47 protein-coding genes and 1 tRNA gene are annotated in these 44921 nt (G+C 68.4%); 37 read left to right on the forward strand and 11 right to left on the reverse strand.

Features of this window, described 5'->3' with window-relative positions; genetic code table 11:
- The 3 genes from WC555_RS10370 to WC555_RS10380 all read right to left on the reverse strand — a co-directional run.
- Positions 1-1044, reverse strand: a 1044-nt coding sequence (locus WC555_RS10370; protein ID WP_373253359.1) for a M56 family metallopeptidase, incomplete at its 3' end; no start/stop codon positions are given.
- Positions 1041-1415, reverse strand: a complete 375-nt coding sequence (locus tag WC555_RS10375; protein WP_373253360.1) for a BlaI/MecI/CopY family transcriptional regulator — start codon at positions 1413-1415, stop codon at positions 1041-1043. The genes WC555_RS10375 and WC555_RS10370, both read right to left, overlap by 4 nt.
- A 142-nt stretch (positions 1416-1557) precedes the next feature.
- Positions 1558-1634 (reverse strand) — tRNA-Asp (locus WC555_RS10380).
- Between the two features lie 267 nt (positions 1635-1901).
- Here WC555_RS10380 and WC555_RS10385 point away from each other — a divergent pair.
- From WC555_RS10385 to lpxB, 35 genes are all read left to right on the forward strand, one after another.
- Positions 1902-2279 carry an NADH-quinone oxidoreductase subunit A gene (locus WC555_RS10385; RefSeq protein WP_298100386.1) on the forward strand — a complete coding sequence of 126 codons (378 nt, stop codon included), beginning with the start codon at positions 1902-1904 and terminating at the stop codon, positions 2277-2279.
- A complete protein-coding gene (locus tag WC555_RS10390; RefSeq protein ID WP_373253361.1) occupies positions 2249-2923 on the forward strand; it encodes an NADH-quinone oxidoreductase subunit B family protein in 675 nt (224 codons plus the stop codon). Before WC555_RS10385 ends, WC555_RS10390 begins: the two co-directional genes overlap by 31 nt.
- Before the next feature lie 23 nt (positions 2924-2946).
- Positions 2947-3561, forward strand: a complete 615-nt coding sequence (locus tag WC555_RS10395; RefSeq protein ID WP_373253413.1) for an NADH-quinone oxidoreductase subunit C — start codon at positions 2947-2949, stop codon at positions 3559-3561.
- Positions 3561-4820: an NADH-quinone oxidoreductase subunit D gene (locus tag WC555_RS10400; protein ID WP_373253363.1), complete on the forward strand. Its 1260-nt coding sequence runs from the start codon at positions 3561-3563 to the stop codon at positions 4818-4820. The genes WC555_RS10395 and WC555_RS10400 overlap by 1 nt, the downstream gene beginning before the upstream one ends.
- A complete protein-coding gene (locus tag WC555_RS10405; RefSeq protein ID WP_373253365.1) occupies positions 4817-5005 on the forward strand; it encodes a hypothetical protein in 189 nt (62 codons plus the stop codon). Before WC555_RS10400 ends, WC555_RS10405 begins: the two co-directional genes overlap by 4 nt.
- The gene (gene nuoE, locus WC555_RS10410) at positions 5005-5667 is read left to right on the forward strand and encodes an NADH-quinone oxidoreductase subunit NuoE (protein ID WP_373253366.1); all 663 of its coding nucleotides are present in this window, start codon (positions 5005-5007) and stop codon (positions 5665-5667) included. Before WC555_RS10405 ends, nuoE begins: the two co-directional genes overlap by 1 nt.
- Positions 5664-5930, forward strand: a complete 267-nt coding sequence (locus tag WC555_RS10415; protein ID WP_373253367.1) for a hypothetical protein — start codon at positions 5664-5666, stop codon at positions 5928-5930. Before nuoE ends, WC555_RS10415 begins: the two co-directional genes overlap by 4 nt.
- 3 nt (positions 5931-5933) lie before the next feature.
- Entirely contained in the window at positions 5934-7247 is a 1314-nt protein-coding gene (gene nuoF / locus WC555_RS10420; RefSeq protein WP_373253368.1) for an NADH-quinone oxidoreductase subunit NuoF, read from the forward strand.
- Between the two features lie 4 nt (positions 7248-7251).
- Positions 7252-7995, forward strand: coding sequence for a GDSL-type esterase/lipase family protein (locus WC555_RS10425; RefSeq protein WP_373253369.1), 744 nt, complete (start codon positions 7252-7254; stop codon positions 7993-7995).
- Complete coding sequence (locus tag WC555_RS10430) at positions 7992-8492, forward strand: hypothetical protein (protein ID WP_373253371.1); 501 nt, start codon at positions 7992-7994, stop codon at positions 8490-8492. The genes WC555_RS10425 and WC555_RS10430 overlap by 4 nt, the downstream gene beginning before the upstream one ends.
- Positions 8492-10537, forward strand: a complete 2046-nt coding sequence (gene nuoG, locus WC555_RS10435; RefSeq protein WP_373253372.1) for an NADH-quinone oxidoreductase subunit NuoG — start codon at positions 8492-8494, stop codon at positions 10535-10537. The genes WC555_RS10430 and nuoG overlap by 1 nt, the downstream gene beginning before the upstream one ends.
- Before the next feature lie 6 nt (positions 10538-10543).
- On the forward strand, positions 10544-11608 hold the full coding sequence (gene nuoH, locus WC555_RS10440; RefSeq protein ID WP_373253373.1) for an NADH-quinone oxidoreductase subunit NuoH: 1065 nt from the start codon (positions 10544-10546) through the stop codon (positions 11606-11608).
- Complete coding sequence (locus WC555_RS10445; RefSeq protein ID WP_373253374.1) at positions 11605-11826, forward strand: hypothetical protein; 222 nt, start codon at positions 11605-11607, stop codon at positions 11824-11826. Before nuoH ends, WC555_RS10445 begins: the two co-directional genes overlap by 4 nt.
- The gene (gene nuoI / locus WC555_RS10450; RefSeq protein ID WP_300468008.1) at positions 11823-12314 is read left to right on the forward strand and encodes an NADH-quinone oxidoreductase subunit NuoI; all 492 of its coding nucleotides are present in this window, start codon (positions 11823-11825) and stop codon (positions 12312-12314) included. The genes WC555_RS10445 and nuoI overlap by 4 nt, the downstream gene beginning before the upstream one ends.
- Positions 12315-12388: 74 nt before the next feature.
- A complete protein-coding gene (locus WC555_RS10455) occupies positions 12389-13015 on the forward strand; it encodes an NADH-quinone oxidoreductase subunit J (RefSeq protein ID WP_373253375.1) in 627 nt (208 codons plus the stop codon).
- Positions 13015-13323, forward strand: a complete 309-nt coding sequence (gene nuoK / locus WC555_RS10460) for an NADH-quinone oxidoreductase subunit NuoK (protein ID WP_292025854.1) — start codon at positions 13015-13017, stop codon at positions 13321-13323. The genes WC555_RS10455 and nuoK overlap by 1 nt, the downstream gene beginning before the upstream one ends.
- Positions 13324-13325: 2 nt before the next feature.
- On the forward strand, positions 13326-15410 hold the full coding sequence (nuoL, locus tag WC555_RS10465; protein WP_373253376.1) for an NADH-quinone oxidoreductase subunit L: 2085 nt from the start codon (positions 13326-13328) through the stop codon (positions 15408-15410).
- An 11-nt stretch (positions 15411-15421) separates the two neighbouring features.
- Positions 15422-16900, forward strand: coding sequence for an NADH-quinone oxidoreductase subunit M (locus WC555_RS10470; protein WP_373253414.1), 1479 nt, complete (start codon positions 15422-15424; stop codon positions 16898-16900).
- Positions 16901-16907: 7 nt separating this feature from the next.
- Entirely contained in the window at positions 16908-18353 is a 1446-nt protein-coding gene (nuoN, locus tag WC555_RS10475) for an NADH-quinone oxidoreductase subunit NuoN (protein WP_373253377.1), read from the forward strand.
- Positions 18354-18359: 6 nt separating this feature from the next.
- On the forward strand, positions 18360-19109 hold the full coding sequence (locus tag WC555_RS10480) for a biotin--[acetyl-CoA-carboxylase] ligase (RefSeq protein ID WP_373253378.1): 750 nt from the start codon (positions 18360-18362) through the stop codon (positions 19107-19109).
- Entirely contained in the window at positions 19106-19888 is a 783-nt protein-coding gene (locus tag WC555_RS10485; protein ID WP_373253379.1) for a type III pantothenate kinase, read from the forward strand. The genes WC555_RS10480 and WC555_RS10485 overlap by 4 nt, the downstream gene beginning before the upstream one ends.
- Positions 19885-21561 (forward strand): ribonuclease J, encoded by a 1677-nt coding sequence (locus WC555_RS10490; RefSeq protein WP_373253381.1) that lies wholly within the window; start codon positions 19885-19887, stop codon positions 21559-21561. The genes WC555_RS10485 and WC555_RS10490 overlap by 4 nt, the downstream gene beginning before the upstream one ends.
- A 74-nt stretch (positions 21562-21635) precedes the next feature.
- Positions 21636-22376, forward strand: a complete 741-nt coding sequence (pyrH, locus tag WC555_RS10495; RefSeq protein ID WP_300467992.1) for a UMP kinase — start codon at positions 21636-21638, stop codon at positions 22374-22376.
- A 35-nt stretch (positions 22377-22411) separates the two neighbouring features.
- A complete protein-coding gene (gene frr, locus WC555_RS10500) occupies positions 22412-22969 on the forward strand; it encodes a ribosome recycling factor (protein ID WP_373253382.1) in 558 nt (185 codons plus the stop codon).
- Between the two features lie 29 nt (positions 22970-22998).
- The gene (uppS, locus tag WC555_RS10505; protein WP_373253384.1) at positions 22999-23763 is read left to right on the forward strand and encodes a polyprenyl diphosphate synthase; all 765 of its coding nucleotides are present in this window, start codon (positions 22999-23001) and stop codon (positions 23761-23763) included.
- Complete coding sequence (locus tag WC555_RS10510) at positions 23763-24578, forward strand: phosphatidate cytidylyltransferase (RefSeq protein ID WP_373253386.1); 816 nt, start codon at positions 23763-23765, stop codon at positions 24576-24578. The genes uppS and WC555_RS10510 overlap by 1 nt, the downstream gene beginning before the upstream one ends.
- Complete coding sequence (dxr, locus tag WC555_RS10515) at positions 24578-25771, forward strand: 1-deoxy-D-xylulose-5-phosphate reductoisomerase (protein WP_373253387.1); 1194 nt, start codon at positions 24578-24580, stop codon at positions 25769-25771. The genes WC555_RS10510 and dxr overlap by 1 nt, the downstream gene beginning before the upstream one ends.
- A 22-nt stretch (positions 25772-25793) precedes the next feature.
- A complete protein-coding gene (locus tag WC555_RS10520; RefSeq protein ID WP_373253388.1) occupies positions 25794-27008 on the forward strand; it encodes an RIP metalloprotease in 1215 nt (404 codons plus the stop codon).
- Positions 27009-27040: 32 nt separating this feature from the next.
- Positions 27041-29476, forward strand: coding sequence for an outer membrane protein assembly factor BamA (gene bamA, locus WC555_RS10525; RefSeq protein ID WP_373253389.1), 2436 nt, complete (start codon positions 27041-27043; stop codon positions 29474-29476).
- A gap of 33 nt (positions 29477-29509) precedes the next feature.
- Positions 29510-30091: an OmpH family outer membrane protein gene (locus tag WC555_RS10530; protein ID WP_373253390.1), complete on the forward strand. Its 582-nt coding sequence runs from the start codon at positions 29510-29512 to the stop codon at positions 30089-30091.
- A gap of 8 nt (positions 30092-30099) precedes the next feature.
- Positions 30100-31104: a UDP-3-O-(3-hydroxymyristoyl)glucosamine N-acyltransferase gene (gene lpxD, locus WC555_RS10535; RefSeq protein WP_373253392.1), complete on the forward strand. Its 1005-nt coding sequence runs from the start codon at positions 30100-30102 to the stop codon at positions 31102-31104.
- Between the two features lie 26 nt (positions 31105-31130).
- Positions 31131-31598, forward strand: coding sequence for a 3-hydroxyacyl-ACP dehydratase FabZ (fabZ, locus tag WC555_RS10540; protein WP_373253393.1), 468 nt, complete (start codon positions 31131-31133; stop codon positions 31596-31598).
- On the forward strand, positions 31595-32383 hold the full coding sequence (gene lpxA, locus WC555_RS10545; RefSeq protein WP_373253394.1) for an acyl-ACP--UDP-N-acetylglucosamine O-acyltransferase: 789 nt from the start codon (positions 31595-31597) through the stop codon (positions 32381-32383). Before fabZ ends, lpxA begins: the two co-directional genes overlap by 4 nt.
- Entirely contained in the window at positions 32380-33231 is an 852-nt protein-coding gene (locus tag WC555_RS10550; RefSeq protein WP_373253396.1) for an LpxI family protein, read from the forward strand. The genes lpxA and WC555_RS10550 overlap by 4 nt, the downstream gene beginning before the upstream one ends.
- Positions 33228-34400, forward strand: a complete 1173-nt coding sequence (gene lpxB, locus WC555_RS10555; RefSeq protein ID WP_373253397.1) for a lipid-A-disaccharide synthase — start codon at positions 33228-33230, stop codon at positions 34398-34400. The genes WC555_RS10550 and lpxB overlap by 4 nt, the downstream gene beginning before the upstream one ends.
- A 30-nt stretch (positions 34401-34430) precedes the next feature.
- Here lpxB and gltA read toward each other — a convergent pair whose 3' ends face one another.
- Together gltA and gltX are read right to left on the reverse strand one after the other, a co-directional pair.
- Complete coding sequence (gltA, locus tag WC555_RS10560) at positions 34431-35732, reverse strand: citrate synthase (RefSeq protein ID WP_373253399.1); 1302 nt, start codon at positions 35730-35732, stop codon at positions 34431-34433.
- 66 nt (positions 35733-35798) lie between these two features.
- On the reverse strand, positions 35799-37214 hold the full coding sequence (gltX, locus tag WC555_RS10565) for a glutamate--tRNA ligase (protein WP_373253415.1): 1416 nt from the start codon (positions 37212-37214) through the stop codon (positions 35799-35801).
- A gap of 19 nt (positions 37215-37233) precedes the next feature.
- On the opposite strand from gltX, the gene WC555_RS10570 reads away from it, so the two are divergent.
- Positions 37234-39378 (forward strand): ComEC/Rec2 family competence protein, encoded by a 2145-nt coding sequence (locus tag WC555_RS10570; protein ID WP_373253401.1) that lies wholly within the window; start codon positions 37234-37236, stop codon positions 39376-39378.
- Positions 39379-39444: 66 nt separating this feature from the next.
- Here the strand turns inward: WC555_RS10570 and lexA are convergent, their stop codons facing one another.
- The 5 genes from lexA to WC555_RS10595 all read right to left on the reverse strand — a co-directional run bounded on the left by lexA (position 39445) and on the right by WC555_RS10595 (position 43075).
- A complete protein-coding gene (gene lexA, locus WC555_RS10575; RefSeq protein ID WP_373253403.1) occupies positions 39445-40137 on the reverse strand; it encodes a transcriptional repressor LexA in 693 nt (230 codons plus the stop codon).
- A gap of 71 nt (positions 40138-40208) precedes the next feature.
- Positions 40209-40661: a hypothetical protein gene (locus WC555_RS10580; RefSeq protein WP_373253405.1), complete on the reverse strand. Its 453-nt coding sequence runs from the start codon at positions 40659-40661 to the stop codon at positions 40209-40211.
- Positions 40658-41452, reverse strand: coding sequence for an indole-3-glycerol phosphate synthase TrpC (gene trpC, locus WC555_RS10585; protein ID WP_373253407.1), 795 nt, complete (start codon positions 41450-41452; stop codon positions 40658-40660). Before trpC ends, WC555_RS10580 begins: the two co-directional genes overlap by 4 nt.
- The gene (gene trpD, locus WC555_RS10590) at positions 41449-42483 is read right to left on the reverse strand and encodes an anthranilate phosphoribosyltransferase (RefSeq protein ID WP_373253408.1); all 1035 of its coding nucleotides are present in this window, start codon (positions 42481-42483) and stop codon (positions 41449-41451) included. The genes trpC and trpD overlap by 4 nt, the downstream gene beginning before the upstream one ends.
- Before the next feature lies 1 nt (position 42484).
- Positions 42485-43075: an aminodeoxychorismate/anthranilate synthase component II gene (locus tag WC555_RS10595; RefSeq protein ID WP_373253409.1), complete on the reverse strand. Its 591-nt coding sequence runs from the start codon at positions 43073-43075 to the stop codon at positions 42485-42487.
- A 104-nt stretch (positions 43076-43179) separates the two neighbouring features.
- On the opposite strand from WC555_RS10595, the gene WC555_RS10600 reads away from it, so the two are divergent.
- Positions 43180-43362, forward strand: a complete 183-nt coding sequence (locus tag WC555_RS10600; RefSeq protein WP_373253411.1) for a peptidoglycan-binding protein — start codon at positions 43180-43182, stop codon at positions 43360-43362.
- On the opposite strand, the gene trpE is transcribed toward WC555_RS10600, so the two are convergent.
- Entirely contained in the window at positions 43359-44873 is a 1515-nt protein-coding gene (trpE, locus tag WC555_RS10605) for an anthranilate synthase component I (protein ID WP_373253416.1), read from the reverse strand. The two genes, WC555_RS10600 and trpE, sit on opposite strands and share 4 nt — an antisense overlap.
- Positions 44874-44921 lie beyond the last annotated feature (48 nt).

A 44921-nucleotide genomic window follows, 5' to 3' on the forward strand; every position in this document is an offset into this window, starting at 1 on the left:
GGGCGGCAGAGGGGGCAGGGCGGCCTCGAGCGGGGCGACCGGAGGCAGGGGCGGCAACGGAGGCAGCGGCGGCGGCGGGGCGACCGGGGCCTGCGGCGCCGCGGGCGCGTCCCTGACGGACAGTTCCACGGCCGCCAGCGGCGTGGCGACGGCCAGAAGGACGCCGACGGTGACCGTGATGGCGAGGGGACGGGGCGAGACGGGACGGCGTTGGGTCATGACCTTGTTGATCCTTTTCGCGAGGGAACGGGCCGGTCCGGTCATGCCGGTGGCGGCCAGGGGGGTGAAGTCGGCGGCCAGACCCAGCAGGGTGCGGGCGTAGGTTTCCCGGTCGACATGGCGCAGGGCCTCGGCGTCGGCGGCCTCCTCGGACAGCCGGCCGAGCTCGGCCTGCAACAGCCAGACCAGGAGGTTGAACCAGAACAGGGCCGTGGCGACGCGGGACAGGGCGAGGAACAGCCAGTCCCGGCGGCGGATGTGGGCCAGTTCGTGGGCCATCACGGCCTCGGCGTCGCGCGGCTGGTTCAACTGGGCGGCGCCGATCAGGACCACGCCCGGCGGCACGCCCCAGCTGAGGGGCGAGGCGATGCGGCGGGTCGCCAGCAGCCGCGGACGGGATCGCCCCGCCAACCGGGCGAGCGGCGCGGTCCATGCCGGATCGGAGACGGCCTCGCCGGCGCGGGTCCAGCGGGCCAGCGTCAGAATCCCGAGGCCGAAGCGGGCGAGGAGACCGGCGGCGCCGAGTCCCCAGACCAGGGCGAACCAGGTCGACAGGGCGGGCGCCGCAAGGGCCGGCGCGGAGGCGGCGACGCTTCCGGCGGGCAGGATGAGAGTCTCCGGCGGCGGGGGCGCCGCGGCCAGCCAGATCGTCAGGTCGGGTCCGGCGAGGGCGATCAGGGGCAGGGCGACGAGCAGGACGACGGCCGCCCGCAGCAGGGCCGCCCGCTCCGCCGGCGACCGTCCGGTCAGCAGCCAGACGATCGTCAGGGCCAGGCCGGCGACGAGACTGGACTTGGCCAGCAGGGCCAGGAAGACGGCGGTCACGATCCCCGCTCCCGGGCATTTCTGATCGCTCGCTCGAGGGCCGCCAGTTCGTCGGGCTTCAGCCTTTTCGTCAAACCCAGCAGGGCGGTGGCGGCGCTGGCGGCCGAGCCGGCGAAGAAGGTGTCGACGAGGCGGTTCAGGGCCCCGGCGGCGACGGCCTCGGGATGGGGGACGGGGGCGTAGACATAGGTCGCCCCCTCGCTGTGGTGTCCGACCAGCCCCTTGGCCTCAAGCCGGGTCAGCAGGGTCCGCACGGCCGAGTCGCTGGGCGCGCCGGCCATGGCCTGACGCACCGCCGCCGCCGTGCCCTGTTCCAGCCGGCACAGGATCTCGAACACTTCGCGCTCGCGCCGGGGAAGGGTTTCGATCATGCCGTGGGTTCCTGCTACATTTGTAGTGTTACGTTTGTAGCGGAATAAGGCAAGAGTGCGGCGCGGGGATGAAACCGCGGTAACGTCGCCGATGTGAGGAGCGGGGGGAGGGGGTCCGCGCCACCTCTCCGGTCAGGAGAAGTGGCGCGAGTGACGGGACTCGAACCCGCGACCTCCGGCGTGACAGGCCGGCACTCTAACCAACTGAGCTACACCCGCGTATCCCGGCCGCGGCGCTGAAAGGTGCGTCGCGGCGAGGGGCGTCGTTTAGGCGGGGGCGGCTCGCACTGTCAAGCGACGATAAGAGCGTTCGGGACAGTTTTTCATCCGTTCCCGCGCCGTTCGGGCGGCCCCGGGCCGGGTCGGATTTTCTGCGAACCATTCTCAAGAAAAACCTTTCGTCACATGGGTTTGAACGGGCGCGGTTCAGCGGCTAGAAAGCGCCGAATCCGCCCCTCCCATCAAGGGCGGCCGAGGTCCCCCCGGATGAATGCATTCCTTCTCGAATATCTGCCGATCGTGATCTTTCTCGGGATCGCGGCGGTTCTCGGCCTCGGCTTCATGCTGGCGGCGTGGGTCCTGGCCCCGAAGAACCCCGACTCCGAGAAGCTGTCGGCCTATGAGTGCGGCTTCAACGCGTTCGACGACGCGCGGATGAAGTTCGATGTCCGCTTCTATCTGGTGTCGATCCTCTTCATCATCTTCGATCTGGAGGTGGCCTTCCTGTTCCCGTGGGCGGTGTCGATGTTCGACCTGTCGCAGGCGGGCATGGTGTTCGCCTTCTGGTCGATGATGGTGTTCCTCGGCGTGCTGACCGTCGGCTTTATCTACGAATGGAAGAAGGGCGCGCTCGAATGGGAGTGACGACCACGAACACCGTCCCGCTGATCGGCGTCGGCAACCAGGGCAGTTCGCCCGTGGGGCCCGCGTCCTCGCGCCTGGCCGGGCCGATGAGCACGACCATGTTCAACACCGGCGCCCGGTCGTCGGTCGAGGGCTATGATCCGGCCATCCACGACAAATTCTTCGAGGCCGTGAACGCCGAGCTGGGCGAGCGCGGCTTCATCACCACCTCGCTGGACGACGTCATCAACTGGGCCCGGACGGGCTCGCTGATGTGGATGACCTTCGGACTGGCCTGCTGCGCCGTGGAGATGATGCAGGCGTCGATGCCGCGCTTCGACATGGAGCGGTTCGGCATGGCCCCGCGCGCCAGCCCGCGTCAGTCCGACCTGATGATCGTGGCCGGCACCCTGACCAACAAGATGGCGCCGGCGCTGCGCAAGGTCTACGATCAGATGCCGGACCCGCGTTACGTGCTTTCCATGGGTTCGTGCGCCAACGGCGGCGGGTATTATCATTACAGTTACAGCGTCGTGCGCGGTTGCGACCGGGTTGTACCTGTCGACGTCTATGTGCCCGGCTGTCCGCCGACGGCGGAGGCGTTGCTGTACGGGCTGTTGCAGTTGCAGAAGAAGATCCGCCGCACCGGGACGATCGACCGATGAACGCGCTCGCCCGTATCGAAGAGATCGAGACCGCCCTGACGCCGCTGGGCGCCGAGATGGTCGGCGAACTGGGCGTCGAGGCGCAGATCGCGTTCGGCGAGCTGACGCTGATCGCCACGCGCGCCAACATCCTGTCGGTGCTGACGGCGCTGAAGGACCGGTTCGGCTTCCATCAGCTGCTGGACCTGTGCGGGGTCGACTTCCCCGACCGGGCCGAGCGGTTCGAGGTGGTCTATCACCTGCTGTCGATGACGCGGAACGCGCGGGTGCGGGTCAAGCTGTCGACCGACGAGGTCCAGCCGGTCCCGAGCGCCGTGGGCGTCTTCCCCTGCGCCGACTGGTTCGAGCGCGAGGCGTTCGACATGTACGGCATGCTGTTCGAGGGCCATCCGGACCTGCGCCGGCTGCTGACCGACTACGGCTTCCAGGGACATCCGCTGCGCAAGGACTTCCCCATGACCGGCTATGTCGAGGTCCGGTACGACGAGGAGCAGAAGCGGGTGGTCTATGAGCCCGTCAAACTGACCCAGGAGTTCCGCAATTTCGACTTCCTGTCGCCGTGGGAGGGCGCGGAATATCCGCTGCCGGTCCTGCCGGGCGACGAGAAGGCGCAAGGGCTGGCGGGGAGCAAGGCCTGATGGCTGACGGACACAACACCCCCCTGCCGATCGGCGCCACCGACGTCTTCGACGACGGCCTGACCGACCATGCCCGCGCGCTGGACGACCGCAAATTCACGATCAATTTCGGCCCGCAGCATCCGGCCGCGCACGGCGTGCTGCGCCTGGTGCTGGAGCTGGACGGCGAGCTGGTCACCCGCGTCGATCCGCACATCGGCCTGCTGCACCGCGGCACCGAGAAGCTGATGGAGGCGCGGACCTATCTGCAGAACGTGCCCTATCTGGATCGCCTCGACTATGTCGCGCCGATGAACCAGGAGCACGCCTTCTGCCTGGCCATCGAGAAGCTGCTGGGCGTGGACGTGCCGTACCGGGCCCAGCTGATCCGGGTGCTGTATTCCGAGATCGGGCGCATCCTCTCGCACCTGCTGAACGTGACCACCCAGGCCATGGACGTGGGCGCCCTGACGCCGCCGCTGTGGGGCTTCGAGGAACGCGAGAAGCTGATGGTGTTCTACGAGCGCGCTTCCGGCGCCCGTCTGCACGCCAACTACTTCCGTCCCGGCGGCGTCCACCAGGACCTGCCGATGGAGCTGGTCGACGATATCGGCCGCTGGTGCCGCGAATTCCCGGCGGCGCTGAAGGACATCGAGTCCCTGGTCACCGAGAACCGCATCTTCAAGCAGCGCAACGTCGACATCGGCGTGGTGTCGAAACAGCAGGCGCTGGACTGGGGCTTCACCGGGGTGATGCTGCGCGGCTCGGACATTCCGTGGGACCTGCGCAAGTCGCAGCCCTACGAATGCTACGCCGATCTCGAGTTCGACATCGCCGTGGGCAAGAACGGCGACTGCTGGGACCGCTACCTGTGCCGCATCGAGGAGATGAAGCAGTCGGTGCACATCATGGAGCAGTGCATCCACAAGCTGCGCAACTGCCCCGGCGAGCCGGTGATGACCGAGAACAACAAGGTCGTCCCGCCCAAGCGCGGCGAGATGAAGCGCTCGATGGAAGCGCTGATCCACCACTTCAAACTCTACACCGAGGGCTTCAGGACGCCCGAGGGCGAGGTCTACGCCTCCGTCGAGGCCCCCAAGGGCGAGTTCGGCATCTATCTGGTCTCTGACGGCACCAACAAACCGTACCGGGTCAAGATCTCGGCCCCGGGCTTCCGCTCGCTGCAGGCCATGGACTGGATGAACCGCGGCCACATGCTGGCGGACGTTTCCGCCATCCTCGGCTCGCTGGACATCGTGTTCGGGGAAGTGGACCGGTGAACGACAGGCCCCTGAGCGATCTCGTCCGCCAGGGCTGGGCGGTGGTCGGCTACACCGTGACCGACAGCGGCGGGGATGTGTGGAAGCACAACTTCCTCCTGAGCCGCCAGGGCGCGCACAAGGTGCTGACCGTGCGTAAGAAAATGATGGGCGAAGGCGTCGTCGCCTCTGAAATGGAAGTCTGATGAGCGTTCGTCGTCTCGCCAAGGAACAGCCCGCCGCGTTCGCCTTCTCGAAGGCGACGAAGGCCAAGGCCGACTGGTGGATCGCCAAATATCCCGAGAACCGTCGTCAGTCGGCGGTGATCCCGATCCTGTGGCTGGTGCAGAAGCAGGAGGGCTGGGTCTCCGAGCCCGCCATCCGCGCCATCGCCGAGCTGCTGGGCATGCCCTGGATCCGGGTGCTGGAGGTCGCGACCTTCTACACCATGTTCATGCTGGAGCCGGTGGGCACGGCGGCGCTGATCCAGGTCTGCGGCACGACGCCCTGCGCCCTGCGCGGCGCCGGCGAGCTGATGACGGTCTGCAAGAACAAGATCGGGCCGAAGGACACGCTGAGCGCCGACGGCCGCTTCACCTGGCAGGAAGTCGAATGCCTGGGCGCCTGCGCCAATGCGCCGATGGCCCAGATCAACGACTACTATTTCGAGGACCTGACCGCCGAGAGCATGGCGCAGATCATCGACGACTTCGCCGCCGGCAAGAAGCCGAAGCCGGGCAGCCGGGTCGGTCGCGCCAGCTCGGAGCCGGAAGGCGGGGCCCTGACCCTGACCGATCCGAGCCTTTACGACGGCTCGGCGGCGGCGAAGATCGACAAGCTGCCCAACAGCGATCCGGTGGTCGCATGACGCGCCCCGACCTGACCGATGACGCGAAGATCGCCGCTTACCGCGCCGAACTGCGCACGGTCGGCCGCAACCAGCGGCTGGCGGGGTTCGTGCTGGTCGTTCTGGGCGCTGTCGCTGTCTGGGGCGCCAGCTATGCCGGCGGCGCCGGTCCGATGGTGCAGTGGGCCGGTTACGCCGGCCTGGCCGTCGGCTGGGCCCTGATGCTGGCCGCCATCTTCCTTCGCACGCGTTATCACCGCCGCCGCATGGCGGAGATGGACTGAATCATGGTCGGAATCCTCGAAGACAAGGATCGCATCTTCACCAACCTCTACGGGCTCCAGGACTGGGGCCTCGAGGGCGCGAAGAAGCGCGGCGCGTGGAACGCGACCAGGGACATGCTCGACCTCGGTCGGGACTGGATCATCACCAACGTCAAGAATTCGGGGCTGCGCGGACGCGGCGGGGCCGGTTTCGGCACGGGGCTGAAATGGTCCTTCATGCCGAAAGAGGTGAAGGACCGGCCGCACTATCTGGTCGTCAACGCCGACGAGTCCGAGCCCGGGACCTGCAAGGACCGGGAGATCATGCGCCACGATCCGCAGCTGCTGATCGAGGGCTGTCTGATCGCCAGCTTCGCCATGCAGGCCCACGCCTGCTACATCTATCTGCGCGGCGAATATGTGCTGGAACGCGAGCGTATGGAGGCGGCGGTCAAGCAGGCCTATGAGGCGAAGCTGATCGGCAGGAACAACATCCATGGCTGGGATTTCGACGTCTATATCCACCATGGCGCCGGGGCCTATATCTGCGGCGAGGAGACGGCCCTGCTGGAGTCGCTGGAGGGCAAGAAGGGCCAGCCGCGGCTGAAGCCGCCGTTCCCGGCCGGGGCCGGCCTGTACGGCTGCCCGACCACGGTGAACAACGTCGAGTCGATCGCGGTGGTGGGCACCATCCTGCGCCGCGGGGCCGAGTGGTTCGCGGGCTTCGGCCGGCCGAACAACACCGGCACCAAGATCATGTCGATCAGCGGCCATGTGAACCGGCCGTGCAATGTCGAGGAGGCGATGTCGATCCCGCTGCGTCAGCTGCTGGAAGACCATTGCGGCGGCGTGCGCGGCGGCTGGGACAATCTGAAGGCCATCATCCCGGGCGGCTCTTCGGTGCCCCTGATCACGCGCGAGATGAGCGAAGTCGCGCTGATGGATTTCGACAGCCTGCGCGAGATGAAGTCGGGCCTCGGCACGGCGGCGGTGATCGTCATGGACCAGTCGACCGATCTGGTCCGCGCCATCGCCCGCATCAGCTATTTCTACAAGCACGAGAGCTGCGGCCAGTGCACGCCGTGCCGCGAGGGCACCGGCTGGATGTGGCGCGTGCTGGAGCGGATGGCCGTCGGCGAGGCCGATCCGTCCGAGATCGACATGCTGCTGGAGGTCTCGACCCAGATCGAGGGCCACACCATCTGCGCCCTCGGCGACGCGGCGGCCTGGCCGGTCCAGGGTCTGATCCGGCATTTCCGTCACGAGATCGAGGATCGCATCGCCTCCTACCGCAGCCGCCGCGCGAACTTCGCCGGCCACGCGATCGCGGCGGAGTAGGGCCTTGGGTTCAACGCGCGCCATCCTCGCGGGACTGCTGATCGGAACCGGACTGCTGTCCGGCGCCGCGGCGCCCGCGTGGGCGGGCAGCGGACCGGATGGGGTCGAGGCTGCGTCCCCGCAGTCGGCCGGCGTCGCGCCGCCCGCGGTCTATACGGACCCCTGGCTGGTCGGCCACTACCGCGAGCGGACCACCCTGTTCGCCGGCTATGCGCCGCTGGACGGGACGGGCGTCGCCTTCGTCGGCGACAGCATCACCGAGGGCGGCGACTGGGCGGCCCTGTTTCCCGGCATGCCGGTGCGCAATTACGGCGTCAGCGGCGACCGGTCCGACGGCGTCCTGGCCCGGTCCGGACAGGTCACGGCCGCGAGGCCGGCCCGCATCATTCTGATGATCGGCACCAATGATCTGGCCAACGGCTATACGCCCGAGACCATCGCCGCCAACGTCGGCCAGGTGCTGGCGCTGTGGAAGGCCGCCCTGCCGCAGACGCAGCTGGTGGTCGAGAGCGTCCTGCCGCGCCAGCCCGAATTCGACGGCCGCATCCGCGACCTGAACGCCCGGCTGGAGCAGGCCGCCCGCGCGAACGGCGCGGGCTGGATCGACATCCACACGCCCTTCCTGTCCGGCGCCGACCGGCTGGACCCGGCCGTGACCGAAGACGATCTTCACCTGACGCCGCCCGGCTATGCGCGCTGGAAGACGCTCATCGAGGACTGCGTGCGCGAGGGAGCGTGCGGCCGATGATGCGTGCGTCGCTTCTCCTGTCGGGTCTGTTCCTCGTGCTGGCCGCCTGCGGCGAGCGCGCCGACGCGCCCGCGCCGACGCCGGCGGACAAGGTCCCGGCCGTGAACCCGGCGTCCGCCGCCGAGGCCAGCGTGCCGGTGGTGCTGAACGCCGCCGATCTGCGTGGGGTCTGCAGGGCCGGGCTGGCCGCCATCCATGGCCAGGACCTGTCGGCCATCCAGATCGACGGCGCCGAGGGCCAGGTCGTCAACGCCTCGTGGCGCGCGCCGGTCGACGGCGGACGCCGCCGGGCCCAGTGCCGGATCGAGGGCGACGTCGTCACCTGGAAACAGGTCGGGGCCGCCAACCCCGAACAGAACCGCTGGATGAACCAGTCCGGAGACCCGGTGACGCGCTTCGTCCTTGACGGCGAGGCCATCACCATCAACACGACGCTCCCGAATGGGACGACCGCCACGGAAGTGTATTCCGTGGCGACTGAGCAAGAGGCCCGCTGATGCCCGTCGCCAAGGTCAACGGCGTAGAAACCGAGTTCGAGCCCGGGATGACCGTGCTGCAGGTCGCCGAGCGCGCCGGGCACGAGATTCCGCGCTTCTGCTATCACGAGCGGCTGTCGATCGCCGGCAACTGCCGCATGTGCCTGGTCGAGGTGAAGCCCGGACCGCCGAAGCCGCAGGCGTCGTGCGCCCTGCCGGCCGCCGAGGGCCAGGAAATCTTCACCGACACGCCGATGGTCAGGAAGGCGCGCGAAGGGGTGATGGAGTTCCTGCTCATCAACCACCCGCTGGACTGCCCGATCTGCGACCAGGGCGGCGAGTGCGACCTGCAGGACCAGTCGATCGGCTATGGCCGCGACGGCTCGCGCTACGCCGAGAACAAGCGCGCGGTCGAAGAAAAGAACATGGGTCCGACGGTCAAGACCTTCATGACCCGCTGCATCCAGTGCACCCGCTGCGTCCGCTTCATCACCGAGGTCGCCGGCGTGCCGGACATCGGCATGATCTCGCGCGGCGAGGACGCCGAGATCACCACCTATCTCGAGAAGAACATCGACAGCGAGCTGTCGGGCAACGTCAACGACCTGTGCCCCGTCGGCGCCCTGACCCATCGGCCGTGGCAGTACCACTATCGCCCGTGGGAGCTGAAGAAGACCGAGACCATCGACGTCATGGACGCCCTGGGCTCGAACATCCGCGCCGACTCCAAGGGCGCGGAAGTGATGCGCGTCCTGCCGCGGGTCAACGAGGGCATCAATGAGGAGTGGCTGTCGGACATCAGCCGCTACGCGGTCGACGGCCTGCAGCGTCAGCGGCTGGACCAGCCTTATGTGCGCGAGAACGGCAAGCTGCGCGCGGCGACCTGGGACGAGGCACTGGACGCCGTGGCCGGCAAGCTGAAGGCGGCCGCGGCCGACCGGATCGGCGTCATCGCCGGCGACCTGCAGGACGCGGAATCGATGAAGGCGGCGCTGGACCTGTTCCGCGCCCTCGGCTCGGCCAACACCGACTGCCGTCAGGACGGGTCGGCCCTGGGTTACGGCCCGCGCGAGAGCTGGCTGTTCAACTCGGGTCTGGCCGGGGTCGAAAAGGCCGACGCCGTGCTGATCGTCGGGTCGAACCCGCGCACCGAGGCCCCGCTGCTGAACGCCCGTCTGCGCAAGGCGTGGCTGGCGGGGACGAGCGAAATCGGCCTGATCGGAGAACAGGCTGATTTGACCTATGAATACAGCTATCTCGGCGCGGGATCGAAGACCCTGGGCAAGCTGCCCAAGGCGGCGCTGGACGCCCTGACCAAGGCCGAGCGGCCGGCGATCATCGTCGGCGGCGGGGCGCTGTCGGGCGCCGGCGGACCGGCGGTGCTGAACGCGATCGGCGCCCTGGCCAAGAAGGTCGGCGCGGTCGTCGAGGGCTGGAATGGGTTCAATGTGCTGCACACGGCCGCCTCGCGCGTCGCCGGTCTGGACATGGGCTTCGTGCCGGCGGCCGGCGGCAAGACGGCCGGCGAGATGCTGAAGCCGGGCGCGCTGGACGTGCTGTTCCTGCTGGGCGCCGACGAGGTCGAGCCGACGGCGTCGGACGCCTTCCGCGTCTATCTGGGCAGCCACGGCGACCGGGGCGCGCACGGGGCGGACGTGATCCTGCCGGGCGCGGCCTATACCGAGAAGTCGGGCCTGTACGTCAACACCGAGGGCCGGGTGCAGATGGCCGAACGCGTCGTCTTCCCCAAGGGACAGGCGAAGGAGGACTGGGCCATCCTGCGGGCGCTGTCGGCCCGCGTGGGGCAGACCCTGCCGTACGACACCCTCGACGCCTTGCGCGCGAAGCTGATGGCGGATCATCCGACCTTCGGCCGCATCGATTACCTGCCGACGCCGGCGGCGTTCGACACCGGTTCGCTGGGCAAGAAGGGCGACCTGGGCGATGTCGCCTTCGCCTCGGCGGTGCGAGACCCCTATCTGAACAACCCGATCACGCGCGCCAGCGTGACCATGGCCGAGCTGTCCGCCCTGCGGATCGCCCCGGTCGCGATGGCGGCGGAGTAAGGACCGATGGATTTCTGGACCACCCCGCTCGGCTGGACGCTCGCCACCATCGGCGGAATCCTGCTCGTCACCGTCGGCATCCTGATCTCGCTGGCCTTCCTGCTGCTGGCGGACCGGAAGATCTGGGCCGGGGTGCAGATGCGCAAGGGACCCAATGTGGTCGGGCCGTTCGGCCTGCTGCAGTCCTTCGCCGACTTCTTCAAATTCGTGCTCAAGGAAATCATCGTGCCGGCGGGCGCCGACAAGGTGGTGTTCCTGCTGGCGCCGCTGCTGACCTTCATCCTGGCCTTCATCGCCTGGGCGGCCATTCCGTTCGCGCCGGGCTGGGTCATCTCGGACCTGAACGTCGGCATCCTCTACATCTTCGCGATCAGCTCGCTGGGCGTGTACGGCATCATCATGGGCGGCTGGGCTTCGAACTCGAAGTATCCGTTCCTGGGATCGCTGCGCAGCGCGGCGCAGATGGTTTCGTATGAAGTCTCCATCGGTCTGGTGATCATCAACGTCATCCTGCTGGCCGGGACGATGAACCTGACCTCGATCGTCGAGCAGCAGCAGGGCATGTTCTGGAACTGGTTCGCCTTCGGCGGCGGGGCAGGGACGTGGCCGACCATCGTGGTGATGATCCCGATGGCGGTGATCTTCTTCGTCTCGGCCCTCGCCGAGACCAACCGCCCGCCGTTCGACCTGCCCGAGGCGGAGTCGGAACTGGTGGCTGGCTATCAGGTCGAATATTCCTCAACCCCGTACCTGCTGTTCATGATCGGCGAATACGCCAACATCGTCTTCATGTGCGCCATGATCAGCCTGCTGTTCTTCGGCGGCTGGAACCCGGGCGTGCCGCAGATGTGGCTGGACGCCCTGCCGGGCTGGCTGGAGCAGGCCATCTATCTGATCACCTTCCTGGGCAAGATCGTTGTGGCCTTCTTCATGATCGCCCTGGTGAAGGCCTTCGTGCCCCGCTACCGCTATGACCAGCTGATGCGCCTGGGCTGGAAGATCTTCCTGCCGACCTCGCTGGTCTGCGTCGTCGCGGTCGCCGCCTGGCGCGTGTTCGCGGTGGGCGCATGAGCCGGATCCTGACCCTCGTGCTGCTGGCGTCCATGGCCGGCGCCTGCACCATTCCGACCTATGAGGCCGATCCCGTGTCGGTCTACCAATGGGAACGCCGCCAGGAGGGAATCCAGCGCCAGCAGGCCGAGCGCGAACGCCTGTGCCGCATCACCAAGGACGACGACCCGCGCAAGGAAGAGCTTTGCCGCGGCGTTTCCGGAGCCAGACCGTCATGATGAACCGTCTCGTCCAGGCCGCGAAGGGCGCGCTGCTGATCGACGTCATCGGCGCGATCGGCCTGTCGTTCAAATACATGGCCCGGCCCAAGGCCACGGTGAACTATCCGTTCGAGCGCAATCCGCAGTCGCCACGCTTCCGCGGCGAGCACGCCCTGCGCCGCTACGCCAACGGCGAGGAACGTTGCATCGCCTGCAAGCTGTGCGAGGCCATCTGCCCGGCCCAGGCCATCACCATCGAGTCCGAGCCGCGCGCCGACGGCAGCCGCCGCACGACGCGCTACGACATCGACATGGTCAAATGCATCTACTGCGGCCTGTGCCAGGAGGCCTGCCCGGTCGACGCCATCGTGGAAGGTCCGAACTCGGAGTTCACGACCGAGACCCGCGAGGAACTGCTCTATGACAAGGACCGGCTGCTCGCCAACGGCGACCGCTGGGAACGACTGATCGCAAAGAATCTGGAACTCGACGCGCCTTACCGGTAAGGCGCACACGCTCACCGGGCCGTGATTCCTGAACGGGATCGCCGCCCACAGTCCGAAAGGGGCGAAGGCCTCCGATGTTGCAAGGCATTGCCTTCTATCTGCTGGCCGCGGTGGCCGTGCTGGGCGGCCTGATGGTCGTGACGGCGAAGAACCCCGTGCACAGCGTGCTGTGGCTGATCCTCGCCTTCTTCTCGTCGGCGGGGCTGTTCGTGCTGCTGGGGGCCGAGTTCCTGGCCATGCTGCTGGTCGTCGTCTACGTCGGCGCGGTCGCGGTGCTGTTCCTGTTCGTCGTCATGATGCTGGACGTGGACTTCGTGAAGCTGCGCGAGGGCTATGCCCGCTACCTGCCGCTGGCGATGATCGTGGCGGGGATACTGCTGGCCGAGATGATCATCATCTCGCTGGCCGTGGTCAGCGGGGGCGCGGCGTCGGACTCGATCGGGCCGGTGGCGGCGACCGACGGGATGTCCAATGTCGAGGCCATCGGGCGCGTTCTGTATACGGACTATGTCTACATCTTCCAGGCGGCGGGGATCGTGCTGCTGATCGCCATGATCGGGGCCATCCTGCTGACCCTGCGTCACAAGCCCAACATCAAACGCCAGAACATCGCCCGCCAGGTCGGCCGCGACGCGAAGACGGCGATGGAAGTCAAGTCGGTGACCACCGGCGCCGGCATCTCGTCCGAGGATCTGCTCTGATGGAAATCACCCTGCAGCACTATCTGGCGGTGGGCGCGATCCTGTTCACCATCGGCGTCTTCGGCATCTTCGTGAACCGCAAGAACGTTATCATCATCCTGATGTCGATCGAGCTGATCCTGCTGGCCGTGAACATCAATTTCGTCGCCTTCTCGGCCTATCTCAACGACGTCCAGGGGCAGATCATGGCCATGTTCGTCCTGACCGTCGCGGCCGCCGAGGCTGCCGTGGGTCTGGCCATCCTGGTGACCTTCTTCCGCAACCGCGGCGACATCGCGGTTGATGACGCCTCGGTGATGAAGGGCTGATCGTGAACCTCGAGACCCTCGTCACCCTCGGCGTCTTCGCCCCGCTGCTCGGCGCGGCCATCGTCGGCCTGTCGGGCCGACGGCTCGGCGACCTGATTTCCAAATCCATCACCACCGGCCTGCTGTTCTTCTCGTGCGCGATCGCCTGGATCGTGTTGAGCCAGTGGATCTGGGGCGGACTGCAGGCCTTCACGGTCGAGCTGTTCCCCTTCATCAACGTCGGCGACTTCCAGTCGGTCTGGTCGATCCGCATCGACGCCCTGTCGGCGGTCATGCTGGTGGTGGTGACGACGGTGTCGTCGCTCGTGCACCTGTATTCCTGGGGCTATATGGCCGAGGACCCCGACAAGCCGCGGTTCTTCGCCTATCTGTCGCTGTTCACCTTCGCCATGCTGGCGCTGGTCACCGCCGCCGACTTCATGCAGCTGTTCTTCGGCTGGGAAGGGGTGGGGCTGGCGTCCTATCTGCTGATCGGCTTCTGGTACAAGAAGTCCACGGCCAGCGCCGCCGCCATCAAGGCCTTCGTGGTCAACCGCGTCGGCGACTTCGGCTTCGCCCTGGGCATCTTCACGGTGTTCTGGATGTTCGGCACGATCCAGTTCGCCGAGTTGTTCCCGATGATCGCCTCGAAGGCGGGTACGGGCTGGGAATTCCTCGGCCACACCTGGTCGGCGATCGATCTGGCGGCCTTCCTGCTGTTCATCGGCGCCATGGGCAAGTCGGCCCAGTTCTTCCTGCACACCTGGCTGCCCGACGCCATGGAGGGCCCGACGCCGGTGTCGGCCCTGATCCACGCCGCGACCATGGTCACGGCCGGCGTCTACATGGTCTGCCTGCTGAGCCCGATCTTCGAATACGCCCCGGTCGCCTCGGCCATCGTCGCCCTGGTCGGCGCGGTCACGGCCCTGTTCGCGGCCACGGTCGGTTTGGCCCAGAACGACATCAAGCGGGTCATCGCCTATTCGACCTGCTCGCAGCTCGGCTACATGTTCTTCGCGGCGGGCGTCGGCGCCTATCAGGCGGCCATGTTCCACCTGTTCACCCACGCCTTCTTCAAGGCCCTGCTGTTCCTCGGCGCCGGTTCGGTGATCCACGGGATGCATCACGAGCAGGACATGCGGAAGATGGGCGGGCTGTGGAAGCTGCTGCCGGTCACCTATGCGGTGATGACCATCGGCACCATCGCCATCACCGGCCTGGGCATCCCCGGCGTCGGCGGTTTCGCGGGCTTCTATTCGAAGGACTCGATCATCGAGAGCGCCTTCGCCTCGTTCGCCAACGGCCACAGCGCCATGGGGCTGTTCGCCTTCATGGTCGGCATCCTGGCCGCCGGCCTGACCGCCTATTATTCGTGGCGGCTGGTGTTCATGACCTTCCACAACAAGCCGGTGTGGAAGGACGCGCATCACGACGATCATGCGCATGACGACCACGCCTCGCACGCCCAGCTGGAAACCCATTCCGAGCCGATCGCGGACGACGACCATGCGCACGACGACCACGGTCATCACGGCCCGCTGAAGCCGCACGAGAGCCCATGGGTGATGCTGGTTCCGTTGCTGCTGCTGTCGGTCGGCGCCGTCGGGGCCGGTCTGGTGTTCGCGCCTTACTTCATCGGCGACGGCGAGCACGCCTTCTGGCGGGGCGCCATCTTCACCGGGCCGGACAACCACGTCCTGCACGAGAGCCATTCGGTCCCGACCTGGGTGAAATGGTCGCCGCTGATCCTGACGCTGATCGGCACCTTCGCCGCCTTCTGGCTCTATGTCCTGAAGGAAGGCATGGCGCGCCGCATGGCCGACCGGGGCGGGGTCATCCACGCCTTCCTCTACAACAAATGGTATTTCGACGAGCTGTATGACGCCGTGTTCGTGAAGGGCGCCAAGGCGATCGGCGATCTGTTCTGGAAGGTCGGCGACGTGAAGATCATCGACGGGCTGGGCCCGAACGGCGCGGCCTGGGCGTCGCTGAAATCCGCGGCCCGGCTGGCGAAAATCCAGTCAGGCTATGTCTATCACTATGCGTTCGTGATGTTGCTCGGCGTGGCCGGTTTCCTCGCCTTCGCCATCTATGCGTGGGGAGCCTGATCTTGCCCCAGATCCCCTTCATCCTCAGCGTCGTCACCTTCCTGCCGCTGGTCGGCGCGGGACTGATCCTGCTGGCCGGCCTGGTCAACAAGGGCCGGGCCGACGGCGCGGCGCGCTGGATCGCCCTGATTACGACCATGGCCGTTCTGGCGGTCTCCGCCGTTCTGGTTATGCAGTTCAAGCCGGAGCTGGCGACCTACCAATTCGTCGAGCGATACGACTGGTTCGCGGGCGCCCAGTACCACATGGGCGTGGACGGGATTTCGATCCTGTTCGTGCTGCTGACGGCCTTCCTGATGCCGATCTGCATTCTCGCCAGCTGGACCACGATCAAGGACCGGGTGGTCGATTACATGATCGCCTTCCTGGTGCTGGAGACCCTGGTCATCGGGGTCTTCACCTCACTGGACCTGTTCCTGTTCTACATCTTCTTCGAAGGCACCCTGGTGCCGATGTTCATCATCATCGGCGTGTGGGGCGGGGCGAACCGGATCTACGCCTCGTACAAATTCTTCCTCTACACCCTGCTGGGCTCGGTGCTGATGCTTCTGGCCATGCTGTGGATGGCGGCCGAGACGGGCACCACCAGCATCCCCGCGCTCAAGGAATACGCCTTCAGCCCGGCGGCCCAGCCGCTGCTCTGGCTGGCCTTCTTCGCCAGCTTCGCGGTCAAGATGCCGATGTGGCCGGTGCACACCTGGCTGCCCGACGCCCACGTGCAGGCGCCGACGGCGGGTTCGGTCATCCTGGCCGGCATCCTGCTGAAGCTGGGCGGCTACGGCTTTATCCTGTTCAACCTGCCCATGTTCCCCGACGCGTCGAAGATGTTCGCGCCGCTGGTGTTCGTGCTGTCGGCCATCGCCATCGTCTACACCTCGCTGGTCGCCTTCCGGCAGACGGACATGAAGAAGCTGATCGCCTATTCGTCGGTGGCGCATATGGGCTTCGTGACCATGGGCATCTTCGCCGGCAACGCCCTGGGCGTGCAGGGCGCGGTGTTCCAGATGCTGAGCCACGGCCTGATCTCGGGCGCGCTCTTCCTCTGCGTCGGCGTGGTCTATGACCGGATGCACACCCGCGAGATCGCCCTTTACGGCGGCCTGACCGCGCGGATGCCGTGGTTCGCGGCCATCTTCCTGCTGTTCACCATGGCCAATGTCGGCCTGCCGGGCACCTCGGGCTTCATCGGCGAAATCCTGACCATGACGGGCGTCTATGGCGTCTCGACCTGGACGGCCCTGTTCGCCGCCTCGGGCGTGATCTTCTCGGCGGTCTACGCCCTGACCCTGTACCGCAACGTCATGTTCGGCGAGATCACCAATCCGGCGATGAAGGCGATCACGGATGTCGACAGGCGCGAGCTGCTGATCTTCGCGCCGCTGATCATCGGCACCCTGTGGCTGGGCGTGCAGCCCGGTCTGGTGCTGGATTACACCGCCGCCTCGGTCGAGGCCCTGACTTCCGCCTATCAACTTGCGATCGGCGGGTGAGACGATGATGCCTGATCTAGATTTCGCCCTGCGCCTGTCCGCCCCGGAGAGCACGCTCGCCGTCGGCGGTCTGGCGCTGCTGATGCTCGGCGCCTTCATGGGCGAGAAGAGCGCCCGGCTGGTGTCGATCCTGTCGGTGGCCCTGCTGGTCGCCGCCACCGCCGTGACCGTGACCGGTCCGCTGGGGCAGGCCTTCAACGGCGCCTATGTGGCCGATCCGCTGGCCGTCTACGGCAAGGCGCTGATCTTCCTGTCCAGCGCCGTGGCCATCGTGCTGGGCGGCGGCTGGATGCATCGCGAGAAGATCGCGCGGTTCGAATATCCGATCCTGATCGTGCTGGCCTCGGCCGGCATGGGGATGATGGCGTCGTCGGGCGACCTGATCTCGCTCTACATCGGCATCGAGCTGCATTCCCTGGCCCTGTATGTGCTGGCCGCCTTCCACCGCGACAATCTGAAGGCGTCCGAGGCGGGGCTGAAATATTTCGTCCTCGGCGCCCTGTCGTCGGGCCTGCTGCTGTACGGCGCCAGCCTGATCTACGGCTTCACCGGCTCGATGCGGTTCGACGAGATCGCCGCCTACGCCGCGACCAATCCATCGACCGGCCTGATCTTCGGCCTGGTGTTCCTGATCTGCGGCCTGGCCTTCAAGGTCTCGGCCGCGCCGTTCCATATGTGGACGCCCGACGTCTACGAGGGCGCGCCGACGCCGGTCGTGGCCCTGTTCGCCACGGCCCCCAAGGTCGCGGCCATGGTGCTGATCGCGCGGACTCTGGAAGGCGCTTTCGCCGGCTCGCATGACCAGTGGGCCCAGGTGCTGATCCTGATCTCGCTGATTTCGTTCGCGGTCGGGGCATTCGGCGGTCTGGTGCAGAAGGATTTCCAGCGCCTGCTGGCCTATTCCTCGATCGCCAACATCGGCTACGCCCTGCTGGGCATCGCCGCGGGGACGACGCTGGGCGTGCAGGCCATGCTGGTGTTCATGACCCTGTATGTGATCGACCAGTTCGGCTTCTTCGCCATCCTGCTGTCGCTGTCGCGCGGCGGACGGCCGATCCGGACGATCTCCGACCTGGCCGGTCTGCGCAGGGACAAGCCGGTGACGACCCTCGCCCTGACGGTGCTGTCGCTGTCGGTGCTGGGCATGCCGCCGTTCTCGGGCTTCTGGGGCAAGTTCTACGTCTTCGGCGCGGCCGCCGACGCCGGCTACTGGATGGTCGGCGCCGCCGGCCTGGTGGCCTCGGTCGTGGCCGGCTTCTACTATCTGAGGGTCATCAAGCTGATGTGGTTCGACAAGGCGCCGGAAGGCGTCGAGCCGACCGACAAGGCGCCGATCGAGGCGAAGACCATCGCCTGGGCCGCGGCGGCCTTCTCCTTCCCGCTGGTGATCGTCGGTCTGACGTGGATCGAGCCGCTGAGCCGCGCCGCCGCCGTCGGGTTCGGAGCCGGATAGGGCGTGATGCCCGCCGCTCCGATCCTGCTGCTGGAAGAGACCGACTCCACCAATGCGGACGCCCGCCGCCGCGCCGAGGCCGGCGAGGCCGGTCCGCTGTGGATCGTCGCGCGCCGGCAGACGGCCGGGCGCGGACGCAGGGGGCGCAATTGGGAGAGTGAAGGGGGAAACCTGTTTTCCACCCTGCTGCAATTGACCCGTAAATCGCCCGCCGAGGCGGCGCAGGTGACCTTCGTGGCGGCCCTGGCCATCGCCGACCTGCTGGACGCGTATGCGCCGCCGTCGCTGGTGACGATCAAATGGCCCAATGACGTGATGCTGGCGGGCGAGAAGGCCTCCGGCGTGCTGGTCGAGTCCGGGGCGCACGAGAGCGGCGGCCTGTGGCTGGCGGTCGGGATCGGGGTCAATCTGGCGCATGCGCCGGAAGGGACCGAGCGGCCGGCGACGGCGCTGGTCCATCACCTGCGCGGGGACGTGCTGACGCCGCCGACGGTGGAGGCGGCCGCCGCCGTGCTGGCCGGGGCCTTCGCGGTGTGGATGGAGCGGTGGGAGACGTTGGGCTTCCAGCCCATCCTCGACGCCTGGCAGACGCGGACGCCGGGGCTGGACGGGCCCGCGGTGGCGCGGCTGGGACGCGAGACGGTCGAGGGCCGGGCCGAGGGCGTGGCCGCGGACGGGGCGCTGAAACTGAGACTGGCGGACGGGTCGCTGCGGCTGATCTCGGCCGGCGACGTCTTCTTCGGGGAGGCCGCGTGATGCTGCTGGCGATCGAACAGGGCAACACCAATACGCTGTTCGCGGTGCACGACGGGGCCGAGTGGATCGCCCAGTGGCGCACGGCGACCGAGGCCAGCCGCACGGCCGACGAATACGCGGTCTGGCTGAGCCAGCTGTTGTCGATGCGCGGCCTGGCCATCGCCCAGCTGGACGGCTGCATCATCTCCAGCGTGGTGCCGCAGTCGATCTTCAATCTGAGGAACCTGTCTCGGCGCTATCTGTCGGTCGAACCGCTGGTCATCGGCGACAATGTCGATCTGGGCATGACGGCGCGGATCACCAAGCCGAGCGAGGCGGGGGCCGACCGGCTGGTCAACGCCATCGGGGCGCATCTGGTCTATCCGGGCGACCTGATCGTCATCGACAGCGGCACGGCCACGACTTTCGACGTCATCGCCGCCGACGGGGCCTTCGAGGGCGGGGTGATCGCGCCCGGCATCAACCTGTCGCTGCAGGCCTTGCACGAGGCCGCCGCAATGTTGCCCCGCATCGCCATCCAGAAGCCCGACCGCGTGATCGGCAAGGACACGGTGTCCAACATGCAATCGGGCGTCTTCTGGGGCTATGTCGCCCTGATCGAGGGCCTGGTCGCGCGCATCAAGGCGGAGTGGGGGAAACCCATGACCGTCATCGGCACCGGCGGCGTCGCCTCGCTGTTCGAAGGCGCCACAGACTCCATCGACCGGTTTGATCCGGACCTCACTATCCGCGGCCTGCTCGAAATCTGGCGGCGGAATACCCATCTCAAGGAACTATGAAAAAGCAAACCAACGACGAACTCGTCTTCGTCCCGCTCGGCGGGTCGGGCGAGATCGGTATGAATCTGAATGTCTACGGCTACGGGCCGGAGGCGAATCGCGAATGGCTGGTGGTCGACGTCGGCGTGACCTTCGGCGATCTGTCGACGCCCGGCGTCGATGTGATCGTGCCCGATCCGGCCTTCCTGGACGGCGAGAAGATCCGCGGCATCGTCCTGACCCACGGGCATGAGGACCATATCGGCGCCCTGGGCTGGCTGTGGTCGCGCATCAAGGCGCCGATCTATGCGACGCCGTTCACCGCCTTCCTGATCCGCGAGAAGCTGCGCGAGGCGGGGATCCTCAATGAGGTGAAGATCATCGAGGTGCCGCTGGGCGGCACGATCGACCTGGGGCCGTTCCAGGTGACCATGATCACCATGACCCACTCGATCGCCGAGCCGAACTCGTTGGCGATCAAGACGCCGCTGGGCACCGTGTTTCACACGGGCGACTGGAAGCTGGACCCCAGCCCGGTCATCGGCCGGCCGACCGACATCGCGGCCATCAAGAAGCTGGGCGACGACGGCCTGCTGGCCATGGTCTGCGATTCGACCAATGTCTTCGTCGAGGGACAGGCCGGGTCCGAGACGGACGCCCAGCAGGGGCTGATCGATCTGATCGGCAGCCTGAAGACAGGCCGGATCGCGGTCGGGTGTTTCGCCTCGAACGTGGCCCGGATGTTCAGCGTGATGAAGGCCGCCCATCTGGCCGGACGGCGCGTGGTGCTGGCCGGGCGGTCGATGCACCGGATCACGGCGGCGGCCCGCCACGTCGGCCTGTTGGACGAGACCCAGCGCATCCTGTCCGAGGAAGAGGCGCGGGTCTGGCCGGCGGACCAGATCCTGTATCTGTGCACCGGCAGCCAGGGCGAGGACCGCGCGGCCCTGTCGCGCGCCTCGCAGGGGACCCACCCGGTCATCAAGCTGGGTCTCGGCGACCACTGCATCTTCTCGTCGCGGGTGATCCCGGGCAATGAGCTGTCGATCGCCGCCCTGCAGGACCGGCTCGCCGACCGCGGCGTGCGGCTCTACACCGAGAAGGACCATCCGCACGTCCACGTCTCGGGCCACCCGTGCCGGGACGAGATGAAGCAGATGTACGCCTGGGCGCGTCCCCGCATCGCTGTGCCGACGCACGGCATGCGCCGTCACCTGGCCGAGCACGCCAATATGGCCAAGGACCTCGGCGTCGCCGAACAGGTCACGCCCCGCAACGGCGACATGGTGCGGCTGGCCCCCGGCCTGGCGGCCATCATCGACGAAGTGCCCAGCGGCCGGCTCTATGTCGACGGCGGGCGTCTGGTCACCGAACAGGGCGAGGCCCTGCATGAGCGGCGTCACGCCTCGACCAACGGCGTGCTGATCGTCACCTTCGCCATGGACAAGCGCGGCAAGATCGTCAGCGACATCGATGTGCGGGCCATCGGCCTGCCGGGCGATGCGGAATCGCCGCTGGGCGACGCCCTCGACGATCTGGCGGAACGCGCCGAACAGGCGGTGATGAAGCTGAAAGGCCCGGCGCTGGAGGACGAGATGGTCATCGAACAGGCCGTCTCGCGGGCGCTGAAGAAGGCCAGCCAGCAGATCTGGGACCGGCGGCCGATCGTCGAGACGGTCATTCTGCGGATCTAATCCGGGCAGTCAGGCCTTTGAACCGGCGGGTTCGCTTCCTATAAGGAGCCGAATCCGCCGCCCAGGACCGCCCCATGCCCGACGCCCCGCCCGAGTTTCTCTACAAGCGCGTCCTGCTGAAGGTCTCGGGCGAGGTGCTGATGGGCGATCAGGCCTATGGCATCGACCAGAAGACCGTCGCCACCGTCGCCCAGGCCGTGGCCAATGTGGCGCGCGAGGGCGTCGAGATCTGCCTCGTCATCGGCGGCGGCAACATCTTCCGGGGACTGAGCAAGGCCGCCGGCGACATGGAGCGCGCCACCGCCGACTACATGGGCATGCTGGCCACGGTCATGAACGCCCTGGCCATGCAGGCCGCGCTGGAAAAGATCGGCGTCCAGACCCGGGTGCAGAGCGCCCTGACCATGAACGCCGTGGCCGAGCCCTATGTGCGCCGCCGCGCCCTGCGTCATCTCGAAAAGGGCCGGGTGGTGATCTTCGCCGCCGGCGTCGGCGCGCCCTTCTTCACCACCGACTCGGGCGCCGCCCTGCGGGCCGCCGAGATGGGCTGCGACGCCCTGTTGAAGGGCACCAGCGTGGACGGCGTCTATACGGCCGATCCCAAGAAGGACCCGACCGCGACACGGTACGAGACCCTGACCTATCACGATGTGCTGGCCAAGGACCTGAAGGTCATGGACGCCTCGGCCATCGCCCTGATGCGTGACTCCGGCATTCCGATCGTGGTTTTCTCGATCCGGGAAGACAATTCGCTGCGTCGGACGTTGACGGGGGAGGGGACCTTTACGGTCATCTCTTCCAAAAAGGCCGCCTGAGCCGCCAAAGCCAAGAAATTACGAGAGAAACGACCATGGCCAAGCCTGACCTCAAGACCTATCGCGACCGCATGGACAAGTCGGTGTCCGCCCTGAAGGAAGAGTTCAACGGCCTGCGCACGGGCCGGGCCAACGTCGGCCTGCTGGATCCCGTGCAGGTGCAGGCCTACGGCTCGAACGCGCCGCTGAACTCGGTGGCCGCGATCAGCGTACCCGAGCCGCGCATGATCTCGGTCAACGTCTGGGACAAGACCATGGTCGGTCCGGTCGAGAAGGCCATCCGCGCCGCCGGCCTGGGTCTGAACCCGATCGTCGACGGTCAGACGTTGCGCATTCCGGTGCCGCCGCTGACCGAGGAACGCCGCAAGGACCTGGCCAAGCTGGCCGGCAAATACACCGAGCAGCAGAAGATCGCCGTCCGCAACGTGCGCCGCGACGCCAACGAGGACCTGAAGAAGGCCGAGAAGGCCGGCGAGATCAGCCAGGACGAGCAGAAGAAGATGGAGACCGAGGTCCAGAAGGACACGGACGCGGCGATCAAGCGCATCGACGAGGCCCTCCGGGCCAAGGAAGTTGAGATCATGCAGGTTTGACGGCGCGAATTGCCGTAGGATAAGCGCCGATGCCCGCCACCCCTTCTCATCCCGCCGCGCCGACTGACGGGCCGCGTCACGTCGCCCTGATCATGGACGGCAACGGGCGCTGGGCCGAAGCGCGCGGCCTGCCGCGGGCCATGGGCCATCGCGAGGGCGTGCAGGCGCTGAAGCGCACCGTCCAGGCCGCGCCGGCGCTGGGCATCACCTGTCTGACCGTGTTCGGCTTCTCGACCGAGAACTGGCGCCGGCCGGCGGAAGAGGTGTCCGACCTGATGGGTCTGGTCCGTTCCTATGTCGCCAGCGATCTGAAGCGACTGGAACGCGAAGGCGTGAAGGTGCGGGTGCTGGGCCGCCGGACGGGCCTGCCCGCCGATATCGCCGCCATCATCGACCGGGCCGAGGCGACCACGGCCCACAACGACAAATTCGTCCTCCAGGTCGCCTTCAACTACGGCGGCCGGGCCGACATCGTCGATGCGGCGCAACGCCATATCGATCGGGTTCTGGCCGGAGAGGCGACGGGGCCGCTGGACGAGGAGACCCTGGGCGGGGGCCTGTCCACCGCGGGGGCGCCGCCGGTCGATGTGATCGTGCGCACCTCGGGCGAGCAGCGGCTGTCCAACTTCCTGCTGTGGGAGGCCGCCTACGCAGAGCTGGTCTATCAGAACGTGCTGTGGCCCGACTACGGCCCCGAGGCGCTGGCGGACGTGGTCGAGCAATATCGCAACCGGGACCGGCGTTTCGGCGGACGGGCCACGCCGAACGCGGCGCCCGCCCTCGCGGCCGGCTGATGGCGGTCAAGGCGGGCGACATCGGCATCCGGGCGGCGTCGGCTATCGTCCTGGCCCCCGCCGCGGTGGCGGCCATCTGGGCCGGCGGACTGTGGTTCCTCGGCCTGATGCTGGCGGCCTGCGCGCTGCTGGCGGTCGAATGGGCGACGATGAGCGCGGCCAGGGCGTGGCGCGTCATGGCCGGAGCCGTCGCCTTCGGCCTGGTCGCCGGGGTGGTGGCGGCCCACGCGCAGCAACTGTCGCTGGCGCTGGTGATGCTGGTCTTCGGGGCCGTGGCCGCCGGATTGTTCGCGCGCAACCGCGGACAGGAGGCGCTGGATGCGGCCTATGGGGTTCTGTACCTCGGCTGGCCGGCGGTGCTGCTGATCTGGCTGAGAGACGTCGACAGCCAGTCGGGGCTGGCCTGGACGGTGTCGGCCTTCGCCATCGCCTGGGCCTCGGACATCATGGCCTATCTGGTCGGCAGTGTGGTCGGCGGGCCCAAGCTGTGGCCGCGCTTCTCGCCCAACAAGACATGGTCCGGCTTCATCGGCGGTCTGGTCGCCGGGACGGTCGCGGGCGCGCTGCTGGCGCTGTATCTCGACATGGGCATCAATCCGGCGTGGGGCGCGGTGCTGGGGCTGGCGGCGGCCCTGGCCACCATGGCCGGCGACCTGTGGGAGTCGGCCCTGAAGCGGCGCTACGGCGTCAAGGACGCCGGCAAGCTGATCCCCGGGCATGGCGGCCTGCTGGATCGGGTCGACGGGCTGATGTTCGCGGTGGTGGTGGTGGCCTGCGGGCGGCTGCTGGCCGGCGTGTTCGGAGGCGGGGCGTGATGCGGCGGCGCGTCACGGTCCTGGGCTCGACCGGGTCGGTCGGCTGTTCGACGCTCGACCTGATGGACCAGATCGAAACCGCCGGAACCGGCGCCTTCGAGGTCGTGGCCCTGACCGGCGGCGCCAATATCGCCCGGCTGGCCGAGCAGGCCCGGCGCTGGAAGCCCGAGGTCGCGGTGACGGCGGATCCGTCCCGGCTGCGAGAGCTGCGCGACGCGCTGTCGGGGACCGGCGTCGAGGCGGCGGCCGGCGACGCAGCGATCATCGAGGTCGCGACGCGCCCCACGGACTGGATCATGGCTGCCATCGTCGGCGCGGCGGGTCTGCGGTCGGCCTGGGCGGCCGCCGCGAGCGGGGCGACCCTCGCCCTCGCCAACAAGGAAAGCCTGGTCTGCTGCGGGCCGGCGCTGATCCAGCGGGTGCGGCAGGCCGGCGGACGGCTGATCCCGGTGGATTCCGAACATTCGGCCATCCATCAGGTGTTCCCGCATGAGGCGCCCGGGCGGGTCGCCAAACTGATCCTGACGGCGTCGGGCGGACCGTTCCGGACCATGCCGCGCGAAACCCTCGGCGCCATCACGCCCGAACAGGCGGTGGCCCATCCCAACTGGAGCATGGGGGCCAAGATTTCGGTCGACAGCGCCACCATGGCCAACAAGGGGCTGGAGGCCATCGAGGCGGCCTATCTTTTCGACATGCCCGCCGAGCGGATCGAGGTCGTGGTGCACCCCGAGTCGATCATCCACAGCATGGTCGAATACGTCGACGGCTCGACCCTGGCCCAGATGGGGCCGCCGGACATGAAGACGCCGATCGCCTACGCCCTGGCCTGGCCCGACCGCGTCGCCTGGCCGGCGCCCCGGCTCGATCTGGCCGCGCTGGGCCGGCTGACGTTCCAGGCGCCTGACGAGGACCGCTTCCCCGCCCTGAAGCTGGCGCGTCAGGCGCTGCAGGCGGGCGGCGCCGCGCCGACGGTTTTCAACGCGGCCAACGAGGTGGCGGCGCTGGCGTTTCTTGACCGTCGGCTGGCCTTTCTCAATATTGCCGCAGTCGTCGCCGACACCATGTCGCGCGTGACGGCCCCGGGGGCGGTTTCCTGTTCCGACGATGCGTGCGACGCAGCCCTCGAGGTTGATGCGCAGGCGCGGCGGACAGCGGAATCGATCATCCGCGGCATCGCGGCGGCAGCCTGACGGCGGAAGGACCCTTGACGGCATGACGGGCTTTCTCAGCCAGGCGCTGCTCTACATCGTACCCTTCCTGCTGGTGCTGACGTTTATCGTCACCATCCACGAACTGGGCCATTTCCTCGTCGCGCGCGCGTTCGGGGTGAAGATCGACCGTTTCTCGATCGGCTTCGGCAGGACCATCGTCGCGAAGACCGACAAACGTGGAACGGAATGGCGACTGGCCTGGCTGCCGCTGGGCGGATACGTCAAATTCGCCGGTGATCTGGACGCGTCCAGCGTGCCCGATCAGGCCGGCCTGGCCGAGCTGCGCCAGCGCGTCATCGCCGAGAACGGCGCAGGGGCCGAGCGCGACTATTTCCACTTCAAGCCCATCTGGCAGCGCGCCCTGATCGTCGCCGCGGGTCCGGCGGCCAATTTCCTGCTGGCCATCGTGCTGTTCACCATCCTGTTCAGCGTCGTGGGCGAACAGATCATCGCGCCCCGCGTGGCCCGGGTCGCGCCCGGCACGCCGGCGGCCGAGGCGGGCTTCCAGCCCCGCGACCTGATCGTGGCCGTGAACGGCCGCCCTGTGACGGAGGGCGCCGAAGTCACACGCATCGTCATCATGAGTGCGGGCGACCCCCTGCGCTTCACCGTCGATCGCGGCGGGCGGCAGGTGTTTCTGACCGCGACGCCCGAGCGGCGGACGGAAGACGACGAACTGGCCGGGCGCGTGCGCATCGCCCGGATCGGGCTGGAAATGGCGCCCCTGCGGCAGGACTACACGTTCCGCCGCCTGAACCCGCTGCAGGCCGCGGGCAAGGGCGTCGACACCATCGGCGACACCGTCGCGACGACGGGCGCCTACATCGGCCGGATCTTCACCGGCAAGGAATCGGGCGATCTTCTGAACGGGCCGCTGGGAATCGCCAAGGCGGCGGGCGGGGTCACCCGTCAGGCTGTGGCTGCGAATCCCGATCCCGCCTACATGGCCGCGAACCTCGCCCTGACGTTTCTTCAGTTCGCCGCCATAGTTTCGATCGGAATTGGCATTGTTAATCTGCTGCCGATTCCGGTTCTGGATGGGGGGCATCTGCTGTTCTACGCTTATGAAGCTGTGGCCCGCCGGCCAGTCCCCGCCCGCGTTCAGGAGGTCGGCTATCGCGTCGGCCTTGCTTTGCTGGTGGGATTGATGTTGTTCGCCACCTGGAACGACTTGCAAAAGCTGAGCCTGTTCAAATTCCTCGGCGGGCTCGCATGACGAGCCGACGCCAGCCCCCGATGGTTTCCCGTATGATCCGACAAGACGCAGCCGCCCTTCGTTTCGCCCGGAGCCTGAGCCCGAGCCTGCTGGCCCTTGTGGTGGCGGCCGGTCTGGCCGGCCCGGCGCTGGCCCAGACGGCTCCGGCGGGTGATCCCGCCGCCCAGCCCGGCGCGCCGGCCGAGGCCGCTCCGGCGCCCCAGGCCGCGCCCCCCCAGGACGAGCGAATCCTGATCAACCGGATTCTGGTGCGCGGCAACCAGCGCATCGACCAGACGACGGTCCTGTCCTATCTGCCGATTCAGCCGGGCGACACGGTCGATCCGGCGGTCCTGGACGTCGCCGTCCGCACCCTGACCCGCACCCAGCTGTTCGCGGACGTCCAGCTGGGCGTGCAGCCGAACGGCGATCTGGTCGTCGAGATCGTCGAGAACCCGATCATCAACCAGGTGGTGTTCGAGGGGAACGGCGCCCTCAGCGAAGACAAGCTGACCGAGGAAGTCACGCTGAAGCCGCGCGGCATCTACACCCGCGCCCGGATCCAGGAAGACGTCGGCAAGATCGTCGAACTGTACCGCCTGTCGGGCCGTATTTCGGCGACCGTGACGCCCAAGATCGTCCAGCTGGAACAGAACCGCGTCGACGTGGTGTTCGAGATCGACGAGGGCCCGGAAACCGGCGTGCGCGCCATCACCTTCCTGGGCAACACCGCCTTCTCGGACAACGACCTGCGCGGCGTGATGGTGACCCAGGAGACGGCCTGGTACCGCCTGTTCACGACCAACGACAACTACGACCCGAACCGGCTGGACTACGACCGGGAGCAGCTGCGGAAATTCTACACCAACCGCGGCTATTACGATTTCCGCGTCCTGTCGGCGATCTCGGAATTGGCGCCCGACGACGCCGCCTTCGGCATCACCCTGACCGTGGACGAGGGCGACCGCTACAATTTCGGAACGGTCGATGTCGTCACCGAGAATGACCGGCTGAACCCCGACTTCCTCAAGATGCTGCTGCCGATCCGGACGGGCGATCTGTACGAGAGCGACAAGATCGAGACGGCGGTCGACGCCCTGACGTTCGCGGCGGGCTCGGCGGGCTACGCCTTCGTCGAGATCGAACCGACCTACAAGGCCAACCCCGAGACCGACACCGTCGACGTCACCTTCAACGTCAAGGAAGGCCAGCGCGTCTACGTCGACCGGATCAATGTGATCGGCAACACCCGCACCCTGGACAACGTCATCCGCCGCGAGATGATGCTGACCGAGGGCGACGCCTTCAACCGCACCCTGCAGGAGCGCTCGCGCAATAACCTGCGGGCCCTGGGCTTCTTCAAGGACGTCACGGTCGAGGAGGCGCGCGGTTCGGCGCCCGACCGCTCGGTCATCAACGTCACGGTCACGGAACAGCCGACGGGCGAACTGTCGGTCGGCGCGGGCTTCAGCTCGGTCGACTCCTTCGTCGTCAACCTGGGCATCACCGAGCGCAACTTCCGCGGCCGGGGCCAGAACGTCGTGGCGCGTCTGGAATGGGGCTCGCTGCGCCAGCAGATCGATTTCCGCTTCACCGAGCCGAAATTCCTCGGCCGCGACCTGCGGGCGGGCTTCGACGCCTTCCACTCGCGCTATGATCTCAGCGAATATTCGTCCTACGACTACCGCTCGACGGGCGGGGGCGTGCGTCTGTCGTATCCGCTGAACGGCTATACGCTGCTGAGCACCCGCTACTTCCTCAAGAGCGACGAGATCATCGTTCCGGACGGCTATTGCTCGGCGTCGGGATCGGGCTCGACCGCCCTGTGCGACCAGGTCGGTTCGTTCCTGAACTCCTCGGCCGGCTACACCCTGTTGGTCGACCGGCGGAATGATCCCGTCCGGCCGACCCGCGGCTGGACCGCCTCCTTCCGCCAGGACTTCGCGGGCATCGGCGGCGACGTGAACTACCTCAAGACCGAAGGCGATGTTTCGGCCTATTGGGGCATTACGCCCGAATGGATCGTCACGGCCACGGCCTCGTCCGGCTATATCTCGGGCTGGGGCGGCGACCCGATCCGCATCAACGATCGCTTCTTCAAGGGCGGCAACAGCTTCCGCGGCTTCGAAACGGCCGGTCTGGGTCCGCGCGACCTGACGACCACCGACGCCCTGGGCGGCAATTTCTACGCCATCGGCACGCTGGAGGTGACCGTTCCGAACTTCCTGCCCGAACAGTACGGCATCCGGACCTCCCTGTTCACCGATGTGGGGACGCTGGGCGTTCTCGATGACCGCTATACGGTGAATTCGCTGGGCAACCCGGACCCGAGCATCGTTGATGAGCTCAAGCTGCGCGCATCGGCGGGCGTCAGCATTCACTGGCGTTCGCCCATGGGCCCGATCCGCTTCGACCTGAGCCAGATCATCGGCAAGGAAGAGTACGACAAGACAGAAACGTTCCGCTTCTCGACCTCAACCCAGTTCTAAATGCGGGACCGAGTTCCGCTCAAAAGGTTAAAGATGAAACTGTTCGCTCTCGGCGCTTTCGCGCTCGCCACCCTGGCTGCCGGTTCGGCCGCCGCCCAGGCCCAGGCTCCGGCCAACCCCGGCCCGGTCATCCCCGGCGTCTGCGTGTTCCATAACGACCGCCTGCTGGCCACCTCCACCGCCGGCCAGTCGGTCCAGACCGGCATGCAGCGTCTGGTCACGGAAGTGCAGGGCGAACTCCAGCCCTACGGCGCCGCGATCCAGACCGAGGCCGACCAGCTGAGGCAGGGGGGCGCCGCCGCCGATCCGCAGGGCACGCGTCGCCAGGCGCTGCAGCAACGCGCCCAGGAAGCCCAGCAGCTGGAGCAGACCCGCCAGCAGGAGCTGCAGTACACCCAGCAGCTGCAGATCCGCGCCATCGCCCAGGCCGCCGACCCGATCCTGGTCGCCGTCTATCAGGAGCGCGGCTGCGGCCTGCTTCTGGACCGCTCGGCCGTCTATATCGCCAACCCGGCGATGGACATCACCGACGTGGTCATCCAGCGCCTGAACGCCGCCCTGCCGTCGCTGAGCTTCAACCGCACCCCGGTGCCGGTCCAGGCTCCCGCGCAGTAAGGAACGCCATGCCCGATCCGCGCTTTTTCGACAGTTTGCCGGCGCTCAGCGTCGACGAGCTGGCCGGACGGATCGGCGGCGAAACGTACAGAGGCGGAGACCGTCAGGTCTCCGCCGTCGCGCCCCTCGCTTCGGCGGGGCCGACCGATGTCGCCTTTCTGGGCGATCGCAAATTCCAGACGACCCTGACGGAAACCCGCGCCGGCTGCGTGATCGTGCCGGCGAACGCGCTCGAGTTCATTCCGGCGGGCGCGGCCGTGATCATTTCCGGCGAGGCCCAGGCCGCCTGGGCGCGGGCGTCCATGCTGTTTCACCGGCCCGTGCCGCTCGACGCGGCCGCGAGCCAGGGCGTAGCGGCCGAGGACGCGTCCGTCGTCTTCGAGCCGGGCGTGGTGCTGGGAAAGGGCGCCCAGATCGGGCGGGGCTCGCGGATCGGCGCCAACACCGTCATCGGGCCGGGCGTCCAGATCGGACGCGACTGCCAGATCGGCTCGAACGTCACCGTGGGGTTCGCCCTCGTCGGCGACCGGGTGAAGATCTATTCCGGCGCCAGGATCGGGGAACAGGGCTTCGGCGCGGCGGGATCGAAGTCGGGGCCCGTCGACATTCCCCAGCTGGGCCGGGTCATCCTGCAGGACGGCGTCACCGTGGGGGCCAACTCCTGCATCGACCGCGGGGCCTATGACGACACGGTCATCGGCGAGAACACCAAGATCGATAACCTGGTCATGATCGGCCACAACTGCGTCATCGGCCGCAACTGTCTGATGGCCGCCAACACGGGCATTTCCGGCTCGGTCACCGTCGGCGACAACGTCATATTCGGCGGCAAGGCGGGGATCGGCGACCACATCCGCATCGGCGAGGGGGCGCGCGTCGCGGCCGGCGCCGGGGTGCTGGCCGACATTCCCGCCGGCGAAACCTGGTCGGGCTATCCCGCCAAACCGATCCGACAGTTCTTGCGCGAAACGATCTGGCTCGCCAAACAGGCGTCCGGAAAGGCGCGTTCGTAAGCGTCGTCGGCGCGGAAGGCCGCAGGATGAGCAGTGACGGCAAGATCGACTACGCCGAGGTGATGCGGCGGCTGCCGCACCGCTATCCCTTCCTGATGGTCGACAAGGCCGAGGATTTCGTGGCGAACACCTCGATCACCGGCATCAAGAACGTCACCCACAACGAGCCCTATTTCCCGGGCCATTTCCCGATCGACCCGGTCATGCCGGGCGTGATGATCGTCGAGGCCATGGCCCAGACGGGGGCCCTGCTGATGTCCAGGTCGATGGACGTGCAGGTCGAGGGCAAGGTGATCATGTTCATGTCGATCGACGGCGTGCGCTTCCGCAAGCCCGCGCGACCCGGCGACCAGCTGCGCATGCAGGTGGTGGTGACGAAGATTCGCGGCGACATCTTCAAATTCCGCGGCGAGACCTTTATCGACGGCAAGCTGGCCTCGGAGGCGGACTTCGCCGCCATGATGGTCACCATCGACAAGCCGGTGAACGCGTGAGCCGCATCCACGCCACCGCCGTCGTCGACGCCGGCGCGCGGATCGCCGACAGCGCCGGTATCGGCCCCTGGTGCATCGTCGGTCCGGGCGTGGTGCTGGAGGACGACGTGCGGCTGGTCAGCCACGCCGTCGTCCAGCAGGACACCACGGTCGGCGCGCGGACCATCATCCATCCTTTCTGCGTCATCGGCGGCGACCCCCAGCATACGGGCTACAAGGGCGAGACCGTCCGGCTGGAGATCGGGACCGACAACACCATCCGCGAACATTCGACCTTCAACCGCGGCACGCCCCAGGGCGCGGGGGTGACCCGGGTCGGGTCCCACGGCCTGTTCATGACCGGCGCCCACGTCGGCCATGACAGCGTGGTCGGGGACCATGTGGTGATGGCCAACAACGCCACCCTGGGCGGCCACGCCCGGATCGGGTCGAAGGTCTTCCTCGGCGGTCTGGCGGCGGTGCATCAGAACGGCCGGGTGGGGCAGGGCGCCATCGTCGGCGGTCTGGCGGCGGTGACGCGCGATGTCATCCCCTACGGCTCGGCCTGGGGAAATCACGCGCAGTTGCATGGCCTCAATCTGATCGGCCTGAAGCGCAAGGGCTATGACAAGACCGCGATCCGGCGCCTGCTGGCCGCCTACCGTGACCTGTTCGAGGGCGGCGGGACCTTCGCCGAACGCCTGGACGCGGTCGAGGGCGCCTATGCCGACCTGCCCGAGATCATGGAGATCACGGCCTTCATTCGCGAGGACGGCAAACGCCCCCTTTGCCTGCCGGGCGAATGACCGGCGGCGGAACAGGCGGCAAGCTGGGCCTGATCGCCGGCGGCGGCGCCTTGCCCATATCGGTGGCGGCGCGGTGCGAGGCCGAGGGGCGGCCCGTGTTCGTGGTGCGGTTGACCGGTTTCGCCGATCCGCATCTGGCGCGCTATCCCGGCATCGAGGCGGGCATGGCCGAGATCGGCAAGGTGCTGTCGGCGCTGAAGAAGGCGGGCTGCGTCGCGGTGAGCTTCGCGGGGACGGTGAACCGGCCGGACTTCAGGAACCTGAAGCCCGACTTCAAGGGCGCGACCCTGTTGCCGGGCATTGTGGCGGCGGCGAGCAAGGGCGACGACGCCCTGCTGCGCAAGATCCTCTCGGTGTTCGAGAACGAGGGCTACGCCATCGAGGGCGCCGACGACATTCTGGGCGGGGAGACCCTGCCGGGCGGGGCGCTGGGCGCGGTTCAGCCGACGCAGGAACAGCTTTCCGATCTTAGGAAAGCGCTGCACGTTGCTGAAAAGGCCGGAGAACTCGATATCGGCCAGGGTGCTGTCGTGTGCGAGGGTCTGGTGCTGGCGGTCGAGGCGCAGGAGGGGACGGACGCCATGCTGGCCCGGGTCGCGGCCCTGCCGTCGGACCTGCGCGGTTCGGCCGCCGCCCGCAAGGGCGCGCTGGGCAAGGCGCCCAAGCCGATCCAGGACCTGCGCGTCGACATGCCTGTGATGGGCGCGCACACCGTCGAAATGGCCGCCGCCGCGGGTCTGGCGGGCGTCGGCGGCGTCGCCGGCAAGCTGATCCTGATCGACCACGCCGCCATCGTCGAGGCGGCCGACAGGCTCGGTCTGTTCGTCTGGGGCGAGACGGACCGATGAGCCGGCCCCTGAAGATCATGCTGGTCGCGGCCGAGGCGTCAGGCGACGCGCTCGGCGCGGGGCTGGCCGCGGCCCTGAAGGCGCGGCTGGGCCCCGACGTGGTGTTTGTCGGCGTAGGCGGACCCCGCATGGCCGAGCAGGGCGTGCGCAGCCCGTTCGACATCGCCGAACTGTCCATTCTCGGCTGGCTCGAAGGGCTGAAAGCCTATGGTCTGGTCAAGCGCCGGGTGACGGACACGGTCGCCCTGGCCGTGGCGGAAAAGCCGGACGCCGTGGTGTTGATCGACAGCTGGGGCTTCACCATCCGGGTGGCCAAGGCGCTGAGGGGGGCTCTGCCGGGCGCGCCGCTGATCAAATACGTCGGACCCCAGGTCTGGGCCTCGCGGCCGGGCCGGGCGAAGACCCTGGCGGCTTCGGTCGATCACCTGCTGGCCCTGTACGCCTTCGACGCGCCGTGGTTCGAGCGCGAGGGCCTGCCGACCACGGTGGTCGGATCACAGGCGCTGCACGTGGATTTCGGCGATGCGGACCCGGCGGCCTTCCGGGCGTCGCGGGGGATCGCGGCCGATGCGAAGTTGCTGCTGGTCCTGCCGGGCAGCCGACCCTCCGAAATCCGGCTGATGACGCCCGTCTATGAGGCCGCCGTGGCGCGGCTGAAGGCGGCCGATCCGTCGCTGGAAGTGGCCGTCGTGGCGGCCGGCACCGTCGCCGAGGACGTCGCCGGACGCGTGGCGGGCTGGCCGTTCCGCGCCCATCTGGTGACCGAGAGCGAGAAATACGCCGCCATGCGCGCCGCCACGGTCGCCCTGGCCACCAGCGGCACGGTCTCGACCGAACTGGCCCTGGCCGGGGCGCCGATGGTCATCGCCTACCGGTTCCAGCCGCTCAGCTATGCGATCATGAAGCCGTTCTTCACGGGGAAGTACGCCACCCTGTTCAACCACGCCGCCGACGCCGAGATCGCGCGCGAGCTGATCCAGAAGGACGCCACGCCGGAGGCGGCGGCGGCGGAGGTCGGGCGGCTGCTGGCCGATCCGGAGGCGCGGCGGGTGCAGGCGGCGCGACAGACGGCGGCGCTGGATCTGATGGGGCGGGAAGGGCGAGACCCGTCCGAGATCGCGGCGGACGCCGTCTTGAGGGTCATCGCAACGAAAAACGCCGGGGCCTGAGCCCCGGCGTTTCTGTCTGCGGATCTGGTATCAGCCGCGCTTCTGGATCGGCACGTAATCCCGTTCGGTCGGGCCGGTGTACAGCTGGCGCGGGCGGCCGATCTTCTGGCCGGGGTCGGCCATCATTTCCTGCCACTGGGCGATCCAGCCGACGGTGCGGGCCAGCGAGAACAGCACGGTGAACATCGAGGTCGGGAAGCCCATCGCCGACAGGGTGATGCCCGAATAGAAGTCGACGTTCGGGAACAGCTTGCGCTCGATGAAATACTCGTCGTTCAGGGCGATGCGCTCCAGCTCCTTGGCGACCTGGAACAGCGGGTCGTTGGGATCGCCGACGGCGGCCAGCACCTCGTCGGCGCTCTCCTTCATCACCTTGGCGCGCGGGTCGTAGTTTTTGTACACGCGGTGGCCGAAGCCCATCAGCTTGTATTTCTTGGCCTTCACGCCCTCGATGAACTCCGGGATCTTGTCCGGGGTGCCGATCTCCTTGAGCATGTTCAGCGCCTCCTCGTTGGCGCCGCCGTGCGACGGGCCCCACAGGCAGGCGATGCCGGCGGCGATACAGGCGAAGGGGTTGGCGCCCGACGAACCGGCCAGGCGGACGGTCGAGGTCGAGGCGTTCTGCTCGTGGTCGGCGTGCAGGATGAAGATGCGGTCCATGGCCCTGGCCAGCACCGGATTGACCACATACTCCTCGGCCGGAACCGCGAAGCACATGCGCAGGAAATTCTCGGCGTAGGTCAGGTCGTTGCGCGGCGACACGAACGGCTGGCCGATGTGATATTTGTAGGCGCGGGCCGCGATGGTCGGCATCTTGGCGACCAGACGGATGGCCGAGATGTTGCGCTGGACCGGATCATGGATGTCCAGGCTGTCGTGATAGAAGGCCGACAGGGCCCCGACCGTGCCGACCATGATGGCCATCGGGTGGGCGTCGCGGCGGAAGCCCTCGAAGAAGCGGTCGAACTGCGAGTGCAGCATGGTGTGCATCGTCACGCTGCGTTCGAACTGCTCGAACTGGGCGGCGGTCGGCAGTTCGCCGTGCAGCAGCAGGTGGCAGACCTCGACGAAGTTGGACTGCGAGGCCAGCTGGTCGATCGGATAGCCGCGGTGCAGCAGGGTGCCGATATCGCCGTCGATGAAGGTCAGGGCGCTTTCGCAGGCGGCGGTGGAGGTGAAGCCGGGATCGTAGGTGAAGGCCTCGGTCGCGCCGTACAGCTTGCGGATGTCGATCACATCCGGACCGGTCGAGCCCGACAGCACCGGCAGATCGACGCTCTTGTCGCGGAAGGTGAGGGTCGCCGTGCCGGCGGGTTTGGCTTGTTCAGTCATGGCAGCCCCTGAAAGGTTAGGCGGCGGATCGGCGCGGGGAGGCGTAATCCACGGTCTGGTGAAATGTCAGATAGTCTGTTGCAGCGCATCATCCAAGCGCCCGAGACTCTCTTCCCGTCCCAGGGCGGCCAGGGTCCTGGCGATATCGGGTGAAACGCCGTCCCCGGTCAGCGCTGCGCGCACCGGGGGACCGATCTTGCCGAAGCCCACGGCCTCTTCCTCGGCGAAAACCTTGAGCTCGGCCTCGAGTGCGAACACGTCCCAGCTGGCGAACAGTTTCAGCCGGTCGCGCAGCCGGGCGATGCGTTCGCCCGATTCGCCGGCCAGCATCGGCAGGCCCTTTTCGTAGATCGTCAGCGGCCGCGACCGCAGGACGAAGGCGGTCTGGTCGGCCAGCTCCAGCGTCGTCCTGGCGCGGTCCTTCACGAACGGCATGGCCTTGAGCAGGCGCGCCTCGTCGTCGGGCTGCAGGGCGTGGCCGCGGGCCAGATGGACGTCGAGCGTCATCTTGGCCAGGCGATCGTCGTCGGCCAGGCGGATCCAGTGGGCGTTGACGTGGGCCAGCTTGTCGAAATCCAGCCGGGCCGGCGCCTTGCCGACCCCGGTCAGGTCGAACCACTCCAGCGCCTGGGCGTCGTTGAACAGCTCGTCATCGCCGTGGGCCCAGCCCAGACGGGCCAGATAGTTGCGCATGGCCTCGGGCAGGTAGCCCATCTCGGCGTATTCGTGCACCGCCTGGGCCCCGTGGCGCTTGGACAGCTTGGCCCCGTCGGGACCGTGGATCAGGGGGATGTGGGCGAAGCTCGGCCGGGTCCAGTCCAGCGCGTCATAGATCAGGCTCTGGCGGGCGGCGTTGTTCAGATGGTCGTCGCCGCGGATGACGTGGGTGACGCCCATGTCATGGTCGTCGACCACCACGGCGAGATTATAGGTCGGCGCCCCGTCCGAGCGCAGCAGGACCAGATCGTCGAGGTCGTCGGTCGACCAGCTGACCGTCCCCTGCACCAGATCCTCGACCGTCACCTGGCCGGGCATGGGACGGCGGAAGCGCACGACATGGGGCTGCGACAGATCGTCGACGGAGGGTTCGCGGTCGCGCCAGGGCGATTCGAAGGTGCGGCGTTCGGCCTTGGCGAGGTCGCGCAGGCGGCCGGTCTCCTCGGCCGAGGTGAAGTCGCGATAGGCGGCGCCGCGCTCCAGCAGCTCATTGACGACCTCGCGGTGGCGGTCGGCGCGGCTGAACTGGAAGACGGGCTCCTCGTCCGCGAACAGCTCCAGCCAGCTCAGGCCGTCGAAAATCGCCTTCACGGCCGCGTCGGTCGAGCGCTCGCGGTCGGTGTCCTCGACCCGAACCAGGAACTTCCCGTTGCGTCCCTTGGCGTACAAATAGTTGAAAAGCGCCGTCCGGGCGCCTCCTATGTGCAGGGAGCCGGTCGGCGAGGGGGCGAAGCGGGTGACGACGGCGGGGGTCGGATCGGGCATTGATGGGGATGGGGAGGTCATGGCGGGCGTTATAACGCCGACGCCGGCAAAGCCCAGCCTTGCCGCGCGCGCCCGCGCCCTCCTGTCGGACCAGGTCGCGGCCCAGACCCTGCGGTGGCGGATGTGGGCGCCCGTGGCGTTCGGCGGCGGGTGCGCGGTCTATTTCGCGCTGAAGGCCGAGCCGCCGGCCTGGCCGCCGCTGCTGGCCGCCCTGATCGCCGCGGGACTCTGGCTGGGCGCGCGACGCCTGGGCCTGGGCCGGATCTGGACCCTGCCGCTGCTGATGCTGGCCTGTTTCGCCCTCGGCGTCGCCGTGGCCAAGCTGCGGAGCGACGCGGTGACGGCGCCGATCGCCCCGGCCCTCGCCGAGCCGACCGTAGTCGAGGGCTGGGTCGTGGATGTCGACAGTCCGGGATCGGCGGGCCCGCGCGTGGTGATCGCCCCGGTGCGCATCCGCGGCCTGACGCCGGAACAGACGCCGGTCCGCCTGCGGGCGACGGTGCGGGACGCGACGCCGCCGGCGCCGGGCGAGGCGGTGCGGCTGTTCGCCATTCTCAACCCTCCGCCGGCGCCCGCCAGCCCGGGGGCTTATGATTTTGGCCGCAACGCCTTCTTTCAAAGCCTCGGCGGCGTCGCCTTCTCCCTCGGGGAGACCCGGCCGGCGTATCTGGAGCCGCCGCCGTGGCGGGTGCGGGCGGCGATGGCGGTCAACGGCCTGCGCTTCGACCTGGCCAGCCGCATCGTCGCCCGACTGGGCGAGCGGACGGGCGGGATCGCCGCGGCCATGACCACGGGGCAGGAGGCGTGGCTGAACCCCGCAGACGTCGATGTGATGCGCGATTCCGGCCTGGCCCACATCCTGTCGATCTCGGGCCTGCATATGGCGGTGGTCGGCGGCTTCGCCTTCTTCCTCATCCGGCTGCTTGTCGCGGCCTGGCCGTGGCTGGCGCTGCGCGTCTCGGGCAAGAAGGTGGCGGCGATCGGAGGGCTGCTGGCGGTCGGGACCTATCTGGTGGTGTCGGGCGCGCCCCCGCCGGCCGAGCGGGCCGCGATCACCGCCTCGATCGCCTTCCTCGCCATTCTGCTGGACCGGCAGGCGATCACCATGCACGCGCTCGCGGTCGCGGCCTTCGTCGTCCTGCTGCTGCAGCCCGAGGCGATCGTCACCCCCGGCTTCCAGATGTCGTTCGCGGCGACGGCGGCCCTGGTCGCCCTGGTCGAGGCCTGGCCCCGGCGGCCGAAGGAGATCGCGGCCCCGCTGCCGATCCTGATCGTCCAGCGCGCCGGCGCCTGGCTGGCGGCGGCGGTTCTGGCCAGTCTGGTGGCGGGGGCGGCGACCGGGCCCTTCGCCATGCAGCATTTCAACCGCACGGCCATGTACGGGCTGGCGGCCAATCTGGCCACGGCGCCGGTGTCGGACTTTCTGATCATGCCCATGCTGGCGCTGGGCGCCCTGCTGGAGCCGGTGGGACTGGGCGCGCCCTTCCTGTGGCTGGCGGGGCAGGGGATCGGCCTGATGCTGGCGATCGGCGAATGGACGGCCGGTCTCCCCGGCGCGGTCAGGACGGTGGCCAGCGCCCCGGATTTCGCCCTGCCGATCTCCTTCCTCGGCGTGCTGTTCTGCTGCCTGTGGCGCGGGCCGTTGCGCTGGCTGGGTCTGCCGTTCGCGGCGGCGGTGATGCTGTGGCCCCGCGCGCCGACGCCCGACCTCTGGATCGGCGACGGCGGGACCAACGCCGCCTGGGTGCGGGACGGGCGGACGCTGGTGATGCGGCCGGGCGTGCGGCAGTTCGCGGTCGACGTCTGGTCGCGGCGGCGCGGCGTCCTGCCGGAGGACCGGCCGGGCGAGGGCTGGACCTGCACCCGGTTCGCCTGTGCGCCGGCAACTCCGGGCGCGGACCCCCTGGCTCTGTGGTGGGGCACGAAGGCGCCGTCGCCTGATCAGATCGACGCCCTGTGCCGATCCGCGCCGGTCGTCAGCGTGCGCGCGGCGGTGACCGGCCTGCCGGCGTCGTGCGAGGGCCGGCTGGTGCTGGACGGCGTCGACTACGCCCGGGGCGGGGCGGTGGAGCTGTGGCGCGAGGGCCCGACGTCAGCCGGCCGCTGGCGCGCGGTCTGGGCGGCGGACGTGCGCGGCGACCGGCCGTGGAGCCGTCCCGGATAACGGCCGCGCCGTTTCCGGGATGACATGGCGACGCATTTGTCATCCCCGATCTGATCGGGGACGGAGTCAGTGATAGCGGCGGATAAGGCCGACCAGCTTGCCCTGGACCTCGACCTGATCGGGGCCGAAGATGCGGGTCTCATAGTTGCGGTTGGCGGGCTCGAGCGCGATCGAGCCGCCCTTCCTGCGCAGACGCTTGAGGGTGGCTTCCTCGCCCTCGACCAGGGCGACGACGATTTCGCCCGAGGTGGCCGTGTCGGTCGATTTGATGATCACAAGATCGCCGTTCAGAATCCCGGCCTCGATCATGGAGTCGCCCTCGATCTCGAGCATATAGTGCTCGCCCGCGCCCAGCATGGCCTCGGGCACCGGATAGCGGGCGGTCTCGTGTTCGATGGCGGCGATGGGCGTGCCGGCGGCGATCTTGCCCATCAGGGACAGTTCGCGGGTGTCGTTGGCCGGCTCGGCGGCCATGGGGCGACCGCCGCCCTGGATGACGTCGGGGCGGAAGGGCTGGCGACCGCGTGGCTGGGAGGGCGTGGCCTGTTCCGGCAGCTTGGTCACTTCCAGCGCCCGCGCCCGATGGGCCAGACGGCGGATGAAGCCGCGCTCCTCCAGCGCCGTGATCAGGCGGTGGATGCCCGACTTGGACGCCAGATCCAGCGCCTCCTTCATCTCGTCGAACGAGGGCGAGACCCCCGTCTCCTTGATGCGCTCATGGATGAACATCAGGAGTTCGTGCTGTTTGCGCGTGAGCATGGCGTCGAATCGTCCAGAACAAGGCGTGAACCGTTGCCGATGTTCTGTAAGTGTTCTTGCCTAATGTCAACTTAACGGCGGGGCGGGTCCCTCGGCAGGCCGACGGCGTCGCGCAGGTCGGCGCAGAGCGTCTTGCGGTCGCCTCGGAGCAGCCAGGTATGAATGCGGCGGACCGGCGCGTTCTTGCGGTAGACCACGAGTCCCGCCCAAGAGCCGGAATCCGTCTTTCCTATGCTCTCGCGGATATCCTCGATCTCTTCGACGGGAATGGGTGACTTCAAGCCAAACGCCACGACACGGTTCTCGACGATTCCGATCGCCGGGCCTTTCCACCGGAACACCCTGTACCCCGTTATAATCGCGACGACGCCAGCCAGCAGACTCCCGAACACGACGAAGGGGCGCGGGCCGCTGATAGTGTCGCCGGCGGCCAGCCACCACCACAACGACGCGATCATCAGCGCGACACAGCCGCCGCCATAGAGGGCGAGCTTCGCGGGATCGAACCGTGCGACGCGGATCATCCGGCCAAGAGCGCCCGCGTCGCCGCCTCGACATCCGCCTGACGCATCAGGCTCTCCCCGACCAGCACCGCCTGGGCGTGGGCGTCGGAGACGCGCTGCACGTCGTCCGGCGTGAAGACGCCGCTCTCGGCCACCAGCAGGGCCCGGACGGGGCTCAGCATGGCGAGCCGTTCGGTGACGGCCAGATCGACCTCGAACGTCCGCAGCGAGCGGTTGTTGATCCCCACCAGATCGCCGCCCAGCTTGCAGGCGCGCGCCATTTCGGCCTCGTCGTGGGTCTCGATCAGGGCGTCCATGCCGAATCGTTCGGCTTCGGACAGCAGTTCGGCGGCGAGGGCGTCGTCGATCATGGCCAGGATGATCAGGATGCAGTCAGCGCCGAGGGCCCGGCTCTCGGCCACCTGCCAGGGATCGACGAGGAAGTCCTTGCGAAGACAGGGCAGGGCGACGGCGTCGCGGGCGGCGGCGAGGAAGGCGTCGTCGCCCTGGAAGCTGGGGCCGTCGGTGAGGACCGACAGGCACTGGGCCCCGCCGCGTTCGTAGGCGCGGGCCAAGGCCGGGGGATCGAAGTCGGCGCGGATCAGGCCCTTGGACGGGCTGGCCTTCTTGATCTCGGCGATCAGGGCGGGGCGGCCGGTTTCCTCGACGTGTCGCTCCAGCGCGTCGCGGAAGCCGCGCGGCGCCGACGCCTGACGGGCCCGCGCCTCGACCGCGTCCTGCGAGGCCGCGGCCTTGCGGGCGGCGACGTCCTCGCGCTTGTAGGCGGCGATGCCGGCGAGGACGTCGTTCACGCCGGGTCTTCCGGTTCGGGCGAATTGGTGGCGACGACCAGATCGGTCAGGGCCTGGGCCGCGCGGCCCTCGTCGATGACCCTGGCCGCGATGGCGGCGCCCTCGGCCAGATCGGCGGCGCGGTCGGCGACGACCAGGGCGGCGGCGGCGTTGAGCAGGACGATGTCGCGGTAGGCGCCGGGCTCGCCCGCCAGCAGCTGGTGCAGGGCCAGGGCGTTCTCCTCGGCGTCGCCGCCGCGCAGGTCCTCGATCGAGGCGCGGGGCAGGCCGGCGTCCTCGGGCGTGACGGTGAAGCGGCGCACCACGCCGTCCCGCCATTCGGCCACGCCGGTGGGCCCCGTGGTGGTCAGCTCGTCCAGGCCCTGTCCGTGCACCACCCAGGCCCGTTCGGCGCCGAGCCGGCCGAGCACCTCGGCAAGGGGCTCCAGCAGGCGGGGATCATAGACGCCCATGACCTGCCGTTTCGCGGACGCCGGGTTCGAAAGCGGCCCCAGAAGATTGAAAACGGTGCGGAAACCGATCTCGGCGCGCACCGGCCCGACGTGGCGCATGGCTCCGTGGTAGGCGGGGGCGAACAGGAAGGCGATGCCGGCGTCGTCCAGCGAGCGGCGCTGCTGGGCCGGGCTGGCGGCGAGGTTGACGCCCAGGGCGGCCAGAACGTCGGAGGAGCCGGACTTCGAGCTCAGGGCCCGGTTGCCGTGCTTGGCGACCTTCAGGCCGGCGCCGGCCAGAACCAGGGCCGCGGCGGTCGAGATGTTGAAGGTGTGCTGGCCGTCGCCGCCGGTGCCGCAGGTGTCGATGACGTCGTAGGGATGATCCAGCCTCAGGGCGGCGTCGCGCATGGCCGTGGCGAAGGCGGCGATCTCCTCGACCGTCTCGCCCCGGATGCGCAGGGCGGTGACGGCGGCGGCGACCTGGGCCGGAGTCGGCTCGCCGCGCAGGCAGGCGGCGAAGAAGGCGTGGGCCTCGTCGGTCGTCAGCACCTGGCCCTCGACCAGCTTGGCCAGCAGGGGTTTAAAGCCGTCGGCCATGTCAGACCATCGTCCGGCGTCTGACATTGGCCAGATCGAGGAAATTGGCCAGCAGGTCGTGGCCGTGTTCGGTGGCGATGGATTCGGGGTGGAACTGGACGCCGTGGATGGGCCGGGTCCTGTGCGCCAGCCCCATGATCTCGCCGTCGGCGGTCCAGGCGGTGACCTCCAGCACGTCGGGCAGGGTTTTGCGACGGACGGCGAGGCTGTGATAGCGGGTGGCGGTGAAGGGCGAGGGCAGGCCCCGGAACACGCTCTGGCCCGCGTGCTCGATCGGCGAGGTCTTGCCGTGCATCAGGCTCTTGGCGCGGATCACCTCGCCTCCGAACGCCTGGCCCATGGCCTGATGGCCGAGGCAGACGCCGAAGATGGGCATGTCCAGCGGCGCGCTGTCGAGGATCGGCAGGCATATGCCGGCTTCATTGGGCGTGCACGGACCCGGCGACAGCAGGACGGCCTCGGGCTTCAGGGCCCAGGCCTCGGCGGCCGTCAGGTCGTCGTTGCGCACCACGTGCGTCTCCGCGCCCAGCTCCGCGAGGTAGTGGACGAGGTTGTAGGTAAAGCTGTCGTAGTTATCGACGACCAGGATCATGGTCTGGCTTCTAGGGGCTGCGGCGCGATGCGCCAAGCGGGGTCGGTGCGTAAGTCTTCGTTAACCAAACTGTCCCGAACTGGGCCGGTCCAACGGAGACCGGCATGACCGACAAGACTATCGCCCGCGCCCGCGTCCTTCTGACGCCGGCGCCGGCCCGGACCAACCCCTATGCGACGCTGGGCGCGGCGGCGCTGGCGGCCTCGGCGGCGGTGCTGATGGCCGGGGTGCTGGTGCTCGGCCCGGGCGTTCGGTTCGACGAGACGGTCGTCTCGGCCCAGCCCTAGCGATTGCCGAACGGATAGCGCCAGGCGTCTTCCGCGGCGCGCATGGGCGCCCGGGCCTTGGCTTGCGTCTCGGCGTATTCGGCGGCCGGGTCGCTGTCGGCGACCACGCCCGCGCCGGCCTGGACGTGGATCTTGCCGTCGGCGAACAGGGCGGTGCGCAGGACGATGCAGATGTCGGCCTCTCCGCCCGCCGAAATATAGCCCACCCCGCCGCCGTAGCCGACGCCGCGTTTGGTGGTTTCCAGCTCGTCGATGATCTCCATCGCCCGCACCTTGGGCGCGCCCGACAGGGTGCCGGCGGGCAGGGCGGCCAGCAGGGTGTCGACCGCGTCCAGCTTCGGATCGGCGTCGCCCTGCACCTCGGAGACGATATGCATGACCGAGCTGTAGCGCTCGATGCGGAAGCTCTCGATGACCTCGACCGTGCCGGGGGCGGCGACGCGGCCGACGTCGTTGCGGCCGAGGTCCAGCAGCATCAGGTGCTCGGCCCGCTCCTTGGGGTCGGCCAGCAGTTCGGCCTCGAGGGCGCGGTCGGCCTCGGGCGTGTCGCCGCGCGGACGGGTGCCGGCCAACGGGCGGATGGTGACCCGGCCGTCCTTGAGCCGGACGAGGATTTCCGGGCTCGATCCGGCCAGCTGGAAGTCGCCGAAGTCGAGGAAGAACAGATAGGGCGACGGGTTCGACCGCCGCAGCGAGCGGTAGAAGGCGAAGGGGTCCGCGCTCCACGGCGCGGCGAATCGGTGGCTGAGCACGACCTGGAAGATGTCGCCGGCGGCGATGTAGTCCTTGGCCCGCGCCACCAGGTCTCCGAAGCCGGCGGCGTCGACCGGTGAAGTGAATTCCGGCGTGACGGTTTCGACGGCGGCCGGCAGGGCGGGCAGGGGCGTGCGAAGGTCGGTCTCGAAGGCGTCCAGCCGGTCGACGGCGGCGGCGAAGGCGGCCTCCGCGCTCGCGCCGCTGTCGGGCCAGGCGGCCGAGACCAGCACGATCTCGTGGCGCACGGAATCGAAGATGGCGACAAGGGCCGGACGGGTCAGGACCGCGTCGGGCAGGTCCAGCGGGTCCGGGTTCGGCGCGCCGAGCGGCTCGAGCAGCCGCACCATGTCATAGCCGAACACCCCGAACAGGCCGGCGGCCATGGGGGGCAGGTCGTCGGGCAGGTCGAAACGCGAGGCGGCCATGAGCGCCCGCAGCGAGGTCAGGGCGTCGCCGCTCTCCGGCGTGAAACGGCCCTGGGCGACGGCGCCGCCCCGGGCCTGTTCAGCCCGACCGTCTCGGCAGCGCCAGACGACGTCGGGTTCGCGCGTGATGATCGAATAGCGGCCGTTGACCGCGCCGCCCTCGACGGACTCCAGCAGGAAGGCGTGGGTCCGGCCATGCCCGACCTTCAGGAAGGCCGAGACCGGCGTCTCCAGGTCGTCGACCAGGCGACGGACGACCACGCGCGGAAGGCCGGCGGCCCAGCCCCGCTGGAAGGCGGCGAAGCCGGCCGCGTCGGTTCCCTCGGTCATTGACCCTGGGCGGGCGCCGGACGGGCGGGCGCCGAACCCGGGGCGCCG

Origin of the sequence: Brevundimonas sp. (assembly GCF_041648615.1) — a bacterium.
In the GTDB taxonomy this organism is placed as follows: Bacteria; Pseudomonadota; Alphaproteobacteria; order Caulobacterales; family Caulobacteraceae; genus Brevundimonas.

Excerpts from the sequence above, each read along its gene's own strand:
- WC555_RS10375 (WP_373253360.1), bottom strand. The coding sequence starts at position 1,415 with ATGATCGAAACCCTTCCCCGGCGCGAGCGCGAAGTGTTCGAGATCCTG.
- WC555_RS10385 (WP_298100386.1), top strand. The coding sequence starts at position 1,902 with ATGAATGCATTCCTTCTCGAATATCTGCCGATCGTGATCTTTCTCGGG.
- WC555_RS10390 (WP_373253361.1), top strand. The coding sequence starts at position 2,249 with ATGGAAGAAGGGCGCGCTCGAATGGGAGTGACGACCACGAACACCGTC.
- WC555_RS10400 (WP_373253363.1), top strand. The coding sequence starts at position 3,561 with ATGGCTGACGGACACAACACCCCCCTGCCGATCGGCGCCACCGACGTC.
- nuoE (WP_373253366.1), top strand. The coding sequence starts at position 5,005 with ATGAGCGTTCGTCGTCTCGCCAAGGAACAGCCCGCCGCGTTCGCCTTC.
- WC555_RS10415 (WP_373253367.1), top strand. The coding sequence starts at position 5,664 with ATGACGCGCCCCGACCTGACCGATGACGCGAAGATCGCCGCTTACCGC.
- nuoF (WP_373253368.1), top strand. The coding sequence starts at position 5,934 with ATGGTCGGAATCCTCGAAGACAAGGATCGCATCTTCACCAACCTCTAC.
- WC555_RS10430 (WP_373253371.1), top strand. The coding sequence starts at position 7,992 with ATGATGCGTGCGTCGCTTCTCCTGTCGGGTCTGTTCCTCGTGCTGGCC.
- nuoG (WP_373253372.1), top strand. The coding sequence starts at position 8,492 with ATGCCCGTCGCCAAGGTCAACGGCGTAGAAACCGAGTTCGAGCCCGGG.
- nuoH (WP_373253373.1), top strand. The coding sequence starts at position 10,544 with ATGGATTTCTGGACCACCCCGCTCGGCTGGACGCTCGCCACCATCGGC.
- WC555_RS10445 (WP_373253374.1), top strand. The coding sequence starts at position 11,605 with ATGAGCCGGATCCTGACCCTCGTGCTGCTGGCGTCCATGGCCGGCGCC.
- nuoI (WP_300468008.1), top strand. The coding sequence starts at position 11,823 with ATGATGAACCGTCTCGTCCAGGCCGCGAAGGGCGCGCTGCTGATCGAC.
- WC555_RS10455 (WP_373253375.1), top strand. The coding sequence starts at position 12,389 with ATGTTGCAAGGCATTGCCTTCTATCTGCTGGCCGCGGTGGCCGTGCTG.
- nuoK (WP_292025854.1), top strand. The coding sequence starts at position 13,015 with ATGGAAATCACCCTGCAGCACTATCTGGCGGTGGGCGCGATCCTGTTC.
- nuoN (WP_373253377.1), top strand. The coding sequence starts at position 16,908 with ATGCCTGATCTAGATTTCGCCCTGCGCCTGTCCGCCCCGGAGAGCACG.
- WC555_RS10480 (WP_373253378.1), top strand. The coding sequence starts at position 18,360 with ATGCCCGCCGCTCCGATCCTGCTGCTGGAAGAGACCGACTCCACCAAT.
- WC555_RS10490 (WP_373253381.1), top strand. The coding sequence starts at position 19,885 with ATGAAAAAGCAAACCAACGACGAACTCGTCTTCGTCCCGCTCGGCGGG.
- pyrH (WP_300467992.1), top strand. The coding sequence starts at position 21,636 with ATGCCCGACGCCCCGCCCGAGTTTCTCTACAAGCGCGTCCTGCTGAAG.
- frr (WP_373253382.1), top strand. The coding sequence starts at position 22,412 with ATGGCCAAGCCTGACCTCAAGACCTATCGCGACCGCATGGACAAGTCG.
- uppS (WP_373253384.1), top strand. The coding sequence starts at position 22,999 with ATGCCCGCCACCCCTTCTCATCCCGCCGCGCCGACTGACGGGCCGCGT.
- WC555_RS10510 (WP_373253386.1), top strand. The coding sequence starts at position 23,763 with ATGGCGGTCAAGGCGGGCGACATCGGCATCCGGGCGGCGTCGGCTATC.
- dxr (WP_373253387.1), top strand. The coding sequence starts at position 24,578 with ATGCGGCGGCGCGTCACGGTCCTGGGCTCGACCGGGTCGGTCGGCTGT.
- WC555_RS10520 (WP_373253388.1), top strand. The coding sequence starts at position 25,794 with ATGACGGGCTTTCTCAGCCAGGCGCTGCTCTACATCGTACCCTTCCTG.
- bamA (WP_373253389.1), top strand. The coding sequence starts at position 27,041 with ATGATCCGACAAGACGCAGCCGCCCTTCGTTTCGCCCGGAGCCTGAGC.
- WC555_RS10530 (WP_373253390.1), top strand. The coding sequence starts at position 29,510 with ATGAAACTGTTCGCTCTCGGCGCTTTCGCGCTCGCCACCCTGGCTGCC.
- lpxD (WP_373253392.1), top strand. The coding sequence starts at position 30,100 with ATGCCCGATCCGCGCTTTTTCGACAGTTTGCCGGCGCTCAGCGTCGAC.
- fabZ (WP_373253393.1), top strand. The coding sequence starts at position 31,131 with ATGAGCAGTGACGGCAAGATCGACTACGCCGAGGTGATGCGGCGGCTG.
- WC555_RS10550 (WP_373253396.1), top strand. The coding sequence starts at position 32,380 with ATGACCGGCGGCGGAACAGGCGGCAAGCTGGGCCTGATCGCCGGCGGC.
- lpxB (WP_373253397.1), top strand. The coding sequence starts at position 33,228 with ATGAGCCGGCCCCTGAAGATCATGCTGGTCGCGGCCGAGGCGTCAGGC.
- gltA (WP_373253399.1), bottom strand. The coding sequence starts at position 35,732 with ATGACTGAACAAGCCAAACCCGCCGGCACGGCGACCCTCACCTTCCGC.
- gltX (WP_373253415.1), bottom strand. The coding sequence starts at position 37,214 with ATGCCCGATCCGACCCCCGCCGTCGTCACCCGCTTCGCCCCCTCGCCG.
- WC555_RS10570 (WP_373253401.1), top strand. The coding sequence starts at position 37,234 with ATGGCGGGCGTTATAACGCCGACGCCGGCAAAGCCCAGCCTTGCCGCG.
- lexA (WP_373253403.1), bottom strand. The coding sequence starts at position 40,137 with ATGCTCACGCGCAAACAGCACGAACTCCTGATGTTCATCCATGAGCGC.
- WC555_RS10580 (WP_373253405.1), bottom strand. The coding sequence starts at position 40,661 with ATGATCCGCGTCGCACGGTTCGATCCCGCGAAGCTCGCCCTCTATGGC.
- trpD (WP_373253408.1), bottom strand. The coding sequence starts at position 42,483 with ATGGCCGACGGCTTTAAACCCCTGCTGGCCAAGCTGGTCGAGGGCCAG.
- WC555_RS10595 (WP_373253409.1), bottom strand. The coding sequence starts at position 43,075 with ATGATCCTGGTCGTCGATAACTACGACAGCTTTACCTACAACCTCGTC.
- WC555_RS10600 (WP_373253411.1), top strand. The coding sequence starts at position 43,180 with ATGACCGACAAGACTATCGCCCGCGCCCGCGTCCTTCTGACGCCGGCG.
- trpE (WP_373253416.1), bottom strand. The coding sequence starts at position 44,873 with ATGACCGAGGGAACCGACGCGGCCGGCTTCGCCGCCTTCCAGCGGGGC.